Source organism: Erwinia sp. MMLR14_017 (genome assembly GCF_033657285.1).
In the GTDB taxonomy this organism is placed as follows: Bacteria; Pseudomonadota; Gammaproteobacteria; order Enterobacterales; family Enterobacteriaceae; genus Erwinia.
In genome coordinates this window covers 1-57,165 of record NZ_JAWVWP010000004.1, presented here as the reverse complement: position 1 = coordinate 57,165, position 57,165 = coordinate 1, and the positions used below count along the sequence as shown (strand labels likewise).

The window sequence follows — 57,165 nt, the reverse complement described above, 5'->3', positions numbered from 1 at the left end:
GGCGTCAGCAAACCTTTAATGGTGGGAGGTACCGATCTGCCTTTCTCTGTGACGCTGACGGCGAAAACCAAAGCGCAGCAGGATGCGGCAGCGAAATACATCGATTACCTTGTTTCCGACAAGATGGCGGAAAAATGGCTGAAGGCGGGGTTCCTGCCCGCCAGCGCCAACAAAGAGGCCAGACTGCCAGCGGACAATCCGCTGCTTGCCGATGTGTATAACGTCTGGACCACGGTCAATGCGCACGATGGCCTGGGCCACTATGTTGACTGGGCCACCCCAACCATGGGCAATGCGTTGAATGAAAGCGTTCAGCTGCTGCTGGCGGATAAACTCACGCCACAACAACTGACCGACAAACTGGACGTTAATTATCAGCAGTATCTCTCCAGCCTGAAGAAATAATCACTCTGCCCGGTGCTTCGCCAGGCCGGGCGGCTATTCAGACGTAAAGTGTGAGAACACCGTTATGCTCAATAAGTCACGTCTGCAAAATGCGCTCTATATTTTGCCCTCAATGCTTATCTACTCCATTTTTCTGCTCTTTCCTTTACTGGTTTCGGTTGGCGTCAGCTTCACCACCTGGGATGGTGCTACGCGACCAATTTTTATCGGGCTGAATAACTTTGTGCAAATGTTCGGCGATCCGGTGTTCTGGGTATCGATCAAAAATAATGCCATGCTGATGCTGTTTTACACGCTGTTTCCGCTCTGTATTGGTTTGCTGTTGTGCAGTTTCCTGCATGATACCCGCAGTAATAAGGAGCGGAGTCTGTTACGCATCCTGTTTTTCCTTCCCTATATCATGCCAATGGCGGTACTCGGTGTGGTCTGGCGCTGGTTATACAATCCTGCTTTCGGTCCTGTTGATCACTTCTTTCGCGCGGTGGGCCTGCCGCAGTTTGCGCGTTCATGGCTTGGGGATTTCGACTGGGCCTTGCCAGCCGTCGGCTTTGTCGCCACCTGGTATTTCTTTGGCTTTTGTCTGGTGTTATTTATGTCGGGACTGCAACGGATGGATCCTTCTCTGCTGGAAGCAGCCGATCTTGACGGCTCCTCACGCCGGCAAAAGTTTATGCGCATCACGCTGCCGGGCCTGCGCCCAGAGCTTCGCGTTGCCCTGTTATTAACGGTTATTTCCAGCCTGAAAGCGTTTGACCTGGTGTATGTCATGACCCACGGCGGGCCGGGCACCTCAACGCTGGTAACCAATTTATATATGTACCAGCAGGGCTTTGATCTACGCCATTACGGCTATGCTTCTGCGGTAGTTATAGTCGGTATGATCCTGGTCTTTGCCATCAACAGCCTTATACACTTTGCTATCCGGGAGCGTCACTGATGCGGAAAACGCCTGTAGTTTCACGCGCGCTAATCTGGCTGATTGCCATTATCACCATTTTACCCTTCCTGATGGCGTTAATGACCTCTTTTAAAACCCAAAGCGAGCTGTTTGCCGGTGTGTTTGCGCTCCCCTCCCGGCTCAGCTTCGCAAATTATGTGTCAGCCTGGCAAGAAGGCCATTTCAGCACCTATTTCCTTAACTCCGTGCTGGTGGTTTTTCCGGTGGTGATAGCGAGTATTTTGGCAGGTATTCTGGCGGGGTTCGGTTTCGCTTTTTTACGCATTCCCGGTAAACGGCTGTTCGCTGCGCTGATGGCACTGGGCATGGTGCTACCCAGCGAAGCCTTTATCATTCCGCTCTATCACGAGTTGCACTGGATGGGATTAACCAATACTTATCTGGCATTAATTCTGCCTCAGGTGGCGTTGTCGCTACCCTTTACCACCCTGATGATTGCAACGGCATTTCAGCAGGTGCCGAAAGAGTTGCTGGAAGCCGCGGTGATGGATGGCGCAATGCGTTCCCGCATATTATGGGGGATTCTGGTGCCAGCCATCGTGCCCACGCTGACCACGCTGGCACTGCTGCTGTTTATCTGGACATGGAATGAATTTCTTATCCCGCTGATTCTGGTAAACAAAGATGAACTACGCACCTTGCCCATTGGCATGATGTTCTTTCAGAACAAAAACACCATTAATATTCCTGTGCTGATGGCGGGTGCGATGATTGTAATCCTGCCGCTGGTGGTGGTCTTTCTGGTGTTTCAGCGTAAGTTTATCAGCGGCGTGACCGAAGGGGCGGTGAAATAAGTGGCGTGCCTTCATCCGGCAGAGGAAAGCACGAAAAAGAGAGATTATAACCCCAGCTCACTCAGGCCCGGATGATCGTCCGGGCGCCTTCCCAGCGGCCAGTGATATTTGCGTTCCGACTCGGCGATCGGCAGGTCATTGATGCAGGCAAAGCGCTTCGCCATCAGCCCGTTCTCGTCAAATTCCCAGTTCTCGTTGCCGTAAGAGCGGAACCAGTTGCCCGAGTCATCATGCCATTCATAGGCATAGCGTACGGCAATGCGGTTCTCTGCAAAGGCCCAAAGCTCTTTAATCAGGCGATAATCGAGCTCTTTTTTCCATTTTCGGCTGAGAAACGCTTCCGCTTCCTGCCGGTTCGTGACAAATTCCGCGCGATTACGCCACTCTGTATCCAGCGTGTAGGCCAGAGCCACTTTCTGCGCGTTCCGGCTGTTCCAGCCATCTTCGGCTAATCTCACCTTTTCGATAGCGCTCTCGCGGGTAAAAGGCGGCAACGGCGGGCGGCTTTCAGCTTCCGACATTATCATCTTCTCCATCATCAGCCCGGTTCTGTCGCATTGGCCTTCTCATCAACATAACGCGTGACGGCCAGTAGCCTGTTCACATGCGTCAGCAGCAGATCAACATCTGACTGCAGAAAGCCTTTACCAGAGCTTGAGGCCGCCACGATGGCGTTCTGAATGTTTTCAGAAATATTTGATGCCCCTTCCTTTCCTGCCGTCAGTAACAGCGCGGCAATTAACAGGGACTGAGCCTCGACTTGTGCAGTCAGTTCCTTCGCATCCACGTCGATTTTGGCAATCTTCATCAACATGTCGATCACTAACTGTTTCATAACCCAGCTCCTGAAATGATTTTTTTATGAAATTACCACCACCTCAGGTAAAGAGTAAACAGGATTTAGCGGTTGACGTTGACTATAAGTCACTATTTTACCTCTGTTTCAACGCGTTAACCTGGCAGGTTATTGAAAGGATTCGACATCATTCCCTGCAAGTTTTCTGAAAAATGATGGCAGCAATGGCGAAGCGGCAAAATTAGTCTAGATTTAATCATCCACACGGCCTTCCATCCGGCGTGGGTGCTAACCCTCATTTTTATTATTTCAATAACGACGTTATTCCGCCCGCTGTCCAGGGCGGTTTTTTTGAACTACACACAGAGAAAAACGGAGAGGTTAATCCGTCATGGATAAAAAACATTTTTATCAGAGACTCACGCGCTGGCAGCATCTGCGCTTCAATGACGTTGTTCTGCGCGAGCGTCCCGATACGCAGGCCTGGAACAAAAAGTACGAAATCTATATCCAGGATAAAACCAAACTATCTGCTCAGCTTTACATTCGTACCACGCAACCTGGCGAAGATGTCACTCTCGTTATGGCGGAGTACCTTTCATGGCTTCAGGACTATAACGATGATAAGAGTGTTGTAGCTGCCGCGCCGGAAAGCGCAGCGACCCCACTCAATAAGCTCAAAGAGAGCTGTCGGCCACGTTCGGGAAGCCATCAACCCCGTATTCATACTCCGACACCTGCTGCAAGATATACCCGAAGCCTCTCCTGACAGGCGCCAGGCTGCCGGAACGCGTTCCGGCGGCCTGCTTAATGCTTGCTCTTATCCTTATCCCCGGCTTAAAAGCGCATATTACTGGCGCATTTCGCCTTGCCCGCCATCCTCTCCTGATGAAATTTAATTACGTTTTTTTCTGCCAAATTCGCATTCCTGGATTAGATTATAAGGTCTGTGATCCCGATCACAGGCAACCATAATAATTATCTGTTTCCAGGGAGTAACTTGTGAGTGATTCATCCAACAGCGGCAAATCCGGTACGGCAGCGGCTTCACCGCAGCCCACCGAGCCGCTGGTTAAAGTAATTGCGTTTATTGCCACGCTGGGCGGCCTGCTTTTTGGCTACGATACCGGCGTGATTGCTGGTGCTTTGCTGTTTATGAAGCATGACCTGCACCTGACCTCGCTCACCACCGGCATGGTAACCAGCTTCCTGATTCTGGGATCGGCCATTGGCGCCATCTGCGCCGGACGGTTAGCCGACCACTTCGGCCGTAAAAAAGTCATCCTGGTGATGGCGGTGATCTTTATGTGCGGCTCACTGGGTTGCGCAATGGCACCCAACGTCGTGATGATGATTATGTTTCGCTTCATTCTGGGGCTGGCCGTGGGCAGTGCGGCGGCTATTGTGCCGATCTATATCGCGGAAATCGTTCCGGCCAACCGCCGCTGGCAGTTTGTGACGTTGCAGGAGCTGATGATTGTTTCCGGCCAGCTTATCGCCTATACCAGCAACGCGGCGATCAATGAAGTCTGGGGTGGAGAGACCACCTGGCGCTGGATGCTTGGCGTAGCCTGTGTGCCTGCGGTTATCCTTTGGGTCGGCATGTTGTTCCTGCCGGATACGCCGCGCTGGTACGCCATGCATGGTCGCTATCGTGAAGCCCGCGACGTGCTGGAGCGCACCCGCCAGTCCCGTATGGTGGAAAAAGAGATGGGCGAAATCCGCAAGTCCATGGACTCCAAAAGCCAGAAGAATGCCCGTCGTCAAAAAACCATTTCCGTCTGGATGAAGCGGCTGGTGGTGCTGGGTATCGGTATTGCCATGCTGCAACAGCTCTCCGGCGTGAACACCATTATGTTTTATGCGCCAACTATGCTGCAGGCGACCGGCCTCGGCACCAACGCATCGCTGCTGGCCACCATCGCCAACGGCGTGATTTCGGTGCTGATGACCTTTGTGGGCATCATGATGCTGAGCCGCTTTGGTCGTCGTCCGTTGCTGCTGGTGGGGCAAATTGGCTGTACCTGTACGCTGCTGGCTATCGGACTGGTCACCTGGCTGATGCCGGAGACGGTGCGGGGAGAACCGGACGTGTTACGCAGCTATCTGATACTGGCAGGCATGCTGATCTTCCTCTGCTTCCAGCAGGGAGCGCTCTCTCCGGTCACCTGGCTGCTGCTGTCAGAAATTTTCCCGATGCGTATTCGTGGCATGGCTAACGGCATTTCCGTCTTTGCCATGCAGATGACTAACTTCTCCATCGCTTTTATGTTTCCGATCCTGTTGGAAGCCTTCGGTCTGACGACCTGCTTCTTTGCTTTTGCTGCCATCGGTGTCGCTGGCGGCATCTTTGCCATCATTTTTGCTCCTGAAACTCAGGGTAAAACGCTGGAACAGATTGAGAAGCATTTCAAAAAACATCTTCAGGACGACCCCGCCCCACAATCAGGGAGCTAAAAATCTGTGCCAGGGAGGGCACCTTCACCCACTTTCACACTATTCTGATAGAAGTCTGCCGCACCGGCGGTCAGGCTTAGTCTCTGTTCATCAGGAAGGATTGCCATGTTCAAGCTTTTGTTTTCCCTTTTTGCCAGCCCTGAAGCGTTGTTACAGGTCATGAGCCAGCGTGATATCGAAGAGTCGATCGAAGAAGGTGAGCGCATTCTTATTGATGAGGATGGCGGCGCTACGGTCAATATTGCCAGTCCTGAAGTTCATCAGGATTTCGCCCGCCACGTTAATACGCTGAAGAGGGCCTGAGATGGGAACGGCAATATTTATGGTGTTGATGGTGTGCGGATACTGGTACACCAGCCGGGATCTCTCCACCCGTTTTAAAGTAAAACGTTCATTTGGCTGGGATGTCTACTTCCTGGTCGCCCTTTATGGCTGCATTTTTGTGCTGCAAGGGGTAATTGCGACCGGTCTTGTCTGGCTGGTATTACTGGCTTTTTCTGCCCTCTTCAACGCCATACCTGAGCTGAGCGACGGCCTGCACCGCGACTGGCAGATTGAGTTTATGAACTGGAGCTTTCTGGGTATTCAGGCGCCCGTCGTTATCATGCTCGCCTTCGCGGTGGCGTTTTGTATCTATCGCTCAAGCTGGTCCGGCAGCGCCAGGCTTAACAGCACAGGCCGTAAAAAACTCTATAAAAAACTGACCCGCGCTAATGGCGTCGAAGGGCTGCTGTTCCAGTGCATGGAGGAGGGCGAACTCGCCTGGGTTACCCTGAAATCCCGCCGCATCTATATCGGCATGATCCATACGGCCACCTATGAAACAACCTCCACCTCAAACTTAGTGCTTATTCCCATGCTGAGCGGCTATCGCGATGGCAAGACGCTGAACCTGAATATTGAGCACAACTACAGCAAATGGTATGCCGAACACAACATCACCATGGACTCCGAACCCAAGTCCGCCATGGCTTTTCGTAAAGTGATTATGCTGGATCAGGTTGAAAGCCTGTCGCTGTTTGATGCGGCAAGCGCCAGCGCGCTGGCACTGGAGCCGGACGAGCCAAAAGTAGAAATTATGCTAGACCAGAAGTGAGACCAGCCAGAAACCGGCAAAGGTCATCAGCAGCGATCCAATCACATGCGTGAAGAGAGAGGCCATGGCCCAGAGATAATTACCGGACTGCATCATTGTTACGATCTCCAGCGAGAAGGTGGAGAAGGTGGTCAGTCCTCCGCAAAATCCGGTAATGATTAACAGCTTCCAGGCGGGATCGAGTTCAGGATTACGCAGGAAAAAGGCCATTGCGGCGCCGATGATAAAACCGCCGACCAGATTCACCGTCAGCGTGCCGGGGGGAAGCCCTGGAAACAGCCCATTCAGACGAAGAGAGAGCAGCCAGCGAAGCAGGCTGCCTGCGGCTCCGCCCACGGCAACAGCAATTAACGACTTGATCATAATCACCTCAAAAGGGGTCCGCCCTGCTTTGAGGCACCAGCCTACTCAGCAAAGATTTTTTTGCAAGCAGCATCGGAGTCAACCAGACTCACCCGCTGTTCTGGCTGGTCGATGGAGAGGAGTCAGAATCGTTTTCCTCCGCTTCTGACCAGAAGAGTTCTAAAAATGCCTGCTGCTTTGGCGTCAGTAACCATCCCGTAAAAGGCCCTGTTTTTATCTCTTCAGCATCATCTTCTGCACTTTTGTCACCCATTTTAACTCCCCCACCAGATAAGCAGGGTCCAACAGGCAATGCATCCTGCAATAATCACCAGCCAGACTAAGCCTCTGATTGACATGCGATCCCTCATTCGGGCCATTTATTACTGTAAAGTGATAACAGTATAAACAATCACCAAAAGTGATCAACTTTAGGATTAAACTTAATGAAAAAGAGGGCGTTATGTTATTCATCTGGCGACTGAGGGAAGATCAACAGCTTTAAAGGATGAAAAAACGTTCACCCTGATTTATGAGCCGGGAAATCATCGGGCTTCGGGGCTGTTTTCACTGCTTTCCGTCTCCACAGACTCCGCCTCCGTATCGACCATCGCTGCCTGGATATCTTCTTCCGTCAGGGTAGGATTTAGCGCTGCGGCTAACGGCGAGCTGGTCAAACTGTCCGGCAGAGCGACGTGGGGAATAGGCGCTTCAGTAACAATCTGCGGCGTTCTGCTGGTAAACCAGCTTGTTACGGCGATAACGCCACCGCACAGGCAGAAAAAGGCATAGAGCATATTGCCCCCCAGCGGCTGCATAATCGCCCCGGTGATCAGCGGGCCAATACAGGCACCGATACCAAAGGCCATCAGCAGGCATGCGGTAAGCGAGACCCTTCTCTCCGGCGCGACACTGTCGTTCGCCATCGCCACGATCAGCGGGTAGAGCGAGAATTGCATCATGCTGGTGACAAAGGCCGCAGCGACTGCCCAGAGAAAACTCATGTGCAGACCCAGCGTCAGAGGCAGCGCGGCAAGGGTATAGAGCGCTGCGGTGTACATCAGCAGGCGGTTGCGATCAATGCGGTCAGAAAGCCAGCTCAGCGGAAACTGTGAGATTAACCCGGCAAAAATGGTAATGGCCATAAAGAGACCGGTTTGCTGGGTGCTGAATCCCAGCTGGCTGGTATAGACCGGCGCCATGCCGTAAAAAGCGCCGACGGCCATGCCGGTGGCCAGCGTGCTCAACAGAATTTTAGGGATAGCGCGGAAGAAATAGCCCAGCTCCATCGGGGCTGGCGTCATGGGATGCGCATTGGTGCGGGTGGTCAGAGCAATGGGTACCAGACAGAGCGCGAAGCAGAGTGACACAATCAGCAGGCTGGAGCTGCCCGAGCCAATTTGCGTCATCAGCATCACCTGCCCTGCCGAAAGCCCCAGATAAGTCGCCACCATATAGAAACCAAAAATCAGCCCGCGCTGCCCGGTTTCCGCCCCGTCGTTCAGCCAGCTCTCCAGCACCATATACTGGCACATCATGCAGAGACCGATAATCAGCCGCAGGAATATCCACATTGGCAGGAAATCGGTCAGGCCATGACCCAGGACAGAAGCGGTGATAATCCCGGCACAGGAGACGTAGGCACGGATATGTCCTACGCGGGCGATCAGGTTATGTCCAACCTTGCCCCCCAGCACCAGGCCAAAATAGTTAGCTGCGGTGATGGCGCCAATCAGGCTGCCGCTAACCTGCTCATGGGCCAGACGAAGTGAAACGTAAGTGGTTAACAGGCCGGAGCCCAGCAGCATTAACAACGTGGTGCTATAAAGGGGTAAAAAAGTGCCGAGGACTTTTTTCATGACGGCTCCCTGTCGCAGTCGTTTCGGGAAAACTCAACCTGAACCGTCAACAGTAGTCGCTATTGCAGCAGACAGGCAAGTCGATGAACGATCTTGCAGAGCATTCCCAGCGGGCAGAAAAAAGCGCGGAGAGGGCTAAAGTTTTCGGCCGATCTTACCGATGTAGTGGTTACTTAACCTAAACCGCCAACCAAAATCATGTACTTTTTTAAACCCATTGAACTCGTCCTGCTCTCTGTGACGCTGGCTTACTGCTTCACGATGTCTTCCTGGTTCTGGTAGCCTGAACGTTACGGGCTACCCCTTCAGCACCTGAGCGCTCAGGGAACTCCGGCAAAGCGCAACAGGGCCGTTGTTAGCAGCGCAGCAGCAACGATCATCATAATCAACGGCATTTTTCGCCAGGCAAGCACTACTGCTACCGCTACGCCAGCTACCCGCGCCGTTCCGGCAAAATGGCCACCTTCACAGAAGGTGTTTCCCAGCACTACCGCAAATAACAGCGTGGTGGCAGCATCTGACAGCAGCGCCCGGGAGCATATTCAAGGCGCTGGAACCTGAAACTATGGCTATTCTGGTCGCACAGCAAAACTGAGTTTGATTAAGGGATAAAGGGTGCTTTTCAGAGGTGTTAAAACAGGAAGAGTCGCTATCAGAGGCGTCACCGGGCTGAATGATTATTTCATCAGGTGGTTACGATATTGGTTTTAAAAGCAAGGATTTAGCCGCAACAGGCAGGCCCGCTGCGGCTAAGGTTAAAACGACGAGCTTAAGGCCTTCTGAACAGGGCGATGCTGCGCCCTTCCAGCTCAAAATCCTTTTCTTTATTGATAACCAGGCCGCGTTTAGCGGTATCTGAGGTGGTTAACTCCAGCACCCAGCCCCCTTCGCCAAACTGCGGGATCAGGAACGGTACGTTGCCTTCAAACGGGTTGATCAGCATCAGCACGTCGTGCCAGATGCCCTCTTCCGCCTGCAGATCGGGACGGCCAATGTAGACACCCAGCGTCAGCCCTTCATCCCACTGCTCCGACTGCTGAAAGCCGCCGCCCGCATTGAACCATTTGATATCCATACCGTCTCGCCAGTTTTCCCGACGCAGCAGCGGCTGTTCTGCCCGCAGCTTGATAACATGACGGGTAAACTCACGCAGCGCCTCGCCGGATGCCGTCATATTCTCCCAGTTAATCCAGGAGATCTCGTTATCCTGGCAATAGCCGTTGTTGTTGCCTTGCTGGCTACGCCCGAACTCGTCGCCTGCGAGCAGCATCGGCGTACCGTGGGAAAACAGCAGCGTGGCGAGGAAATTACGCTTCTGACGCTCGCGTACCGCGTTGATGCCCTCATCCTCCGTTGGCCCTTCAGCCCCGTAATTATAGGAACGGTTATCGTTGTGGCCGTCGTTATTATCCTCACCATTGGCGTCGTTGTGCTTTTCGTTGTAAGAAACGAGATCGTTAAGCGTGAAACCATCATGAGCGGTGATAAAGTTAACGCTGGCCCAGGGGCGACGGCCACGGAGATCGTAGAGATCGCCAGAGCCGAGCAGGCGTGCAGCAAAGTCGGTGGAGACATTGTTGCCTTTCCAGTATTCGCGCACCGTGTCGCGATATTTGTCGTTCCACTCCGCCCAGCCAGGCGGGAAGCCGCCCACCTGATAGCCGCCAGGGCCGATATCCCACGGCTCCCCTATCAGCTTCAGCTTTGACAACACCGGGTCCTGCATCATGGCGTCGAAAAAGCCGCCGCGTTCATTAAACCCTTCCGGCTCACGGCCAAGAATAGTGCCGAGATCGAAGCGGAAACCGTCAATATGCATCGACTCTGCCCAGTACCGTAGCGAATCCATCACCATTTGCAACACGCGCGGATGGGAAGTATTCACCGTGTTACCCGTGCCGGTATCGTTAATGTAATAACGATGCTGGTCCGGCAGCGTGCGGTAATAGGAGAAGTTGTCGATCCCCTTGAAGGAGAGGGTCGGACCCAGTTCGTTCCCCTCCGCCGTGTGGTTGTAAACCACATCCAGGATCACCTCAATCCCCGCATCGTGAAATGCCCGCACCATATCGCGGAATCCCTGAATGCCCTTTGGACCGAAATAGCGTGAAGCGGGAGCAAAAAAGCCCAGAGTGTTATAGCCCCAGAAATTCTTCAGCCCTTTATCCAGCAGGTGCTGATCGTCCGGGAACCAGTGGATCGGCAGAAGTTCAACCGAGGTGATGCCCAGGCTTTTGATGTAGTCAACCGAGGCGACATGGCCCATCCCCTCATAGGTACCGCGAAGCTCCTCAGGGATAGCGGGATTTTGCTGAGTAAATCCTTTTACATGGGCTTCATAAACCACCGTTTCCGGCCAGGTTACATTGGGCCGGTTATTGTCCTGCCAGTCGAATTCGTTGGGATTGATGACGCGGCATTTCGGCATAAAGGGCGCGCTGTCCTGCGTGTCATAGGTCAGATCTTTGTCTTCATGCAGTAGCTCATAGGCAAAATGAGCCTCATTCCATTCGATATCGCCCGCCAGTTCGCGCGCATAGGGGTCCAGCAGCAGCTTGTGCGGATTAAAGCGGTGACCGTTTTCCGGATCGTAAGGACCATGTACGCGATAGCCATACAGCGCGCCGGGTTGCAGGCCCGGAACATAGCCATGCCAGATTTCATTGGTATACTCTGGCAGCTCCAGCCTTGCGATCTCCGTTTTACCGCTGGGATCGTAAAGGCAAAGCTCAACGCGCTCGGCATGGGCGGAGAAGAGGGCAAAATTCACCCCTTCCCCTTCAAAATTGGCACCCAGAACCAGGCCGTGCCCTGCTGTAATTTCAAAAGAATGACCGTTTGACATCTCTGGCTCTCCATTAGGCAACAGAAATTCACCTGCAAAGGTAAGTTATTATATTTTAATCTTTCTATATCATACTGTTACAAGCGTAACGGGCTGATAACCGTGGAGGGTGTCCAGCGTTATCCGCTCGCTCAGCATCTTCTCTTCTCCGGTCAGAATGTCGCGATAGCGACGGTTAGCAAGCCGTTCCGGCAGGAGCAGTCCGGTCTCTGTACCCCAGGCGGAAGTGGTCAGACTGCCCAGGTCACTCAGTACCAGTCGCGGGGCGATCACTATCACCGCTTCGTTACCCTCCGCGCGTGCGAACGCCAGCACATTTTCCGCCCGCTTACCGGCAGCCGTTAGCGGTACATAGTCTCCCCGACGAAACAGCGCGCGCTTCTGCTGACGCAGCTGTAAATGAGTGGCAATGATCTGCTGCTTAAGCTGCCCACTGAGCCACTGCTCCTGCGTGAGGGCAAGAGGTGAGGAGAGCTGTTGTGCAAGCTGCGCGAACTCGGGTTCACGACGGTTATCGGGGTCCACAAGGCTGAAGTTCAGCCCCTCGCTACCCTGATAGATATCCGGCACGCCAGGTGCCGTGAGCTTAACCACAGTCTGGGTAAGGCTGTTAACCAGCCCTGCCTGAATAAAGGGTTGCATCGCCTGGGTAAAATCTTGCAGGAAGGCGTGATTCGCTGGCGAAAGCAGGTTCCTTGCATAGCTGAACACCGCCTCTTCATAGACTTCATTACTGTCTGCCCAATCCGTCCGCAGTTTGGCTTCCCGCAGCGCTTTTTCCACAAACGCCAGGAACCGCTCCTCCAGCTCTTTCAACCCCGACGAGTCGTCCGGTTGCAGCATCACTGGCCAGGCCCCTGCCAGCGCCTGATAGAGCATCCACTCCACTGCTGGCTTTGGTGCCGGGCCATCTTCAAGCTGGCTGATTTCTGCCTGGTTCATTTTACGCCAGCGGGCGATACAATCAGCCCAGCGATCCGGCGCTTCCGTCAGCGTATAGAGCCGCGCCCGCGCATCTTCGCCACGCTTGGTGTCGTGGGTTGAGGTGCCAGAGAGCGCGTCCGGCTGCGTTTCAAGCCGCGTAGTCATCTCTTTATGGAAACGATCCAGCGAGAAGGTACGTGGGATCGGCTCTGCGCCGACCTCATTCAACGCCAGCTCCATGTTTTGCCGGAAGAACAGCGTATCCTCTACCGATTTCGCCATCAGCGGGCCAGTAAGCTGCTGGAAACGGGTGCGGAAGAGGGTGGCCTCTGCAGAAGCTTGCTGAGCAACGTCACCAGAGAGGATGCGGTTAAGAAAACTCAGCGCTTCAGGATCGGGCGCATTTTTGCCTGTCGCTATCCTCCTGCTGATTTTTTGCAGAAGATCGCTATCCGCCGTGGTCAGCCCTTCCGGTGTGCCGTAGGTACGATAAACAGGGAACGCCACCAGCAGTTCACGCAGAGCAGCCCGTACGGTTTTCTCCTCCAGCGCCGCCCCATCATCACTGGCGATAACCATCGCAAGCTTAAGCAGCGTGGTGAATTCGCCCTCGAAGTTTCTGTCCGCCATCAGCAGTTTGGCCGACCGCAGTTCAGCCTGCATATCTACCGGCTTGCCCACCAGTTGGTCATAGGCCTGGCGCAGCTCGCTAATTTTGCTGCCATCTACTAACGCCTCAGAAAGCGCAGCGATAAATTCATAACCGGTGGTACCAGAAACTGGCCAGTCAGCCGGAAGTTGCTCCCCTTCGCCGAGGATCTTCTCCACGGTGATATAACACTCCGGCCCCGCTTCCTGCCGCAGACGCTCAAGATAGCCTTTCGGATCTGCCAGGCCATCCACATGATCCACCCGTAGCCCGTCGACTATGCCGGAATGCACAAGCTCCAGGATTAACCGATGCGCATCGTCAAAGACCTCTTTCTCCTCTACCCGGACACCCGCAAGACCGGTGATTTCAAAGAAGCGGCGGTAGGAGAGATCGTGCGGAGCATCCCGCCACGACATCAGACGCCAGGGCTGTTGGTCATGTAATTCGGCAATCGCCTTCTTATCGGTAAGAGCAAGAACTTCAGCCTCTTTTCCCTGCCACGACGCGGGCGTAAGGGGATAAAAATTATCAAAGTAGGCCAGCGCAGGCCTGCCGGTTTGCGGATCGGGCCGGATGCTTATTTCGCCATTTTCCAGCACGGTGGCAAAATCATCCCCCAGGAAAGGCAGGGTCAGGCGGCGCGACCAGTTAATGTCAAAATAGTGGGCGTAGCGGCTGCTTTCACCCTGCTCAATCACGTCGCGCCACCAGTGATTTTCCAGCGAAGCGGCCATATGGTTGGGTACGATGTCGAGGATCAGCCCCAGGCCAGCCTGTTTCAGCGCGCTGACCATGCGGTCAAACCCTTCCCGGCCACCAATCTCAGGCTCTATCTCATTGGCGTTCGTCACGTCATAGCCATGGGTTGAGCCGGTTGTTGCGGTAAAAATGGGCGAAGCATAAAGATGGCTGATGCCAAGCTGTTTCAGATAGGGCACCAGCGCCGCGGCACGGTCAAAAGTCATGCCGTTACGGAACTGAATCCGGTAGGTGGCGGAAGGAATATTCACCTGACCTCTCCTGTAGTAAAGCGGACAAGGATGCTATTTTGCGGCAGTCTGTTTTCCTCTTGCGGCCAGGCGAAAAGCGTCTTGCCGGACTGAAGCGGGATTGGCTGCGCGTGCTCGCCGATATTAAACGCCATCGACAGCATTCCTTGTGGGAACTGCCAGCTGACGGCAACGAAACCTTCTGCAGTTTTGACGACCTCGCCGGTAGCTCTCTCGCCGGTGGCAAGCAGCGGAACAATATGCTGCTGGCGCAGCGCCAGCAGTTTTTTACTGAACGCCAGCCACTCAGCGCCTTGCGGCGTGTTCTGCTTTGACCAGTCGAGTTTCGACATCATAAATGTCTGCTCAGCGTTAGGATCGGGGACGCTTTCGCCCTCAAAATCGCCATGACCGGCAAACTCACGCGCTCGCCCTTCCCGCACGGCTTTGGCCAGATCGCCGTGGAAATCGGTGAAGAACAGGAACGGGTTAGTTTCCCCATACTCTTCGCCCATAAACATCAGCGGGATGTGGGGCGATAAAAGCAGCGTGGCGAGCATCACTTTAGTGCGATCGACACCTGCCAGATCGATCAGCCGCTCTCCCTGGGCGCGATTGCCGATCTGATCGTGGTTCTGAATAAAATCAACAAAGGCTTCCGGCGGCTGTCCGGTGCTTACTACGCCGCGCTTTTCACCGGATTGCGGGGAGATCTCGCCCTGATAAGCGAAGCCTTCTGCCAGCACGCGGGCTACCAGCTTTTCCGGCTCTTTGGCAAAGTCCTGATAATAGGCCTGCGTTTCGCCCGTGGCGAAGACATGGACGGCATTGTGGAAGTCATCATTCCACTCTCCGGTAAACAGCGGAACGGAGCCATCCTCACCGCGAGGGTGCAGGAAGATAACGTTGCGGCTGTCTTCCGTGGTCAGATGAACGGGCCTGTCAGTGATTTCAGCGCGGATATGTTCAGCGATAGCGATCAGCACATGTTTATGGGAAACGTCTTCAATCTGATCAATGGCGTCAAAGCGGAGTCCATCCAGATTGAACTCTTTCAGCCAGTAGAGCGGCGCTTCAAGGATATAGCGGCGCACGGCATCAACATCATAAGCGATGCCCGCGCCCCATGGCGTCATGCGCTCTTTATGGAAGAAATCTGGCGCGAGGAGCGGCAGATAATTGCCCTCAGGTCCGAAATGATTGAGCACGATATCAAGCACGACCGAAAGACCAGCACCATGCGCAGCATCGACAAACGCCTTAACATCGTCTGGCGAACCATAAGCCGCATGGGGTGCATAGAGCAGCACGCCATCGTAGCCCCAGCCCCGGTTGCCGCCAAAGTGCGACAGGGGCAAAAGCTCGATCTGGGTAATGCCCAGGTCGGCTAAATAAGGTAATTTCTGCATTGCGGCCTGAAAGGTCCCTTCAGGGGTGAAGGTACCGACATGCATCTCATAAACCACCGTTTCCGCCCACGGACGGCCCCGCCAGCTGCTGTTTTGCCACGCATAACTGGTCGGATCGATGACCAGCGAAGGGCCATTTACCTCTGACTTTTGCGCGCGCGAGGCCGGGTCCGGCACAACCATCCCGTCGCTAAGGACAAAATTATATTCTGCGCCAGGGGAAACATCCGCCACCAGCAGTTCAAACCAGCCCTCTCCCGCTGGCTGCATCTCTCTATCCTGGCCCGCCAGTCTGAGTGTGACCTGACGCTGCCCTGTTGCCCAGAGGCGAAAACGCACCTCACCGGAGGCGAGATATTCGGCCCCCCAACTTTTTTGAAACGATCTGGACCCCATTCAATTGCCTCGCTTGACTCATAAGTGATCAACGGACGGCACCAGCAGAACAGGGTTCCGCTGATGCGAGCATGCATTGCCTGACGCGATCTGAAGGCCGTAGGGGTTGGCGCTGCTCTGGAAGCCATGAGCTGGCTGTTCCACAGAGTGGGAACGCTGACCCCTTGTCCGGAAAACCGGGATAAAGCCAGCATACGCAGAGTAATCATAGACTATGGTGTAGGGGTTTGAATTGCCGCTGCGCTTTGCCGGAGCTGTTATGCTGATTCAGGTACGTGACCCCGTACCACCGGTAACTGGAAGAGGAAGAAAAGATTCCAGTTCTTTAAGGTCATGACTGCAAAACAGCCTTACGTTGGCGGAAGGCGTGCAGGCCAGCTCCCGCAACCGCTGCTGATTTTGGCGCCGGGCATGCTGGTCAGCTGCCATAAACCACTGATAAAACCGCAGCCCTGGCGTACAGTGGCGCTGAAGTCCCTGCATTTCACCGCGGTAAAACCAGGCGTCTCCTCCATGCAGCAGCCAGCCTTCAGCGGTTTTGATGGCGATGCCTGCATGTCCCAGCGTGTGGCCAGCAAGCGGAATAAGCACTATTTCGGGAGGCAGTCCCTCAAGCGTGGTTACAGAATCAAAGCCAAACCACTTTTCACCCTGAGCCTGATAGCCCGTCCAGCCTGACGAACCGCTCCACTGAGCCGGGCGGTAACGCGACCGCGCCAGCCAGCTATGTCGTGACTGAGCAGTATCAATTTCCTGCTGCATCAGATGTATTTTCGCTGCCGGGAAATCGGTAAGGCCGCCAGCATGATCAAAATCAAGATGGGTAAGGATGATATGTCTGACGTCGCTGGCTGAATATCCCAGTGCCTTAATCTGTGACAAGGCCGTTAGCGTTTCTCTTCTCTGAATATTATTCACAAAGCGGAAAAAACCGGCAATACGGTTATCCGCCATTCGGATGTCATCCCTGCCAAAGCCGGTATCAACCAGAATCAGGCCGTGGGCATCGGTTTCAATAAGCAGGCAATGACAGGCCAGGTGAGCCTTAATCCCTTTACTGAATCCATCATAAAAGGCACCACCGAAGGGGCACATGCAGCCACAATTAAGGTGTCTGATTTTCATATCGCTCCTTATGCTCCTGACTGAGACCAGATTTTTAGGGCAGCGCCAGAAAGTTCACTATTTTCAGCTCACCCCGGAATAATTTAAGTCCGGTTTCAGGCATGTCAGAGTGGATATATGCCAGAGACGGAAAGCTGACTGGTTATAAACAATAATAGCCTGTTGGTTTACGGCAATATGGACCGTTAATTGACTTTATGTTTAAAGCAGCAGGGAATTTTATTAGCCCTGCGCTTAGCTGTAAGGGTATACAAGCCGCCTGTGATTGCCGCTTGATTAGGAACATTCTTAGGAAGAACGAAGCATGCTGAAGGAAAAGAACGCTTTTTCAGAAGCGATAAAGGAGCATCGTAATGATACAGAGAGTGGCTTTACCGATAATTTTCTGCCGTTCGCGGGAAAAATAGGGGCTATCGCTGCCCTCTACTTTTTGCCCTCAAGCACCATCCTGACCGCCAGGCTCGCCAGCACAGTCCCCATCAGCCAGCGCTGAATTTTTTGCCAGGTTGGGCGCTGCGCCAGGAAGCTGGCGATGGTCCCTGCGGCAAAAATAATCGTGCCGTTCACCAGCATGCTGGTGACAATCTGAGTGGAGCCAAGCGTTAGCGACTGTACAAGCACGTGGCCCTGTTCCGGCTTAATAAACTGCGGCAGCAGCGACAGATAGATAACTGCGGTTTTGGGGTTCAAAAGATTGGTCAGCAGCCCCATGGTAAACAGCTTACGTGAGCTGTCTGCGGGCAGGTCGCGAAGCTGAAACGGCGATTTCCCGCCAAAAATAGCCTGCCACGCCATATAGAGCAGATAACAGGCCCCCGCGAAGCGCAACGCATCATATGCCAGCGGCACCGCCATAATCAGCGCGGTGATCCCCAGCGTGGCACACAGCATATAAAACATAAAACCCAGCGCTACGCCGGTCAGCGAAATATATCCCGCTTTACGTCCCTGACAGAGAGAGCGGGAGATCAGATAGATCATATTCGGCCCCGGCGTCAGCACCATACCCAGGGAAATAGCAGCAAAGGGGAAAAGCTGGGAAAGCGTAACCATCGAGATATCCTTATGATGTTGAGCAATCATTACCTGTCACTTCTTCCTGAATAAACCAGAAGCCTCCCTGCCTCTCCCGCTGCTGATGCCTCCCGGGCTGAAACCGGCCCTTTCGGCGTGCTTACGCCCCGCCTTAACCGGATGAGCCAGCCTGGCTGCGCACCGTATCGTTGCCGAACGCGACCCACTTGTAGGTGGTCAGCGCTTCCAGACCCATCGGGCCGCGAGCGTGCAGCTTCTGGGTACTTACCGCCACTTCCGCGCCCAGACCGAACTGTCCGCCATCGGTGAAACGGGTGCTGGCATTGACGTAGACCGCCGAGGAGTCAACCTCATTCACAAAGCGATCGGAATGGTGAATGCTGCGGGTCAGAATTGCGTCTGAATGCTGGGTACCATATTCACGGATATGGGCGATAGCCTCATCCAGATCGTCCACCAGCTTCACGTTGAGATCCAGCGCCAGCCATTCGTCCCGATACTGTTGATCCGTGACTGCGCTGACCTCCGCCGGGCCGTTTTGCAACTGCGGCAGTGAGCGAGGATCGGCATGCAGCCTGATGCCCTCTTCTGCCATGCGGGCGCTTAAAACCGGCAGGAAGCGATCGGCAATTGCGGCATGTACCAGCAGCGTTTCCAGGGAATTACAGGCGCTCGGGCGCTGTTTTTTGGCATTGACGATCACTTTCATCGCCGCATCCATTTCGATATCCTGGTCAACAAAGATATGGCATACGCCAATACCGCCGGTGATCACCGGAATGGTTGACTGCTCGCGGCACAGCTTGTGCAGGCCAGCGCCGCCGCGCGGGATCAGCATATCGACGTAGCGATCCAGCTTCAGCAACTGATTCACCAGCTCACGATCCGGACTTTCAATCGCCTGCACTGCGCCTGCCGGCAGGCCATGCTGCTGCAAGGCCCCCTGAATCACGCGAACCGTTGCCCCATTAGTCCGGTACGTTTCTTTCCCGCCGCGCAGGATCACCGCATTGCCGGTTTTCAGGCAGAGGCTGGCAACATCCACCGTTACGTTAGGACGTGCTTCATAAATTACCCCGACAACGCCCAGCGGTACGCGGCGGCGTTCAATGCGCAGCCCGTTATCCAGCAGGCCGCCATCCATCACCACGCCAACCGGATCGGCCAGGCGGCAAACCTGGCGCACATCGTCAGCAATGCCTTTCAGCCTGGCGGGATTGAGCATCAGCCGGTCCATCAGCGCTTCGCTCATGCCGCTCTGACGCGCCCCGGCCAGATCCAGCTCGTTTGCCGCCAGGATCTCTGCGCTCTGCGCTTCAAGGCGATCGGCAATGGTCATCAGGACCTGATTTTTTTGCGCGGTGGAGAGCACCGACAGCTGATAAGAGGCCGCTTTGGCCGCTTTACCCATTTCTTCCAGCATCTGCTGCTCCTTAACTGACGATCATATCGTCACGGTGAACCGCAACCGGACCATATTCATAACCCAGGATATCGCTGATTTGCTGGGAATGGTGTCCCGCAATCATCCGCATTGCATCACTGTTATAACGGCTTACGCCGTGCGCCACATCACGCCCTTGCAGACTGCGGATGCGGATAACTTCACCGCGTGAAAAGTTGCCGCTGATCTCACGGATGCCTTTTGGCAGCAGTGAACTGCCGCGCTCAAGAATGGCAGAGAGAGCACCATCATCCACGGTAAGTTCTCCCGCAGGCGGCGCGCCGAAGATCCAGCGTTTACGATTTTCCAGTGGCGTCTGCAGCGCGTGGAAACGCGTGCCCACCGGCTGGCTGTTGATAACATCACCGATCACGCCTGCACGGCTTCCGGCGGCAATAATCGTATCTATTCCGGCACGGCAGGCTACGTCAGCCGCCTGCAATTTGGTCGCCATCCCACCGGTACCCAGACCGGACACGCTGTCGCCCGCCAGGGCGCGCAGCGCATCATCGATGCTGTGAACGTCGTTAATCAGCTGCGCTTCAGGGTTATTACGCGGATCGGCGGTAAACAGGCCGGGCTGATCGGTCAGCAGCAGCAGCTTATCTGCCCCGGCGAGGATCGCAGCCAGCGCCGAGAGGTTATCGTTATCACCCACTTTGATTTCCGCCGTGGCCACCGCATCGTTCTCATTAATCACCGGTACGATGTGGTTGTCCAGCAGCGCGCGCAGCGTATCGCGGGCATTCAGGAAGCGCTCGCGGTCCTCAAGGTCAGCGCGCGTCAGCAGCATCTGGCCGATGTGTATGCCGTAAATAGAGAACAGCTGTTCCCAGAGCTGAATCAGCCGGCTCTGCCCCACCGCAGCCAGCAGCTGCTTTGAGGCGATGGTGGGCGGCAGTTCCGGGTAGCCAAGATGCTCACGCCCGGCGGCCATGGCGCCAGAGGTGACAATCACAATTCGGTGGCCTGCCGCATGCTGCTGCGCGCACTGACGCACCAGCTCGACAATATGTGCCCGGTTCAGCCGACGCGATCCGCCGGTTAATACGCTGGTCCCCAGTTTCACTACCAGGGTCTGGCTGCTGCTCATTATTTCCTGCCATTACAAAAAAATAAGGTCGAACTGACTTTTTAACAGGTGTGGTGCTGGAAGCCAACAGGACGCGGCGTAAAAGGGGGAAAAACCGCCGACAGCCGGGTAGACCAAAAGTTCGGCAATAACAAGAAATGTATAGGAATGTAATAAAATTTTAATGTTCGCAGGGTAAAACGTTGCTGCCTTAAGAGAAGTCTGAAGGCCACAAAAAAACTTACTCATTCGGGATTGATAGGAAAATGAAGAAAAGCGCACTGGCCATTTTAACCGCCGTAATGGCTCTCTCCACCGCTGCTCAGGCCGCAGAAGTTTACAACAAAGACGGCAACAAGCTGGATCTGTACGGTAAAATTAAAGGCCTGCATTATTTCAGCGATAACGATGGCAGCAACGGCGACAAGTCTTATATGCGTATGGGCTTTAAGGGTCAGACGCAGATCAACGACATGATGACTGGTTACGGTCAGTGGGAATATCAGTTCAATACCAATAACAGTGAAGGCAGCGATGCGAATACCGGCAACAAAACCCGTCTGGGCTTTGCTGGTCTGCGATTCGGCGACTACGGCTCAATCGACTATGGCCGTAACTACGGCGTTCTGTACGATGTGGAAGCCTGGACCGATATGTTCCCGGAATTCGGCGGTGACGGCACCGCGCGTAGCGATAACTTTATGACCCAGCGAACCACTGGCGTGGCGACCTACCGTAACACTAACTTCTTTGGGCTGGTTGATGGTCTGAAGTTTGCTTTACAGTATCAGGGTAAAAATGATGACAGCACCGGTCGTACAACGACCTCCAGAGGCAACGGCGACGGCTACGGTATGTCAGCGGTTTATGCCCTGGCCGACACTGGCGTAAGCATCAGCGGTGCCTACACCAGCTCAGATCGGACCAATGCGCAGCAGGCTCAGGCTTACGGCACGGGCGATAAAGCGGATTCATGGGGTGCAGGTCTGAAATATGATGCCAACAGCGTTTACCTGGCAGCTGTCTATAATGAAACGCGCAATATGACCCCAATTAGCGGTACCTCCACGGTTGACGGCACGACGGTGGCAGGTGCGGCGAATAAAGCACAGAACATTGAGCTGGTTGCGCAGTATCAGTTCGATTTTGGTCTGCGTCCTTCCATCGGCTACGTGCAGACCAAAGGCAAAGACATTGAAGGGCTGGGAGATGTTGACCTGGTTAAATACATTGATGTGGGTGCGACTTACTACTTCAATAAAAACATGAACACCTACGTTGACTACAAAATCAACCAGCTGGACGACGACAACAAACTCAGCCTGAACAACGATGACGTTGTAGCGGTTGGCCTGGTTTATCAGTTCTAATCTCTCCCCTCTCTCCCGCAGTTGAGTAGTTTTACCCCGCGTTAGCTCGCTGAAAAAAAGGCTGGCATTGCCAGCCTTTTCACGGGTTATTCAGCCTCAGGCGGTCAGCTTGACCGGCTCATCATTGAAACCGGCAGCGGGTTTCAGCCCCAGCTTCATCTCTTCCAGCAGCGCTTTCAGCCGCACATGGAAATTACGCAAGGTCTCTTCGAGCCGTTCATTATTCTCTTTTCCTTTGACTGTCGACGGCTTCCAGTTGCCCTCTTTATCGAACAGTCCAAAGTGGTATTCGTAGGTGAAGTGGTCGCTCTGCGCTTCCAGCTCCATCCACCAGCCCCAAAACTCGCGCAGCTCCGGTGAGGGTTTAACGTTGACGCAAACGGCCAGGCAGTCAAAGAAAAAACGCTCCTCTTCACATTTCGCTTCGCGAATATAGGGACCCAGCGATCCAAAGCGCTTCATTAAGCGGCTTTTAGGATGCCCACTTGGTAACGTCATCGTTTACTCTCCTGTAATGCGCCTGTTAATCAATCCGCTAACCCGTCGGAGTCAGGCGATCGGCGGGTTAAGCCTGCTTGTTATAGCAAAGGTTTGAATTATAGCAACTCATCGCGTTAACCGCTTCGCTAACCAGTCGACAATATCACGTAACGCTTTATCAAAGTTGTGCATGGCGGGTGAGAGGGCTATCGGCAGCAGTTTCCCGTCTGCGGAGGAGTTAACAATAAGCTTTGACTCCTCTTCCGGGCTGAAGGGATCGTTTGGCCAGTAGCCGGAAAGCATCGGTGTCGGGCAGCGGCGCCCCAGCAACCCTTGTAACTTAAGGGAGTAACGGTTCAGTTCGACCCGCAGCGCAGAGTCGGAGGCGGTAGCCATGCCTAAACGGCTGGCCAGCACGTCCATATACATTTCCGGTACGCGGTCCTGAACGGTTTTATCGCACAGCAGGGTGTGAACCACCGGCCCCAGGCAGGCTACCGCTTTCAGGCGCGGCGACTCAAGATAGGCGAGCCGTACCGCCACGTTTGCGCCGAAGCGGAAGCCGAATGCGCCAACGCGGGTATGGTCCACCCAGGGCACATTCTCTAAGTGACGCAGCACCTGCTGATGCAGAAAACTGGCATCCTGCGTGAGAGTCCACTTCGCTGAAAAACCGACCGAAGGCATATCAATTGTCAGCATAGCAATGCCGCGTGGGGCAAGATAATCGTGGAACAGACGGTAATGATCGGTTTGCAGCGAATCCAGGCTGCCGCACAGCAGTACGGTCGGATAAGGCGCGCTGACGCCGGGTGGCATATGCAGGAAGCCAAAAATCGGGCTGCCGCCGGGAATGGGAAACTCCAGCTCTTTTAACTCACCGGAGAGCCGCGACGTAGCCTCTTCATAGGCACGATTTGCCAGCAGCTGTGCCTGTTCCGCCAGCTCATCCCCTTTCAGGTGGGGATAGCCCGCCACACCATAGAGGTTGGCGGCATGAAGCCAGCACTGTCCGGCCTCTTCAGGAGTAGCGACTTCGCCCGCTTTCTGCTGCCAGTAGGCAGCCTGCTTTGACCACTCATAAATCCAGTTTCCGCCCCGGTAGCCGATTACCGTATCCAGAAGGTTGTCATCAGTATGTTCTACCCGGCTGTTAGCTATGCGGGCCAGCACTTCACTGATCTCTTGCAGGGGCAATCCCCGCCAGGTCCACAGCAGCCGGTTGATCATGCGATACCAGCCCGCGTGACTCTCTCCTTCCAGCGCCGAGTGGATCGGCAGCGGCTTATGGCGATGAAGACGGCGAATTAATGATGAGGTTTCAGGATGCTTAAAGCGAGGTTTGAACAGCTCCTCACTCAGATTCTTTGGTGACATGGCGTGACGTTCCTCCAGCACAGGGCGTCGGATGAGTCTATCGCAGCCTGCAGCAGTGCGCTAACCGTAAAAAAAAACGCCCGGCAGAACCGGGCGTTACTTTGATGCGCGTCAATCAGCCTTTTACCAGCGGCGGAATATAGACCACGCCCATATCCCACGGCTGTTCAATCCAGGTATTCTGCGGGATATCCACCACATAGTCGTCTACCAGCGGGCGACCAGCAGGTTTGGCAAAGATAGTCACGAAGTGGGCTTTTGGATACATCTCGCGGATCGCCTGCGCGGTCCCGCCGGTATCGACCAGATCATCAATCACGATAAAGCCTTCACCGTCGCCTTCTGCACGCTTCAGCACTTTCATTTCACGCTGATTGTCGTGGTCGTAGCTGGAGATGCATACGGTATCGACATGGCGGATGCAAAGCTCACGAGCCAGCAGAGAAGCGGGGACCAGGCCACCGCGGCTGACCGCGATAATACCTTTCCACTGATCGACAGGGAGCAGGCGCTGAGCCAGTTTACGGGCATGAATTTGCAGCATGTCCCAGGTGACGACGTATTTTTCACTCATAAAAGGAGTCCCGACCAATGGTATTGGCTTAAAAATGTACAATGGGAGAGGTTGCGCGGAATTATAGAGATCTGAGCGGCTAAAAACCAGCGCCGGGCGGCTTTTTTCCTGGTGTGAAGTAAGCAACGCCGCGGAAACGATGATATTCTTTGCCCATCGCGTCAGAGAGTCTGACGGGAGTCATCCACTTGCTCAATATGCTCGCTATTGGCAGCGCTGCTGGCCGATGGCGTTGGCACAGGAGATTTATCGTGTCTGAATTATCTCAACTCTCCCCCCAGCCTCTGTGGGATATCTTTGCCAAAATCTGCTCTATTCCCCACCCTTCTTATCATGAAGAGGCGCTGGCAGAACACATTCTGTCCTGGGCCAGAGAGCAGGGTTTCGCCACTGACCGCGATGCCGTAGGCAATATTCTGATCCGCAAACCCGCCACGCCGGGCCTGGAAAAACTCAAGCCGGTAGCGCTGCAGGCGCACCTGGATATGGTGCCGCAGAAAAACAACGACACGGTGCATGACTTCACAACAGATCCTATTCAGCCGTGGGTTGATGGCGAATGGGTCAAAGCGCGTGGCACCACGCTGGGCGCGGATAACGGGATTGGCATGGCGTCGGCGCTGGCGGTCCTGGCTGATAAAAACGTGGAGCATGGCCCGCTGGAAGTGCTGCTGACTATGACCGAAGAAACCGGCATGGTGGGGGCCTTTGGGCTGCAGCCCAACTGGTTGCAGGCGGAAATCCTGATCAATACCGACTCGGAAGAGGAAGGTGAAATTTACATGGGCTGCGCAGGTGGGATTGATTTCACCACCACGCTGGCCGTCAGCCGTGAAGCGGTGCCGGCAGGCTATGAGCCGCTGCAGCTGATCCTCAAGGGGCTGAAAGGCGGCCATTCCGGCTGTGATATTCACGTCGGTCTGGGCAATGCCAATAAACTGCTGGCTCGCTTCCTGTTTGCCCACGCCAAGGCGCTGGACCTGCGCCTGGTCGATTTCACCGGCGGTACGCTGCGTAACGCCATCCCGCGTGAAGCAGTTGCCACGCTGGCGGTTCCTGCGGACAAAGTGGATGAGCTGAAAAGCCTGGCACTGGGCTATCTGGAAACGCTGAAGGCTGAACTGAGCCTGAAAGAGAAAAATATCAACGTCGTGATTGAAAACGTGGCGGCTGGCGGCCCGGCGCTGACGGCGCAAAGCCGGGATGCGTTTTTTGCGCTGCTGAACAGCACGCCAAACGGCGTAATCCGCAATTCAGACGTGATGAAAGGCGTGGTTGAAACTTCGCTGAACCTCGGCGTGGTTTCGCTGAAGGAAGAGGAAGCGAAAATCAACTGCCTGATCCGCTCTTTGATCGACAGCGGTAAAGAGTACGTGGTGGAAATGCTGACTGCGTTGGGCGACCTGGCTGGTGCCGCCACCGTGGCGAAAGGCAGCTACCCAGGCTGGCAGCCCGATGCCTCTTCACCGGTTATGGCACTGGTGGGTGAAACCTACAAAAAGTTGTTTGGCAAAACGCCGAACATTCAGGTGATCCACGCAGGTCTGGAGTGCGGTCTGTTCAAAAAGCCTTATCCTGAGATGGATATGGTCTCTATTGGCCCGACCATTACCGGCCCCCACTCGCCGGACGAGCAGGTGCACATTGCAAGCGTTGGCCTCTACTGGCAACTGCTGACGGCGCTGCTGAAGGCGATTCCTGCTAAGTAAATCGCAGCGGGGCGGAAGATTTTCCGCCCCGATTCAGAGCAGCAGTAACAGCTGCCGCTCAAGCTGAGGGTCCAGCAGGGTAACGTGCAGTCCCACCAGCCTGACGCCCCGATCTGCCCGCCGCTCATCCCAGGTTTTTTTCGCCACCGCTATCAAATCATCCTTATTCAGCTCCTGCCAGACATGTTCCTGGGTGGTTTGCTGGAAATCGTCGAACTTGAGTTTTACCCCCTGACGAGCTATCTGCCGGTCCGGTTTGATTTTGATTAGCCTGCGCTCCAGCTCCTCATAAAGCCTGTCGATAACCTCCAGACAAGCTTCCCAGCTGTGAATATCTTCAGAGAGCGTGCGCTCCACGCCCAGGGATTTCCGCAGCCGCTCCGTTATCACTTCCCGCTCATCAATGCCGTTGCTGCGTTCCCAGATTACGCGGCCAAACTTGCCAAAACGCTTTAACAGGGCCGCCAGATCGGTTTTCTGCACGTCTGCACAGGTCTTTAACCCCATCTCCTCCAGCTTTTTCGCGGTGACTTTTCCTACTCCCGGGATCTTCGACAGTGGCAGCGTCATCAGAAACCCGGAGAGCGCATCGGGAGTGATCACAAACTGCCCGTCGGGTTTGTTTAAGTCAGAGGCGATCTTGGCCACGAACTTGATGGGAGCGATCCCGGCAGAGGCGGTGAGATTCAGCTCGCGGGCAATGGTCTGGCGGATTTCGCGGGCGATAAGCGTTGCCGACCCGTGGCAATGCGGGCTTTCCGTGACGTCCAGATAGGCTTCATCCAGCGAAAGCGGTTCAATCAGTGAGGTATAGCGCGAGAAGATTTCACGAATATGCTGGCTGGCTTCTTTATAGGCTTCAAAGCGGCCGGGGACCACCCGCAGATGCGGACAGAGCTTCAGTGCCATTGCCGTGGACATAGCGCTGTGCACGCCAAATTTGCGGGCGGGATAATTCGCCGTGCTGATTACCCCGCGCTTTAAATGACTGCCGCCAATGGCAAGGGGGATATCACGCAGGCTGGGATCGTCGCGCATTTCCACGGCGGCGAAAAAGCAGTCCATATCAACGTGTATGATCTTACGCATATCCCCCCCAGATGCACTGGATAAGTATACAGTCAACCAGAACGATTTCAACTTGCGTTTAGTGCCGCAAAGCGCAGCGGCAGGGGAATTTTATTTTTTGTTTTCACCTGCGCTCTCTTGATAAAAAAACAGACAATGCTAATGTGGCGCTGCGATAGCGGAATTCTCCGATATTGCAAGTAACAGCGCCTGCGGGCGTAGCATCCACCCCTCTTTTCAAGGGAACCAGAATGGGCAAAATCGCACTGTTGTTTGCGATGTTTTTACTGCCAGCCGTCGCCATCGCCAGCGTACCCGTCACACCGGTCACGCCGCTCGCCCCGGTAAGCAAAGAGTTAAAGAAACAATTACTCGGCACCCCCGTTTATATTCAGATCTTTAAAGAAGAACGTACGCTTGAGCTGTATGGCAAAATCGGTAACGATTACCGTCTGCTCAACAGCTATCGCATTTGTAATTTCTCGGGCGGCTTAGGCCCAAAACGTCGTCAGGGTGATTTTAAAAGTCCGGAAGGTTTTTACAGCGTAGGCCTTTCCCAGCTAAAGCCGGACAGCCGTTTCTACCGCGCGATTAACGTCGGCTTCCCCAACGAATACGATCGCCAGCAGGGTTATGAAGGGAAATACCTGATGATCCACGGCAGCTGCGTCTCTATTGGCTGCTATGCGATGACCGATGCTAACATCGACGATATTTATCACTATGTGGAAGCGGCGCTGCGTAACGGCCAGCCACGTGTTGAAGTAAGCATTTACCCGTTCCGCATGACTGACAGCAACCTGCAGCGTCATCGTAACTCAATCTATTACAGCTTCTGGCAGCAGTTGCAGCCGGGCTATGCACAATTTGTGCAGAATCGTCTGCCGCCGTCCGTCAGCGTCAATGCTGGCCGCTACGTGCTGAACGGCCCGCTGCTCAGCATGCCTGGCTCGGGTTCAGCGCTCGCGCTCACCGAGACAAAATAGCGCCCAGTCGCCTGGCTCAATCTTGTGCCAGGTTTCATTGCCCGTCAGGGGCTGAGTGGCGATCACCGTGACCACGTCGTTTGGCGTGGTCTGCTTCTGAAAATCAATTTCCACATCCTGATCCAGCAGTGTCGCTTTGCCAAAAGGGGCGCGTCGGGTTATCCAGAACAGATTGGTGGAACAGAAGGCCATCAGATAACGTCCATCTGACAACAGCATGTTGAATACCCCTTTTTCACGCAGCTCCCCCGCCAGCTCAGCAATATAGCGGAACACCGCAGGCCAGTTACCCGGCGTGCGCGGATAGCGCGTGGTCAGCTTGTGCAATAACCAGCAAAACGCCTGCTCGCTGTCCGTCTCCCCAACCGGCCTGAACTGCCCGGTATCCAGTCTCCGATAGCCTTTAAGCTGACCGTTATGCGCATAGGTCCAGTTACGTCCCCAGACTTCACGGGTAAACGGATGGGTATTTTCCAGCGACACTTCACCCCGGTTAGCCTGGCGGATATGGGCCACTACCGAGCAGGACTTGATCGGGTATTCCTGTACCAGACGGGCGATCGGCGAATTAAAGCTGGGCCTGGGATCTTTAAAGGTACGGCAGCCTTTGCCCTCATAGAAGGTAATGCCCCAGCCATCTTTGTGCGGCCCCGTCCCTCCCCCGCGCTGTACCAGGCCGGTAAAGCTAAAGCAGATATCCGTTGGCACATTCGCGCTCATCCCGAGCAGTTCGCACATAGAAAACCCTCACGTAGCGGCCAGCGGCGCTGGCCTGAATGCTTACTCAGCCATCTCTTTTTCGATCAGCAGGATCAGAATATGGATAACCTTAATGTGGATCTCCTGAATGCGATCGGCATAACCAAAGTGTGGCACCCGAATTTCCACATCGGCCATACCGTCCATCTTGCCGCCATCTTTGCCGGTCAGGGTAATCACTTTCATGCCCTGTGCACGCGCCGCCTCGACCGCTTTGATAACGTTAGCGGAGTTACCAGAGGTGGAGATCCCGAACAGCACATCGCCCGCTTTACCCACCGCTTCCAGATAGCGAGAGAAGACAAAATCGTAGCCAAAATCGTTGCTGACGCAGGAGAGATGGCTGACATCAGAGATAGCGATAGCTGGGTAGCCCGGACGATTTTCGCGGTAGCGACCGGTCAGCTCTTCCGCAAAATGCATGGCGTCACAATGCGAACCGCCGTTACCGCAGGAGAGCACTTTTCCTCCCGCCTTGAACGAGTCAGCCAGCAGCACCGCCGCGCGCTGAATAGCATGAATATTGGCTTCGTCGCTGAGAAATTTATTCAGCGTCTCTGCGGCTTCGTTAAGCTCTGCACGAATGATGTCCTGATACATAGGGGAAGTCCTTTATAGGTGAGGTTATTGCCAGTTTACCAAGTTGGAAGAGGGGCGAAAAGCGCCCTGCGCCCTGGGCCACGGCTTTGACTTTTGGTGCGACCGGTTTGTGAGCCAGGTTGTAATTATTATGTAAACAGATTGCTAAGCAAGTTTATCTCGATTAAACCTGTAACCAACAGGTCAGACCTCTTACTACTTATGGAGCAACAGTTATGATGGTTCTCAGTATCGTCGCGACGATCGTGCTGATCGGCGCTCTGTTTTATCACCGCGTCAGTCTGCTGGTGAGCAGCGCTATCCTGCTGCTCTGGACCGCAGCGTGGTCGATGGCTCATCTCTGGACGCCGTGGCTGCTGATCCCGCTGATCCTCATACTGCTGCCCTTTACGCTGCTCCCGGTGCGCCGAAAAATGTTTTCCAGCCCAATGCTGAAAACCTTCCGTAAAGTGATGCCGCCGATGTCACGTACGGAAAAAGAAGCCATTGAGGCTGGCACCACCTGGTGGGAGGGCGATCTGTTTCGCGGCACGCCAGACTGGAAAAAACTGCACAACTATCCGCAGCCACGCCTGACGGAAGAGGAACAGGCTTTTCTGAGCGGCCCGGTTGAAGAGGCCTGTCGTATGGCTAACGATTTCCAAATCACCCATGAAATGGCCGATCTGCCGCCTGAGCTTTGGGCCTATCTGAAAGAGCAGCGCTTCTTTGCGATGATCATTAAGAAAGAGTACGGCGGGCTGGCTTTCTCAGCCTATGCCCAGGCGCGCGTGCTGCAGAAACTGGCTGGCGTCTCCGGCATTCTGGCGATCACCGTTGGCGTGCCTAACTCGCTCGGTCCGGGTGAGCTGTTGCAGCACTATGGTACCGATGAGCAGAAAAATCGCTATCTGCCGCGTCTGGCTCGCGGAGAGGAAATTCCCTGCTTTGCCCTTACCAGCCCGGAAGCGGGGTCGGATGCAGGAGCCATTCCTGATACCGGCGTAGTCTGTATGGGTAACTGGCAGGGAGAGCAGGTGCTGGGCATGCGCCTGACCTGGAATAAGCGCTACATTACCCTGGCACCTGTCGCTACGGTACTGGGGCTGGCATTCAAGCTGTCCGATCCTGAACATCTGCTCGGTGAAACGGAGGAGCTGGGGATTACCTGCGCGCTGATCCCGACAGATACGGCTGGCGTGGAAATAGGCAGCCGTCACTTCCCGTTAAACGTTCCGTTCCAGAATGGCCCGACGCGCGGCAAAGATATCTTTGTCCCTATCGACTACATTATTGGCGGGCCAAAAATGGCCGGTCAGGGCTGGCGTATGCTGGTGGAATGTCTCTCTGTAGGACGCGGTATCACCCTGCCCTCTAACTCTACCGGCAGCCTGAAAAGCATTGCGCTGGCTATTGGCGCTTATGCCCATATTCGGCGCCAGTTCCGCCTGCCTATTGGTAAAATGGAGGGCATTGAAGAGCCGCTGGCACGCATCGCCGGAAATGCTTACGTGATGGATGCTGCCGCCACGCTGATTACCTCCGGAATTATGCTGGGTGAAAAACCGGCGGTGCTTTCCGCTATCGTTAAATACCACTGCACCCACCGCGGGCAGCGCGCCATTATGGATGCGATGGATATTGCTGGCGGCAAGGGCATTATGCTCGGTAAAAGTAATTTCCTGGCAAGGGCCTATCAGGGTGCGCCCATTGCCATCACGGTTGAAGGGGCGAATATCCTGACCCGCAGCATGATTATCTTCGGCCAGGGCGCTATCCGCTGCCATCCCTATGTGCTGGCAGAGATGGCAGCCGCTCAGACCAATAATCTGAATGCGTTTGATCAGGCTCTGTTCAGCCATGTAGGTCATGTGGGAAGTAACACTGCCCGCAGCCTGTGGCTCGGCCTCACCGCCGGTCGTACCAGCGCTTCGCCCACCCGCGACGCCACGCGTCGTTATTATCAGCATCTGAATCGCCTGAGCGCCAATATGGCGCTGCTGTCGGACATCGCCATGTCGGTGCTGGGCGGCAGCCTGAAGCGTCGCGAACGTATCTCTGCCCGGCTGGGCGATGTGCTGAGCCAGCTCTATCTGGCCTCTGCAGCGCTGAAGCGCTATGAGGATGAGGGACGTAATGAGGCTGACCTGCCGTTACTGCACTGGGGCGTTCAGGATGCGCTGAATCAGGCTGAAGTGGCGATGGATGATCTGCTGCGTAACTTCCCTAACCGACTGGTAGCGGGCATGCTGAGAACAGTGGTATTCCCGCTGGGCCGTCACTGCCGCGCCCCTTCCGATCGTCTGGATCATCAGCTGGCGCGGATGCTGCAAACGCCGTCAGCGACCCGCAGCCGTTTAGGGCGCGGCATGTACCTGACGCCGGGTGATAACAATCCGGCAGGTCAATTGGAAGAGGCGCTGACAGACGTGATGGCGGCAGAAGCAATCCACGATCGTCTTTGCAAGCAGTTCAAAAAGCCGCTTCCGTTTACCCGTCTGGACGAACTGGCGAAACAGGGGTTGCAGGAGAAATGGATCGATGAACAGGAAGCCAGCGTGCTAATCCGCGCGGAAACCAGTCGCCTGCGCTCAATCAATGTGGATGAATTCGAGCCTGAGGAGTTGGCCACGCAACCGGTAAAGCCTGCTGAACAGATAAGAAAGAGTGAAGCAGCTTAACTGCAGAGTAAAACAGGCAAGCCGGGTTAAAACCCGGCTTTTTTATATAAAATAATCACCTGATTAATTATCATCGCTTTTAACACCGCCATAAATCTTTTCCTTTTATTTTTATCTTAATTTAAAACTAATAAATCCTCTCTAAAGTTATGCTCAAGCGGGAACCTCCAGTCAGTGGCCTTACTGCCCCACGGTTCCTGGCGATATAAAAAAAACAGATAATACCTTTGGCGAGAGACGCACTATGACTACCTCACAACAAGCCCTGACTAAAATCCCCGCTGTGACAGCCATCTTCTGGTTAATCAAGATAGCGGCAACAACGCTGGGTGAAACCGGCGGCGATGCCGTTACCATGTCGATGAATCTGGGATATTTAACCGGCACCTTGATTTTTGCGGTGATTTTTTTATTCGCCGTAACCGTACAAATTAAATCGACCCGATTTAATCCCTTTATTTACTGGTTTACGGTTATCGCGACAACCACGGTGGGAACTACACTTGCCGACTTCGCCGATCGCTCTTTAGGCATAGGTTATTTCGGTGGCTCAATAATTCTAAGTACTCTGTTAGCAACGTCGCTATTCTTCTGGTGGGCACTCTGCGGCACGGTAGCTGTTCAATCCGTGAATAACCGCCGTACGGAAATATTTTACTGGATAACTATTATGTTTTCCCAGACGCTGGGGACCGCGTTGGGTGACTGGACAGCGGATTCGGCCGGGCTGGGCTATGCCGGTGGCATTGTGCTCTTTGCCGCGGCGCTGATTATTCTGGTCGGTTGCTATCTGTTTACCCACTGGTCCCGTACGGCTATCTTCTGGACCGCATTTATCCTGACGCGTCCATTAGGTGCTGTGGTAGGCGATTTTCTGGATAAGCCACTGGCGCAAGGGGGCCTTGAGCTGAGCCGCTACAGCGCATCGCTGGCGCTGGTTCTGTTTATTATCGCCGCTGTTGTACTCTTACCTCAGCGCTCTGCCAGGCCGTTGCCCGAGGCGGCATAAAGCCCGGCTGGCGCAAAACAATCGGTAAAACAGAAAACGCCTGATGCACTGCATCAGGCGTTACAGAGGCGCCAAGGCGTCAATCGGCATCAGTACGTGGCCTGCTTTCAGCCGTTCTGACGAACGCGGGCAATCAACGCATCGCTGTCAGCGATACGATCGGCCGCCAGGATTAGGGTACGGCCCAGGGTGATAGCCTGGCGCACGCACTCATCACGCATCGCCTCATCCTGGATGCTCTTGATATCCGCGACCTGCGACATCCCCACCGTGCGGCGAATCACTTCAGTTCCACAGAAGCCCAGCGTATCGCGCCAGATTTTTTGCAGAAACTCAGCGGCGTAGCCTGGGTAAGCCAGCGCGCGATCCCGCGATTTTTCAGCCGCCAGCGCCAGAAAACCTTCGGCAAAACTCTGCCAGGTCGCGCTCACGTCTCTGAGCCGTTTTTCGCGCGCGTCCGCGGCTTCACGCGGTGCCAGCAGGCCCGGCAGCGCACAGTAGTTGATCAGGATATTGCCTATCGCACTGCCAACATCAAACCCGATTGGACCGTAATAACCAAATTCCGCATCAATTACTTTCAGGCTGCCTTCTGCCACAAAAATCGACCCGCTGTGTACGTCACCGTGCAGCAACGCTTCGGCGTGGGAGAGAAAACGATGCTTAAGCCCGGCCACTTTCTGACGAAGCTCATCATCATCACGCAGCGTGGCGACCAGCGGCTCCAGGGCGCGAGGATAGCCGTTGCGTTCATGCACTTCGTAAGGCTCGTTGAAAAAGAGCTCTTCCGTGATATCGCACAGTTCAGGATTGGTAAAACGGATAACATCCGCTTTTTTCTGGTGAGGATGTTGATAAAAGTCTGAAGTATGGAACAGCGTCTGCGCCAGATATTCACCCAGTTGAGAAGCCGCCTGAGGATAATCAACGCCTTTAACCTGCTCGCCACGCCAGATGGCATGGCTGGAGAGATCTTCCATCACCATCACCGCCAGCGCCGGATCGTAATGCAGGATTTTTACCGTGTGCTGGGGGCAATATTGCCCGTGAATTTGCAGCACTTCCGCTTCAATACGGGCGCGGTCCAGCGTCAGTGGCCAGGACTCGCCCACGCAGCGAACGTAAGGCAGCGCCTGCTTGACGATAACGCGGCTGACGCCCTGGTTGTCGAATATCTTAAAGACGAGGTTAAGGTTACCGTCACCAATTTCCTGCGACTCAACCAGATTTTCTGGCTTTTCAACACCGCCGAACTGGCGGGCATATTCCACGGCATCTGCAGCCGTGAAGGTACGGTATTGCGACATTCACTCACCCTCATCAAAACGTTCCAGCCTGACCGTCGCGCCCGTTAACTTCAGCGCAAATGTTGACGTAAAAAGCCGTTCAGACGTCTATACATCCGTCCAGCATGTTGGCACAATATGCCCTGACTACGCAACCAGGATTTAACCTCTATGCAGACACTGAGCACAACCAGCTTACAAGTTCGTGATAACCAGCTCTGGATCCTCGATCAGCAGGCCCTGCCGCAGAAAAAAATCTGGTGCCCTACGCCCGGTGTCGCAGACCTGGTTGGCCATATTAAGGCATTGAGAGTGCGCGGCGCGCCGTTGATAGGCCTCTCTGCCAGTCTGCTGCTGGCCTTGCTGGCAGAGCAGGGGCTCGCCAGAGCTGAGCTGGCGGAGGCGCTTGAAGTACTGCGGGCTTCGCGTCCTACTGCCGTTAACCTGATGAATAATCTGGATCGTATGAAGCTGGCGCTGGCGCAGGAGAACTACGTTACCGCGCTGACCTTTGAGGCTCTGCGCCTGGTCGAGGAAGATAAAGCGTTGTGCGACAACATCGCCGCAGCTGGAGCAAAGCTTATCCCACCCGGCAGCCGTTTGCTGACGCACTGTAATACCGGCGGACTGGCAACTGCGGGTGTGGGCACAGCGCTTGGAGTGATCTCGCGCGGCTGGCAGGAAGGCAACGTTAAGCAGGTCTGGGTTGATGAAACCCGCCCGCTGTTACAGGGTGGCCGTCTGACGGCGTGGGAGCTGGGAGAGCTGGGCATTCCTTACCGCCTGATCTGCGACAGCATGGCGGCGAGCCTGATGGCGCAAAAACAGGTCGATGCTATCTGGGTGGGCGCAGACAGAATTGCGGCCAATGGCGATGTGGCGAACAAAATTGGCACCTACAGTCTGGCAGTGCTGGCGCATTACCACGGCATTCCTTTCTATGTTGCCGCTCCGCATACCACGCTCGATTCGGCCTGCCCGGAGGGCAGCGCCATTCCGATTGAGCAGCGTGCAGCCAGCGAAGTTACCGGCGTGGCAGGCAGCTTTGGCGACGTACAGTGGGCGCCTGAAGGGGCTGAAGTTTACAACCCTGCTTTTGACGTGACGCCAGCAGCGCTGATTAGCGGCTGGGTGTTAGATACGGGTGTAGTCACGCCTGCGCAGGTGGAAGCGGGTATTTTCCAGCCCCACCGTTAACGGTCCAGAACAGGCGTTTTCAGGTAAGAAGCAGCGCGGCAGAACAAGCACTCTCTTTCTGCTGAATCAATGAAGTGACTGCGCTCGCTGCGGATAGTTCTCTTGCGGGCGCTATACTCCGACTGGCAGGCAGGCTTACCTTTGTGATTTAATAGTTAATTCAAAGCGTGTGTATTTAGCAAAAAACACGCCCTCTTCTCTGCCAGGCGACAATTTGGTGATACATGCCTTTTGAAAAATTATTTTCAGCTCTCTCTCTTCCCCACAAAGATGAAATCAAGGTGGCGAGTGAAAGAGATCGGTATGGCACTATTTTTGTGGTCGATAAGAGAAATTATCGGATTATGAGATTCGATAGTATCTTTGAACAGACCAAAATGAACAGGAACCATCCTGAGGTGCCGGTTCATAACTATATCAAGGCGATGCTGATGTCGGCCGCCCTGGAAAAGCCCCAGTCAGTGCTGGTACTCGGGCTTGGCGGCGGCAGCCTCGTTCGCGGGCTTCACGATTATGATAGTGAGGTCAGCATAGATGTCGTTGAGCTGAGAAAAAAAGTCATCACTATTGCGAGGAAATACTTTTTTATTCCTGATGTTAACAATATCTCTTATTTTGCTCAGGACGCCGGATCTTTTATGGAAAAAAATAAAACAAAGTACTCGCATATATTTTCCGATTTGTACTCGGCAGAAGATATGGTTTCACTGCAAAAAATGGGGGAGTTTATTAAAAATTGTGCTGCCTCACTCACCCCTGATGGCTGGCTGGTAATGAATTATCATATTTCCCCGATTCATTCCCCCACGCTTTTAGAGATGTTCAGCGGCTATTTTGGCACTTTATTATACTGTACTACGCCCAGCGGTAATGTTGTCCTCTACGCAACACAATCAGTCAAGGTTGCTGAGACAGAACTGTTAAGAAAAAAATGCCGTTCTGTTTCTCCCTCTTCGCTTTACGATTTCAAACTATTATCCACTAAACTCTCTCGCTGGGTTTGATCCTGCAACAGTCTGGCGCTCCCTTTCACTATTATCTTCTTTCCTCTTCTCTCCCCTTTTCCTGCAATAGTAATAAACGTTTAAAGAGTCACTTTTTCACGCTGCGCCACAGCGGAAGAGGCCTGCCGTCATTTGCATTTTCTTTAATGAAATAATCCAATTTTCACGATTGAAATTTCTTGCTGACTCACTGTTTCATTTTTTCCGGGATGTGCCAGGATATTACACATAGCGCACTATTTAAGCGCGCTCTATATAAAACCAATAATGATTAGCGACATCATTTACCAGTCAACACCAGGGAAAACAGATGCAATTTCTCAGAAACTTCACCATACGCCGCGTCGTATTGTGGATACTTATCGCCGTATTAAGCCTGATGGCACTGGCTACAGGCTACGGAACGCTGGTCATACGTGAAATTAACCGTCATGCAGACCATACAAATCTCCTGGCACAACAGCTGGTATTTTTGAACCAGGCTGGTGCTGTTATGCAGCAAGGCACGGTAACAGAGAGGGCAGCTTTGCTGCCTGCCGTACCGCTGGACGCGGCCTGGGATACCTACAGAAGCGTGCTCAGCACAGGTGCGCCAAATTATGCGGCGGCGGCGCAGGAGCGCCTTACCGCTCTTCAACAGGAGCTGATTACCGATCATGCTGCTTTGAGAGCGGAAAGTACTCAGCTTGACCAGATCTTCCTGATCGCACTGTTTGTCGCCGCGGCGCTGCTGATCTTTTGCGATCGCTATCTGGTCGTGCATCTGGTACGTCCGGTAGCGAAAATCCGCGCCCATTTTCGGGTTATTGCCGATGGCGATCTGACGCAGGAAGTGGAAGATTCAGGTCGAAACTGTGTTGGTCAGCTGGTCCCTCTGGTCAGGGAGATGCAGCGCAGTCTGCTTGATACCGTGCTCGCCCTGCGTGACAACGCCGTGCTGTTGCACCGTGAAGCGGGAGAGATCGCCGGAGGTAACAGCGATCTTTCCGGCAGAACGGCCACGCAGGCCGCAGCCGTAGAACAGACCGCTGCAAGTATGGAAGAGATTACCGCAACGGTTAAGCACAGTGCCGAAAATGCCCGCCAGGCGAGCGAGCTGGCTGGCGTGACTACCCATACCACGCAGAAGGGTGAGCAGATGGTAAAAACCGTGGTCTCCGCTATGAGCGGTATTGAGCAAGGATCGGAAAAAATCAGGCAGTTCACTGCCACTATCAACGGCATTGCTTTTCAGACCAATATTCTGGCGCTTAATGCAGCGGTTGAGGCTGCACGGGCTGGGGAACAGGGACGTGGCTTTGCGGTGGTGGCATCCGAAGTGCGCACCCTGGCCCAAAGAAGCGCCACGGCGGCCAGAGAAATTGAGGGGCTGATTGCAGATACCCTGGCGCGTATTGGTGAAGGTAGCCGCGCCGCCGCCAGCGCAGGTCACTCCATGGATGAGATCCTGCGTGGCGTGGGAAGTGTTAACGAGCTTATCGGGCAGATTGCCCTTGCCTCTGATGAGCAGAGTAAAGGAATTTCTCAGGTGACACTTGCCGTTGCCGAGCTGGATCGCGTTACGCAGCAAAATGCTACTCTGGTTCAGCAGGTATCCGCTTCTGCCGACAGCCTGAGCGGCAGAACAGAGGCTCTTGGCAGCGTTATCAGCCGTTTCACGCTGCCAGCAATGTGACCTGTGCTGTAGCTTTTTGTTGTCAGCCCAATATCGCAACCGGTTAACACGTAACTCATCCTGAGATGATATTTTCACTCTCTCAGCGCGCTGCTCCATGTGAGCAGCGCGTTTTTTTAAGAAGGGGCTTCAATACATGAATTCTCTTCGTTTTAAGGAGCATCCGCTGAAAAAATTTGCCCCCGTTCCCGTCATGACCAACGTGCGTGAATTACGACAAGCCGCCAATTTCTCGCAGGAAAACGCCGCAGAGCGGTTTGATGTCAGCCTGCGTGTCTGGCAAACAAAAGAGACACTTAAAAATCCCTCCCCGCTCAGCCAGGGCGAATATGAACTCCTGCTGCTGCTGGCAGACCGGCACCCCTATTTCACCCTGCAACCCCATTCCAAAAAACAGAGCTGAGTGAGGCAAAACGTCTGTTCATCCTTCGCCACCAGACGGGGCGCGGAGTCGCTATTCCAGCACTTCTCCGCACTGCTGAAGGTTAAGGAAGACGCGGATAGGCATCGGCAATAGTGTCGCCGGTGAAGTTAGCGATCCACCCTTCCTGGTTATCGAAGATACGGATGGCGGTGAAATGCGGCGAAGAACCCATATCAAACCAGTGCGGCGTGCCGGCCGGAACGGAGATCAGATCGTTCTTCTCGCAGAGGATCTGGTAAATATGTCCATCCAGATGCAGACAGAAGAGCCCGGCCCCCTCCACAAAGAAACGAACTTCATCTTCGCCATGGGTATGCTCAGAGAGGAATTTTCCTCTTAACGTCTCTTTCTGAGGATTGTCGGCACGCATGCTGATCACATCCCAGCTCTGATACCCTTTTTCGGCCACCAGCTTGTCGATGGCGTGCTGATAAGCGGTGATCACCGCCTCGGGCGCGGGGTTTTCACCCAGATCGCGATCGGCTTCCCAGCGTTCGAAACGCACTTCTTTGGCATTCAACTGCTGACGAATTTCTTCAGCATCGGTGCTGTGCCAGATCGGCGCGGTCGCTTCGCTGTCGGTAAAAATAGTGAGTGCACTCATGAGGTAAATAGCTCCAGGTTGATTTGATCAAATCGGTTTACCTGACGATGGCGGCTTTGCGCATCCGCTTCGCCACGCAGTAACTGCACGGTGTTCCAGCCCGCTTCCTGCGCGGCATCCAGCTCCTGATGAATATCCGATAAAAACAGCAGCTCGTGGGCAGGCAGGCCAATTTCAGCCGCAATAGTGCGGTAGGCGTTCACTTCACGCTTGGCGCCGACATGCGTATCAAAATAGCCGCTGAACAACACAGTGATATCACCTTCATCGCTGTAGCCAAATAACAATTTCTGCGCCGCTACCGAGCCGGAGGAATAAACATAGAGATCAACCGATTGCTGACGCCACCGCTCCAGAGCAGGCAGAACGTCCGGGTAGAGATGGCCGGTAAAACTGCCGCTGACGTAGCCATCGTGCCAAATCATTCCCTGCAGGGCTTTCAGCGCGGTAGATTTACGGTCTTCATCCATAAAACCAAACAGCACGGTAATCAGATCTTCAACCGGCGCCTGAGGCTGAGCAATCTCATCACGCAGATCGGTCAGCGCCATCGCCACATCCTCCCGATGCTGGAAGGCGGCAATAAAGGCGGCCAGATTCTCCCGCGCATAGGGGAAGAGTACGTTGTGAACAAAGCGGATATCGCTGGTCGTTCCTTCAATATCGGTAATAATCGCGCGGATCATTTGGCCTCCAGCACACGACGTTGTAATTCACACTGGAACAGGAATTCCAGACCTTCAAGATGACGACGGGCTTCGTTCACATCTTTTCCCCAGCAGGTCAGCCCATGTCCCCGCAGCAAAAAACCGTAACGCAGCGGCGTTGTCTCTGCAAACCGGGCGATACGTTCTGCCAGAGCATCAATATCCTGATCGTTATCAAACAGCGCAACCGCTACGGCATCAAGATGCGAGCGCTGCCCGGCCAAAGTTTTCTGCATTTCATAACCCTGCAAAACAACGGCAGGGCTTTTCTCAACGCGCGAAAGCACTGTTGCGTTGACAGTGTGGGTATGCAGCACGGCGCCCGCCTCAGGAAACAGGCGATAAATCAGCGTGTGTAGCCCGGTTTCAGCCGAAGGTTTGCGTCCGGAGGGGACCCGATTAGTGGCGATCTCTACCTGAATGAAATCGTCACTTGTCAGTGCGCCTTTATCTTTGCCCGACTCACTGAGCAGGCAATACTCCCTGTCCTGACGTACTGACATATTACCGCCCGTCGCGGGTGCCCACCCTTTCGCTCCGATCCAGTGACACGCTTCTACCAGCTGATCCAATTGCGGGGTTATGCTCATACCTTTCCTTATTTTGTCGGCTCTTTTCCGGTCAGTCAGCGCCATTTGGACGTCTAAGCGTCTCGATTGCCAAATAGTAGCATCGACGCTATAGTGGCAGCAACACAGGGCTGACACATCTTAAAAACCGTTAGGGCCACTCTTTATGAGCCAGACTTCGCTAATTCCCGAGAGCAAACTGCCTGCACTGGGCACCACTATCTTCACGCAAATGAGCGCGCTGGCACAGCAGCATAACGCCATCAATTTGTCGCAGGGCTTTCCTGACTTTGACGGCCCCGATTATCTGAAAGCGCGTCTGGCACATCATGTCAGCGCCGGCGCGAATCAGTATGCGCCGATGACTGGCGTCCAGCCGCTGCGCGATGCGATTGCCGCCAAGAGTGCCGAACTCTATGGCTACCGGCCTGACAGCAATAGCGAAGTTACCGTGACCTCCGGCGCTACTGAAGCGCTTTATGCGGCGATTACCGCGCTGGTGCGCCCTGGCGACGAAGTGATCTGCTTTGATCCCAGCTACGACAGCTATGCGCCAGCCATTACCCTGGCGGGCGGCGTGACAAAGCGTATTGCCCTGCAGCCGCCTTTGTTCCGCGTGGACTGGCAGGAATTTGCCGCTCTGCTTTCGCCACGTACCCGTCTGGTGATCCTGAATACGCCGCACAACCCTTCTGCCACCGTCTGGCAGAAAAGCGATTTTGCCGCGCTGTGGCAGGCTGTGAAAGAGCAGGAAATTTATATCCTGAGCGATGAAGTGTATGAGCACATCTGTTTTGCCGACCAGGGCCATGCCAGCGTGCTGGCACATCCAGAGCTGCGTGAGCGCGCTATTGCGGTCTCCTCATTTGGCAAAACCTTTCATATGACCGGCTGGAAAGTAGGCTACTGCGTGGCACCCGCCGCGCTGATGGCTGAAGTACGTAAAGTGCATCAGTATCTTACCTTCTCGGTAAATACACCGGCGCAGCTGGCGCTGGCGGATATGCTCAACGCTGAACCAGAGCATTACCGCGAGCTGCCGGCATTCTACCGTGCCCGCCGTGACCGCTTTGTGCAGGCGCTGGCAAGCAGTCGGCTGGAGGTTCTGCCGTGTGAGGGCACCTACTTCCTGCTGGCTGACTACAGCGCCATTTCTGACCTGGATGATGTGGCGTTCTGTCAGTGGCTGACCAAAGAAGTGGGCGTGGCGGCTATTCCGCTGTCGGTGTTCTGCGCCGACGCCTTTCCTCATAAACTGATCCGCCTGTGCTTTGCCAAGCAGGAAGCCACGCTGGATGCTGCTGCGGAGCGCCTGTGTCAACTTTAAACCTCACCGTGTTACAGCAGCCGCTAGTCTGGATGGAGGGCGAAGCGAACCTCGCCTTCTTTGACAGGCTACTGGCGGACCTGCAGGGACGTGACCTGATTATCCTGCCGGAGATGTTTACCACCGGTTTTGCGATGGAAGCGGCGAAAAGCTCGCTGCCGCAGGCGCGCGTGATCGAATGGCTGCATGAGAAGGCCAGAGCCACCAGGGCGATGGTCGGTGGCAGTGCGGCTCTCCAGACGGAAAAAGGGGCGGTGAACCGTTTTCTGCTGGTGGAACCGGACGGCAAAGTTCACCATTACGACAAGCGCCACCTGTTCCGCATGGCTGATGAGCACCATCACTACCTGGCGGGCGATCGCCGTGAAATTGTTGAGTGGCGCGGCTGGCGCATTCTGCCTCAGGTCTGTTATGACCTGCGCTTCCCGGTGTTTTCACGCAATGCTAATGACTATGACCTGGCGCTCTATGTCGCTAACTGGCCCGCACCGCGCGCCGGTCACTGGCAGGCGCTGCTATTGGCTCGTGCTATTGAAAATCAGGCTTATATCGCTGGCTGTAACCGTGTCGGCAGCGATGGTAATAATCATCACTACAGCGGCGACAGCCGGATTATCAGCCCGCAGGGCGAGATTCTGGCAGCAGGCGAAGCGCACCAGCCTGCGATCCTGAACGCCGAACTGTCGCTGGAAACCCTGCGGGAATACCGTGAACGCTTCCCCGCCTGGCGCGATGCCGACGCTTTCAACCTGTAACCTCTGGCGCTGGTATAAAAAAACCCGCCGCTGGCGGGTTTTATTTTGCTTTGCGTTCGCGCTCAATTTCTCTTCTGAGAGGGCTGCACGCTTACCGGTTGCTTTGCCACGCTGTTAAAGAGGATATTCAGCACCACCGACACCAGGCAGGCGGCGCTGATGCCTGAATGGAAAATAGTGCGTACCCAGTCGGGGAAGTGGTCATAGAACGACGGCATCACGATGGGGATCATGCCAAAAGCAAGGGAAGTGGCGACAATCACCAGGTTCATGTTCTCTTTGTAATCCACTTTTGCCAGCGTGCGGATCCCGCTGGCGGCCACGGTGCCAAACAGCACCACGCCTGCTCCGCCCAGTACCGGCATCGGCACCGCCGCCACTATTCTGCCGAGTACCGGCAGGCACCCCAACAGCACCAGAATCCCTCCGCCTGCTGCCACCACATAACGGCTTTTGATCCCGGTAATCGCCACCAGGCCAATGTTTTGCGCAAACGCGCTTTGCGGAAACGAGTTGAACACCGGCGACAGCGCGCTGGTCAGCATATCGGCCCGCAGACCGCTGGCGATGCGTTTGCCATCCACTTCGGTGCCCACAATCTCGCCAATGGCGATCAGCCCCGCTGTCGTCTCCGTCAGTAGAACCAGAACGATAAGCGTCATCGACAGAATCGCCGCCACGTCGAACACCGGCAGGCCAAAGGTCATTATTCCCGGCATTGCCACCCAGTCGCCTTGCAGCACCGAAGAAAAATGCGTGCTCCCCTTCAGCACGGCAAACAGCGTCCCCAGCACCATCGCCAGCAGCACCGCTAATCGCTTCACCGTGCTGTTTCCGATGCGGTTAAGGAACAACACCAGCCCGAGGGTCATCGCAGCCAGGCCAATATTTGCCGTTGAGCCCCAGTCTGGAGCCTTTGGGTTTCCGCCCATCGCCCAGCGGGTCGCCACCGGCATCAGTGAAAGGCCAATTGCAGTAATTACCGTGCCGGTGACCACAGGGGGAAAGAAGCGAATGATCTGGGCAAACAGCGGTGCAATCAGCAGGCCAATCAGCGAAGAGGCGATAACCGCACCAAAGACAACCGGCAGGCCGCCGCCGCTGGTAACCAGTGTGACCATGGTTGCCACCCCGGCAAACGATACTCCCTGCACCAACGGCAGCCGCGAACCAAACCCCGGCACGCCCAGCGCCTGCAACAGGGTGGCGAAGCCGCTGACAAACAGCGCAGCCGTAATCAGCAGCCCCAACTCTGCGCCGTGCAGTCCGGCGGCAGAACCAATAATCAAGGGCGGAGCGATAATGCCGCCATACATTGTCAGTACGTGCTGCAATCCCCAGGCAAAGGTTTTCCCTGCCGGATAACGCGTATCTTCTGGCCTGACGCTCATCATGACACCTTTCACTGTTTACCTGTCGCAACAGGCGGTTTTACCCTCCCTGTGGGCGGGCCGGGAGTCAGCCCGCCCACAGGGAGACATTAAGTAGCCCAATCAGCTGCCGCGGTAGGTGGACCACGACCAGGGAGAGATCAGAAAAGGCAGATGATAGTGACTGCCTGCTTCAGGAAGGAGGAAATCGATCTGCGCGCTGACGTAAAGGGCTTCACGTCCGCTGGCGGCAAAATAGCTGGCGAGATCGGCAACCAGACGATACCGGCCAGCCGCCAGGCCTTCCGGCGTCAGATCTTTAATGCGCCCGTCGCTATCGGTAGCGCCCCTGGCAACAGTTTGCCAGCCCTGCGCTATCTGCTGTTCTAAAAGGATATTGACGCCAGCCGCCGGTTTCCCCAGGGCGGTATCCAGTACATGGGTAGTTATGGTATTCATGCAAAGGTCTCCTTAAGGCGCAACAGGGTTATTTCACGTAGCTGATCCAGCGCTTCCTGCTGCTCCTGCCGTGGATCGTTAGTCAGACGTCGCTGCAGCTCTGCCAGCATCTCTTCACCGCTACGGCCTTTTGCGCGGATCAAAAATACGTGACCAAAACGCTGCTCGTAGGCAGCATTTCCCGCCTGCAACGCCTGCTTTAATGCCGTATCCTGCGCATTCACGCTGGCCTGTTCGCCGCGTGAAAGCCCCGCTTCTTTGCTATTGCCCTGCGCTTTTTCACCAATACGCGGATGCGCCGATAACGCCTGATTCAGCGCCTGCTCATCCCATTGGCGCGCCAGCGCATCACCCTGGTTCAGCAGGGCATCCAGTGAGGAAAACGGCCTTGCCGTCACCAGCGCGGCTCTCCACGCCGGGATGGCAACGCAGTGGGCCAGCTGCTCGCTCGCCTGCGTCACAGGTGCCTGATTGAACTCATCCAGCGTCATTCTCCGCCTCCTGATGCCACATCAAATACCGCCCGGGCATAAGCCTGGATCGCCAGAGCGACATCTTTCTCCTTTACCGATTCCGCCGGATGATGGCTGATACCGCCATCGCAGCGCACAAACAGCATGCCAACCGGCCAGCGTTCCGCAATGGCAATGGCATCATGTCCGGCACCACTCGGCAGCGCCAGGCTGCGACCCTGCACACCGGAAACCGCACGCGTTAAGGTAGCCTGCAACCCTTCATCGCAGCGCGTGGCGGGGATGCGGTAATATTCGTCTGAACGGAAGGTCAGCCCGCGCCGCAGCGCGATCGCTTCCGCCTGGGTCAGCAGGTCAGAGAGCAGCTCTGCCAGCGGCTGATCTTCAGGCCCGCGCACGTCCAGCGTCAGCGCCACAACGCCCGGAATGACGTTGACCGCACCCGGCGAGCATTGCAACGTGCCTACCGTCGCCACCAGCTGTGGGCCATGCTTCGGCGCAGCCTGTTCAACGTACACCATCCATTCCGCCGCAGCGGCCAGGGCATCTTTACGGTGTGACATTGGCACCGTACCGGCGTGGCCCGCTTCGCCGACAAACTGGCAGTTCAGACGACGCGCGCCGTTGATAGCGGTGACCACGCCCAGCGCAAGGTTCTCCTGCTCCAGGCAAGGCCCCTGCTCAATATGCAGTTCAAGATAGGCCGCGATATCGCTGACTTCACGAGCCGCCTGATGCACGGCGTCCCCATCCAGCCCCACATCCGCCATCGCCTGCGCCACGGTGATACTGTTGCCGTCGGGATGGCTGATCCAGCTTTCCGGCCAGGTGCCGGTAAGGCCACGGCTGCCCAGCAGAGTGATGCCAAACCGCGTGCCCTCTTCGTCACCAAAACCAATAATTTCAATCGCCAGCGGTAAGCGCAGTTGCTGTTGATGCAGCGCCTGCACGGTTTCAATCGCCGTCACCACGCCAAGCATGCCGTCGTAACGTCCCGCGTTACGAACCGTATCAAGATGAGAGCCGAGCAGCAGCGCCGGTGCCCCAGGCTCAAGTCCTTCATAGCGACCGCAGATATTGCCCACGCTATCCTGCCAGACGCGCATACCGGCTGCGCGCATCCACTCACCGACCAGCGCGTTAGCCTGTAAATGTTCCGGCGAGAGATAGACGCGCGTCAGAAAGCCCGGCGTTTCAGAGATCTCCGCCAGACGATCGCAACGCGCCATCACTCTGGCGGCCGCCTGCGCTGCGCTGGCGGCACTTATCAGGCCATCACTCATCAGCAGCTCCCGTTGGCGTAATGATCCCAGGCTGACTGCATCGCGGCGCCCTGGGTGGTGCTGAACCCCAGATAGTTAAGTACCGACTCCAGCGCGCTCAGGGTTTGCATCACGCAATCTTTGCGGGCGTTATAACCCATGGTGCCGATGCGCCACACTTTGCCGTGCAGCGGCCCAAAGGAGGTGCCGATTTCAATGCCGAAATCGTCCAGCATCAGCTTGCGAACCTGGTCGCCGTTAACGCCCGGCGGAATCATTACCCCCAGCACATTATTCATTTTGTATTTCAGGTTGCCGAAGGTCTCAAGTCCCATACCCTGAATGCCTTTTAACAGCGCATCGCCGTGTAGCTTGTGCCGTGCGATGCCGTTATCCAGCCCCTCCTGCAGGATCAGACGCGCGCATTCGCGGGCGCCAAACAGTGCGCTGGTCGCTTCAGTATGGTGATTCAGCCGCTCCGGCCCCCAGTAATCCATGATCATCCCGAGATCGAAGTAGTTCGAGTAGATCATCTCATCATCCCCATCCTGGTGCGCCGCCGTGCGGATGCCCTCCTCCACGCATTTACGCTTGCGGATCGCCGCTTCCATCTGCGGGCTGAGGGTGATGGGAGAAGTGCCTGAAGGGCCGCCCAGGCACTTTTGCATGCCTGCGGAGACGGCATCCAGCCCCCACGCGTCCGTTTCCAGCACGTTACCGGCAATCGAGGCGGTGGCGTCGGTATAGAACAGCACGCCATACTTTTTGCAGATAGCGCCCAGCTCTTCCAGCGGTTGCAGCATGGTGGTGGAAGTGTCGCCCTGCACCGTCAGCAGCAGGCGCGGGCGGACAGTTTTAATGGCATCCTCAATCTGGTCAGGGGTGAACACTTCTCCCCACGGCACCTCAATAGTGTGCACTTCAGCACGGCAGCGGCGGGCAATTTCACACAGCAGATGGCCGAAACGGCCAAATACCGGCACCAGCACTTTATCGCCAGGGCGGATAGCGGAAAGCAGGATAGCCTCAATCCCGGCGCGTGAGGTGCCGTCGATCAGCAACGTCCACCTGTTTTCGGTGCGAAACACGCCACGATAAAGCTCCATCACTTCGTTCATGTAGTGCGTCATCGCCGGATCGTATTGCCCGAGCAACTGACTGGACATGGCGCGCAGCACGCGCGGGTCGGCATTGATCGGTCCTGGCCCCATCAGCAGGCGCTGCGGCGGGTTAATCTGTGAGTATTTCATCCATTCATTCCTTCTCTGACCGAACCGGCGCTTAGCTCAGGCCGCGCACCGATGAGATAAATTGTTTAAGTTCCTGCGACTTCGGGTTGGCGAATACGCTTTTGCTGTCGCCCTGCTCCCATACGCGCCCCTGATGCATAAACACCACGCGGTCGCCCACTTCACGGGCAAAGTTCATTTCGTGGGTCACCAGGATCAGCGTCATCCCCTCTCTGGCTAACTGCTCCAGCACTTTAAGTACTTCGCCCACCAACTCCGGGTCCAGCGCCGAGGTGATCTCATCACACAGCAGCACTTTCGGGGACATGGCCAGCGCACGGGCTATTGCCACGCGCTGCTGCTGACCGCCCGAAAGGTTCGACGGGAAGTAGTCCATCCGGTCGCCCAGCCCCACTTTTTCCAGCATCTGCGCCGCGAGGGATCGGCATTCCGCTTCGCTCTTTTTCAGCACCCGCCTGGGTGCCAGCATGACGTTTTCCAGCGCGGTCATATGCGGGAACAGGTTGAAGTTCTGGAACACCATGCCAACGGAGCGGCTGATTTCCCGCGCCTGAGAATCCCTGTCGGTGATGGTCATGCCGCCCAGCTTGATGCTGCCTTCCTGATAACCTTCCAGCCCGTTGATGCAGCGCAACAGGGTACTTTTACCCGAGCCGCTGCGGCCGATAATAGAGATGACCTCCCCCATATCAACATCGAGATCCACGCCTTTCAGCACGTGGTTCTCGCCATAATATTTCTGCACCTGATTAATGGTGATGAGCGGCATTGAATTTCTTCTCCAGGTACTGGCTGTAGCGGGACAGCGGATAACACATCAGGAAGTAGCCCGCGGCCACCAGTCCGAAAACTTTAAAGGGTTGCAAGGTCACGTTGTTCAGAATGGTGCCGGCTTTGGTCAGCTCGACAAAGCCAATGATAGAGGCCAGCGCGGTGCCTTTGATCACCTGTACGGCAAAGCCCACGGTTGGCGCAATGCCAATACGTAACGCCTGCGGTAACACCACGCGGTATAACGTCTGGCCGAAGTTCAACCCCAGGCAGCGCGATGCTTCCCACTGCCCTTTTGGCAGGGCAAGGATACTGCCGTGCCAGATATCGACCAGAAAAGCGCTGGTGTAAAAGGTCAGGGCCAGCGAGGCGGCGGTCCACGGCGAAACGTCAATACCAAACAGCGCCACGCCAAAAAAGGCCAGGAAGAGCTGCATCAGCAGCGGCGTGCCCTGGAACAGCTCTATGTAAGCGCGGATCAGGCGCATCGGCCAGCGACGGCGGGTCAGCCGTACCATTACCAGCGGCAGGGCCACGATGGTGCCGCCCACAAAGGCGGTCAGTGACAGCAAAATCGTCCAGCGGGCAGCCAGCAGCAAATTGCGCAGAATGTCCCAGTCGGTAAACGTACTCATCCCTGCGCACTCCCTAACCATTTACGGCCCGCGGCCAGCAGCAGCTGGCGCATCACAATCGACAACGCCAGGTAGATAAGCGTGGTCACCAGATAAACCTCGAAACTCAGGAAAGTGCGCGACTGGATCAGGTTGGCGGCAAACGTCAGCTCTTCATAAGAGACCTGCGACACCACCGAAGAACCAAGCATCACGATAATGCACTGACTGACCAGCGCCGGGTAGATCCGCTTCAGTGAAGGCGGCAACACCACGCGCATAAAGGTTTGCGTCCGGGTTAATCCCAGCACGCGTCCAGCTTCCCACTGCCCTTTTGGCGTAACCTGAATCCCGGCACGAATAATCTCCGTGCTGTAGGCGCCCAGATTAATCAGCATTGCCAGCAGCGCCGCTTCCCCGGCGGTGAGTTTCAGCCCGAGATTCGGCAGGCCAAACACGATAAAAAACAGCTGTACCACAAAGGGCGTGTTGCGGATCAGCTCCACATAACAGCCCCACAGACGGCTAATCAACGAGGGTTTTCCGCTGCGCAGAGCGGCGCCAAGAATGCCCAGCGCCACGCCGCCAATGGTGGCCAGAACGGTTAGCTGGATAGTGATCCAGAGGCCGGAAAGCAGTTCCGGCCAGTAAGGCCACAATGCAGGAAAATCAAGTTGCCCAATCATCAGCAACCCTTACGCGCCGAGGTCTGCAGGCAGCGGCGCTTTCAGCCACTCTTCCGAGAGCGCATTCAGGGTTTTGTCTTTGATCGCCTGCTCAATCAGCACGTCCACTTTTGCTTTCAGCGCAGGTTCATCTTTACGCATACCGATAAAGCACGGCGAATTCTTCAGCATAAATTTTGCCACCGGCGCTTTATCTGCGTTCTGACGGGCAATGGCGGCTACCACCAGATTACCGGTCGCCACATACTGCACCTGACCGGAGAGGTAAGCCGAGAGTGTAGTGTTGTTATCTTCATAGCGTTTCAGCTGGGCATCTTTTGGCACCAGATCCGTTAACACCATGTCTTCCACCGCGCCGCGAGTCACGCCGATAGATTTGCCGCTCAGCGCAGCGGCATCTTTCAGTTCAGCCTCTTTCGGGCCGAAAACGCCCAGAAAGAACGGTGCGTAAGCGCGGCTGAAGGCGATCGCTTTTTCACGTTCCGGGTTTTTGCCCAGGCTGGAAATCACCAGGTCCACCTTGTCGGTTTGCAGATAAGGTACGCGGTTGGCGCTGGTAACGGGCACCAGTTGCAACTTAAGTTTCATCTGTTTCGCGAGGTATTTCGCCATATCAATGTCGTAGCCCTGCGGCTGTAAATCGGTGCTGACTGAACCAAACGGCGGAAAATCCTGCGGCACCGCAACGCGTAAAACGCCACGCTTTTCAATATTCTGTAGCTGGTCGGCCTTGGCCGTTACCTGCGTTAACATCAGAGCCGCGCCTACTACTGCCAGTAATACTTTTTTCATCTGGTGTTCCCCGAATAATAAAAACATGAAACGAAAGATTCTTGAAGAGTTTATTTGCAACTAATGTGCCAGCGAGAAGAAGCGACGGAGAAAATTTATTTCTGCCGGGTAAAGAGAGCCAGCGGGGAGAAGATGGTCAGGGAAAAAGAGTGCGGAAACGGGCGGTTAAGCATTAACTGGAGAAATCTCACCAGGCAAACGATTGCTTTGCTGTCAGGCACGTTGCTGTGCCCGCTCAGAAGAAGGCAGCAAATCGGTGGGAAGATCCGCCCCAAAAAAAGGCAAAGCACCAAAAGGGTGCCCCATTACCGCTGTTCCAGCTCATCCAGCTGGCTGTAGAGATCGGCTATCTGATGGATGCGCTGGCGGCCTTCGCTTAAAAGCTCATGCAGCACAGCATTGGCCAGCAGATTTATCAGGCTGTTGGCTGAAGCGTAACTGTCAAAAGCGGAAACGCTGTCCAGCGGCGCGCAGAGTTGCCAGCGGGCCAGCGCGATAACAGCCTGAGCCTGAGGTTCGCAAACCACCACCGTTGGGATGGCGTCCAGCTGTAACTGCTGAAGTAAAGGCTTGATGATGCGCGGGCGGCGGCGGAAAGCGAGTACCACTACCATGTCGTTCTGCGTCACTTCCACCAGCTCTTCAGAGAGCGTTTGACCTGGCTGAGGCAGCACCTGAACGCCCCCTCTGGCCTGCAACAGCTGCTGCCGGAGGTGCAGCGCAACCGGGTAAGCGTTACGCAGCCCAACGATAAACACGCGCTTGCTGCTGGCCAGTTGCTGCACCACTTCGCCAAACTGCGTGGCATCAATGCCGTTTACCCACTGGGTCAGATTCGCCATCTCCTGCTTGTAATGCCGGGCGAGTAAGGTGTTGCCCTGCACTGCATCACGGTTGTCGGTTAACGGCATCCCGCTCTGACGAAGCGTACGCAGCTCGTCGCGCATATCTTTATATTTTTCATAGCCAAGCCGCTTGAAAAGGCGGCTGACCGTGGCCTTGGAGACACCGCTGAGCCTTGCCAGTTCGGCGCTGTTATAGCTGATCAGATCGTCAAAATGATCGAAGACAAAATCCCCTACCCGCTGCTCCTGTGGGGAGAGCTGGGGATAATGGCTTCTCAGACGTTCATCGAGCTGCTTCATAGCGTTGACCTTGTAACTTTTGTTTCAGAGGATCTGTTTATACAAATTGCGTGCCCGAACGGGAAACTTATTTTGCCGTCAGCCAGCAATTTTGTCCCGACCTTATGAGCAGAGAGGCAATTAACCTTTTCTTGCTGACAAACTGGAACAGCTCTTGCTTTCCTACTCCCCTGTAACCCTGAAAAAAGAGACCGGAATGATACAGAGTAATATCGCCCCGTTGGGTATGGCCGTCGCTCCTCACCATCTTGCCAGTGAAAGCGCCCTGGCAGTTCTGCGTGAAGGAGGCAATGCCATTGAAGCTATGGTTGCCGCTGCGGCGACCATAGCGGTGGTCTATCCGCATATGAATGGCCTGGGCGGAGACGGCTTCTGGCTGATCGTTCCTCCACAGGGGGAACCGGTTGCCATTGATGCCAGCGGCGCTGCCGGCTCGCTGGCCGATCTCGCTTTTTATAAGAATGCCACAGCCATTCCCCATCGTGGGCCTGAAGCCGCCCTGACAGTGGCGGGTACAGTGAGTGGTTGGGCGGAAGCGCTGGCGGTTTCCGCCGAATTTGGCGGTACACCTACGCCAGTTGCCAGGCTGCTGGCCGATGCCATTCGCTATGCCGCCGACGGCATTCCGGTCACCCAGTCGCAATCCTCCGCTACCGCCAGCAAATATCATGAGCTGGCGGATCAGCCCGGCTTTGCGCAAACCTTTCTTCCCGATGGTGAAGTGCCGAAGGCGGGCAGTCGCTTTACGCAACCGGCGCTGGCAAATACGCTGAGCCGGCTGACCGAAGAGGGACTGGAGAGTTTTTATCGCGGCTCTCTTGCCAGCAAAATGGCGGGTGAAATGTCCCGTCTGGGCATGCCCGTCACCCTTGAAGATCTGCATAATCACCGGGCAAAACGCCGGACGCCGCTGCGTATCCAGCACCAGTGTGGCGAAATTTATAATATGACGCCGCCCACTCAGGGGCTGGTTTCCCTGGCGATCCTCGGCATTACCAGCCGGTTAAATATGCGTGATGCCACGGAAACAGAGACCGTTCACCGCATTGTGGAAGCGACCAAACTCGCTTTCAGCCTGCGCGATCGCTATATCACCGACCCGCTGCATATGCAGGAAGAGATGCAGGCGCTGCTGGATTCAGACCTGCTGGCGCAGATGGCGGGAAAAATTGATGATCAGCAGGCCGCCCCCTGGGGCGCGGGTAAAGGGCCTGGCGATACCGTCTGGATGGGCGTAATGGACAGTAGCGGCCTGGCCGTGTCGTTTATTCAGAGCATTTATCATGAATTTGGCAGCGGTGTAGTGCTGCCAGATACCGGCATTACCTGGCAGAACCGCGGGGCGGCTTTCAGCCTTGATCCCGACCACCTTCTGGCGCTGAAACCAGGCAAACAGCCTTTCCACACGCTGAACCCCGCCGCCGCACGGCTGAGCGATGGCCGCACAATGGTTTATGGCTCAATGGGCGGCGACGGGCAGCCGCAAACGCAGGCCGCCATTTTTACCCGCCACGTTGTCCAGGGGATGCCGCTTCAACAATGTGTCAGCGCGCCACGCTGGCTGCTGGGCCGGACCTGGGGCCAGGCCTCTGACTCGTTAAAGCTGGAGAGCCGCTTTTCCCGGGAAACTTTTGAGCAGCTTCGCGCCCTGGGCCATGAAGTAGAGGCCCTGCCTGACTTCAGTGAAGCTGTGGGACACGCAGGTGCCATCGTCCGGCACACCAACGGCATGCTGGAAGGGGCATGTGACCCAAGAAGCAACGGCAGCGCAGCCGGTTTTTAACAGGAGAAGAGCATGAATCAATATTCGCCCGACTGGGCAGCCTATGTGACACAGATGGAGCAGGTTCTCGGCGTAACCTTAGACGACCAGCGTCGGGCCGAGCTGCTGGTACAGTTCACCCGCATTGCCGGTATGGCGGCGCCGCTGATGGCCTTTCCGCTGGACGATCGTCTCGAAGTGGCAGGAGTGTATAAAGCATGAATCCACTCTCTCTGAGCATCAAGGAGTTACAGGGCGCGTTAAGCAAAGGTGAGCTTAGTGCGCGGGATATTGCGCAGCAGACGCTCAGCCAGATAGAGCAGCTGAATCCGGCGATCAACGCCTGGACTGAAGTGACTCAGGATCGCATGCTTAATGAGGCCGATCGTCTCGATCGTCTGCGTAAAGAGGGGCTGCCGCTGCCTCCACTGGCCGCAGTACCCTACGCGGTGAAGAATCTGTTTGACGTGGCGGGCCATGTTACGCTGGCGGGTGCCAGACTGTTCAGCGATCGTCAGGCGGCGAAGCAGGATAGCTGGGCGGTGAACAGGCTGGCCAGCTCAGGCGCCCTGCTCTCCGGTATGCTGAATATGGATGCCTATGCTTATGGGTTTACCACGGAGAACAGCCATTACGGCGCAACCAGAAACCCACACGATGTGCAGCGCATCGCTGGCGGCTCTTCTGGTGGGTCGGCGGCGGCGGTTGCTGCTGGGCTGGTCAATTTCTCTTTAGGCACCGATACCAACGGTTCTATTCGCGTTCCGGCTTCGCTATGTGGAATTTTTGGTCTTAAGCCAACCTTTGGTCGTCTTTCCCGCAGCGGCAGCCAGCCGTTTGTCGCGAGCCTCGATCATATCGGGCCGTTTGCCCGCTCCGTTGAAGATCTGGCCCTGGTCTATGACTCACTACAGGGGCGCGATCCGCACGACAGCTTCCAGGCTGAGAAAGCTGTTCATCCCGCCCACCGGTTACTGGAACATGGGCTGGAAGGCCTGCGCTGCGCTGTGCTGGGCGGCTATTTCCAGACCTGGTGCAGCAATGAAGCCCGCGCTGCCGTCACGGTGGCAGCCAGGGCGCTGAACGCAGAGAATGAGGTTCTGTTTCCGGAAGCCGAACTGGCGCGTACCGCCGCCTTTATTATCACCGCTTCGGAGGGGGGAAATCACTATCTGCCTGCATTACGCACTCAGCCTGAACGGTTTGAGCCGCTTTCGCGAGAGCGTCTGCTGGCAGGCGCGATGATCCCTTCCGCGTGGTATGTGCAGGCTCAGCGTTTCCGCCACCATTTCCGTCAGCAAGTTTTACCGCTGTTCGAACGGTTTGACGTGCTGATTGCGCCCGCCACGCCAGCTACCGCCACGTTGATTGGTCAGGAAACCATGCATATCAACGGTACTGATTTGCCGATCCGCGCGAGCATGGGGATGTTAACGCAGCCCATCTCGTTCCTGGGGCTGCCGGTCACCACGGTGCCGTTGCAAACGCCGGATGGTTTGCCGATTGGCCTGCAGCTGATTGCGGCGCCATTTAAAGAAGAGGCGTGCCTGCGCGCGGCCTGGGCGTTAGAAAAAATGGGTATTGCGAAAGCTGCGCCCGCCACGTTGAGTGCACAATAATGAAAAGTGAATATATTGATCGACCAATGATTTTAGCTGAAGTGACTGCGGCTTTTTACCGATATGAAGAGGCGCTGATCAGCAATGATACCGTGGTGCTGGATGAGTTGTTCTGGCATGACGATCGCACGGTGCGACTGGGGGCCGGGGAAAATCTGTACGGCATTGAAGAGATCAGAGCTTTTCGGGCGTCTCGCCCGGCTAAAGGGCTGGATCGCCAGTTGCGTAACACGGTGATCACCACATTTGGTGAAGATTATGCCGTGTGCAGCACCGAATTCACCCGCGAAGGCAGCGACAAAATCGGCCGTCAGCAACAGACCTGGGTCAAGCTGCCTTGCGGCTGGCGGATTGTGGCGGCGCAGGTGAGTCTGATGAGCTGAGTGGGATCTGTTTGAAGGTCAAAAGCGGATTCGGTGAAAAGGCGTCACCACAGGGCTCGTTATCCGGGACGGTCGAAAGTCAAAACCGGGTGCGATGACAAGGCGTCACCACAGGGCTCGTTATCCGGGACGGCCGAAAGTCAAAACCGGGTGCGGTGGCAAGGCGTCACCACAGGGCACGTTATCCGGGACGTCGTGAATCCATCCCTGGAGACCTGGATGCCACATCCCTGCGGCATACACTCGGCTAACGTGCCCTGTTGTGCCACCCATCAGATTCAGCTTTGCCGGTGTGTTCGGCGATCAAACAGGTCAAAAACATGGCTTTGGCAGGTAGGTTTGTACCAACAGGCAACGCTAAAGCTATTGGGAAGGGAGAATGGGCTGATAAGCAAAAGCTAAGCGGCATGGACGCCGCTTCGCAGCCCCCATGGAGGGGTTCACGGCGTTTTTGTGTTCAGCCCATTCTCCCTGACCAGTTTGCTGAATTCACAGACGACCTGACTTTTCTGCGCACCTTATTACGAAACTCGCAGTGTGCCCCACAGTGTGAGACATATGGGGGGTTAGTGCTTATACAGGTCAAAACCGGATTCGGTGGCAAGGCGTCACCACAGGGCACGTTATCCGAGACGCCGTAAATACCTCCCTGTAGGCTTGGATGCCGCATCCCTGCGGCATACACTCGGCTAACGTGCCCTGTGGTGCCACCCATCAGATTCAGCTTTGCCGGTGTGTTCGGCGATCAAACAGGTCGAAAGCTTGGCTTTGGCTTTGGCTTTGGCTTTGGCAGGTTTTTATCAACAGGCAACGCTAAAGTTATTGGGAAGGGAGAATGGGCTGATAAGCAAAAGCTAAGCGGCATGGACGCCGCTTCGCAGCCCCCATGGAGGGGTTCACGGCGTTTTTGTGTTCAGCCCATTCTCCCTGAGCAGTTTGCTGAATTCACAGACGACCTGACTTTTCTGCGCACCTTATTACGAAACTCGCCGTGTGACCCACAGCGTCAGACATATTGGCGAGTTTAGTGCTTATACAGGTCAAAACCGGGTGCGGTGGCAAGGCGTCACCACAGGGCACGTTATCCGGGACGTCGTGAATCCATCCCTGGAGACTTGGATGCCGCATCCCTGCGGCATACACTCGGCTAACGTGCCCTGTGGTGCCACCCATCAGATTCAGCTTTGCCGGTGTGTTCGGCGATCAAACAGGTCGAAAGCTTGGTTTTGGCTTTAGCTTTAGCTTTGGCAGGTTTTCATCAACAGGCAACACCAAAGTTATTGGGAAGGGAGAATGGGCTGATAAGCAAAAGCTAAGCGGCATGGACGCCGCTTCGCAGCCCCCATGGAGGGGTTCACAGCGTTTTTGTGTTCAGCCCATTCTCCCTGAGCAGTTTGCTGAATTCACAGACGACCTGACTTTTCTGCGCACCTTATTACGAAACTCGTCGTGTGACCCACAGCGTCAGACATATTGGCGAGTTTAGTGCTTATACAGGTCAAAACCGGGTGCGGTGGCAAGGCGTTACCACAGGGCAGTTATCCGGGACGTCGTGTATCCATCCCTGTAGGCTTGGATGCCGCATCCCTGCGGCATACACTCGGCTAACGTGCCCGGTGGTGCCACCCATCAGATTCAGCTTTGCCGGTGTGTTCGGCGATCAAACAGGTCGAAAGCTTTGGCTTTGGCTTTGGCTTTGGCAGGTTTTTATCAACAGGCAACACTAAAGTTATTGGGAAGGGAGAATGGGCTGATAAGCAAAGGCTAAGCGGCATGGACGCCGCTTCGCAGCCATCAGGGATGATTTCACGGCGTTTTTGTGTTCAGCCCATTCTCCCTGA

The 57,165-nt window shown here is 55.3% G+C and carries 54 protein-coding genes and 1 pseudogene (1 of these 55 only partly in view); 22 read left to right on the top strand and 33 right to left on the bottom strand.

The window, feature by feature from the left end; genetic code table 11:
• The 3 genes from SD961_RS07845 to SD961_RS07835 all read left to right on the top strand — a co-directional run.
• Positions 1–405 carry the 3' end of an extracellular solute-binding protein gene (locus tag SD961_RS07845; RefSeq protein ID WP_412916669.1) on the top strand. 921 nt of this gene lie to the left of the window's left edge, so 405 of the gene's 1,326 nt are visible here — the last part of the coding sequence; its start codon lies off the left edge, out of view; its stop codon occupies positions 403–405.
• A gap of 64 nt (positions 406–469) precedes the next feature.
• Positions 470–1,342 carry a sugar ABC transporter permease gene (locus SD961_RS07840; protein WP_318789832.1) on the top strand — a complete coding sequence of 291 codons (873 nt, stop codon included), beginning with the start codon at positions 470–472 and terminating at the stop codon, positions 1,340–1,342.
• The gene (locus SD961_RS07835) at positions 1,342–2,157 is read left to right on the top strand and encodes a carbohydrate ABC transporter permease (protein ID WP_318789831.1); all 816 of its coding nucleotides are present in this window, start codon (positions 1,342–1,344) and stop codon (positions 2,155–2,157) included. The genes SD961_RS07840 and SD961_RS07835 overlap by 1 nt, the downstream gene beginning before the upstream one ends.
• A 44-nt stretch (positions 2,158–2,201) precedes the next feature.
• On the opposite strand, the gene SD961_RS07830 is transcribed toward SD961_RS07835, so the two are convergent.
• Complete coding sequence (locus SD961_RS07830) at positions 2,202–2,678, bottom strand: nuclear transport factor 2 family protein (protein ID WP_318789830.1); 477 nt, start codon at positions 2,676–2,678, stop codon at positions 2,202–2,204.
• A gap of 17 nt (positions 2,679–2,695) precedes the next feature.
• Positions 2,696–2,992 carry an anti-adapter protein IraP gene (gene iraP / locus SD961_RS07825; protein ID WP_318789829.1) on the bottom strand — a complete coding sequence of 99 codons (297 nt, stop codon included), beginning with the start codon at positions 2,990–2,992 and terminating at the stop codon, positions 2,696–2,698.
• A 352-nt stretch (positions 2,993–3,344) separates the two neighbouring features.
• On the opposite strand from iraP, the gene SD961_RS07820 reads away from it, so the two are divergent.
• From SD961_RS07820 to SD961_RS07805, 4 genes are all read left to right on the top strand, one after another.
• Entirely contained in the window at positions 3,345–3,722 is a 378-nt protein-coding gene (locus SD961_RS07820) for a hypothetical protein (protein WP_318789828.1), read from the top strand.
• A gap of 233 nt (positions 3,723–3,955) precedes the next feature.
• Complete coding sequence (locus tag SD961_RS07815; protein WP_318789827.1) at positions 3,956–5,410, top strand: sugar porter family MFS transporter; 1,455 nt, start codon at positions 3,956–3,958, stop codon at positions 5,408–5,410.
• A 105-nt stretch (positions 5,411–5,515) separates the two neighbouring features.
• A complete protein-coding gene (locus tag SD961_RS07810) occupies positions 5,516–5,713 on the top strand; it encodes a hypothetical protein (protein ID WP_318789826.1) in 198 nt (65 codons plus the stop codon).
• Between the two features lies 1 nt (position 5,714).
• Positions 5,715–6,506 carry a hypothetical protein gene (locus SD961_RS07805; RefSeq protein ID WP_318789825.1) on the top strand — a complete coding sequence of 264 codons (792 nt, stop codon included), beginning with the start codon at positions 5,715–5,717 and terminating at the stop codon, positions 6,504–6,506.
• On the opposite strand, the gene crcB is transcribed toward SD961_RS07805, so the two are convergent.
• The 11 genes and pseudogenes from crcB to proB form a co-directional block, all read right to left on the bottom strand.
• Positions 6,492–6,869, bottom strand: a complete 378-nt coding sequence (gene crcB / locus SD961_RS07800) for a fluoride efflux transporter CrcB (RefSeq protein ID WP_318789824.1) — start codon at positions 6,867–6,869, stop codon at positions 6,492–6,494. The two genes, SD961_RS07805 and crcB, sit on opposite strands and share 15 nt — an antisense overlap.
• Positions 6,870–6,957: 88 nt before the next feature.
• On the bottom strand, positions 6,958–7,122 hold the full coding sequence (locus SD961_RS07795; protein ID WP_318789823.1) for a hypothetical protein: 165 nt from the start codon (positions 7,120–7,122) through the stop codon (positions 6,958–6,960).
• Between the two features lie 271 nt (positions 7,123–7,393).
• Positions 7,394–8,707, bottom strand: coding sequence for an MFS transporter (locus SD961_RS07790; RefSeq protein WP_318789822.1), 1,314 nt, complete (start codon positions 8,705–8,707; stop codon positions 7,394–7,396).
• A gap of 320 nt (positions 8,708–9,027) precedes the next feature.
• Positions 9,028–9,243, bottom strand: a pseudogene (locus SD961_RS07785) (AzlD domain-containing protein); the annotation flags it as partial.
• Positions 9,244–9,476: 233 nt separating this feature from the next.
• A complete protein-coding gene (gene glgX / locus SD961_RS07780; protein ID WP_318789821.1) occupies positions 9,477–11,552 on the bottom strand; it encodes a glycogen debranching protein GlgX in 2,076 nt (691 codons plus the stop codon).
• A 69-nt stretch (positions 11,553–11,621) separates the two neighbouring features.
• Positions 11,622–14,093, bottom strand: a complete 2,472-nt coding sequence (treY, locus tag SD961_RS07775) for a malto-oligosyltrehalose synthase (RefSeq protein WP_412916668.1) — start codon at positions 14,091–14,093, stop codon at positions 11,622–11,624.
• Between the two features lie 41 nt (positions 14,094–14,134).
• A complete protein-coding gene (gene treZ, locus SD961_RS07770) occupies positions 14,135–15,922 on the bottom strand; it encodes a malto-oligosyltrehalose trehalohydrolase (protein ID WP_318789819.1) in 1,788 nt (595 codons plus the stop codon).
• Between the two features lie 267 nt (positions 15,923–16,189).
• On the bottom strand, positions 16,190–17,047 hold the full coding sequence (locus SD961_RS07765) for an MBL fold metallo-hydrolase (protein ID WP_318789818.1): 858 nt from the start codon (positions 17,045–17,047) through the stop codon (positions 16,190–16,192).
• 423 nt (positions 17,048–17,470) lie between these two features.
• Positions 17,471–18,100, bottom strand: coding sequence for a LysE family translocator (locus tag SD961_RS07760; protein WP_318790159.1), 630 nt, complete (start codon positions 18,098–18,100; stop codon positions 17,471–17,473).
• A gap of 133 nt (positions 18,101–18,233) precedes the next feature.
• Entirely contained in the window at positions 18,234–19,505 is a 1,272-nt protein-coding gene (gene proA, locus SD961_RS07755; protein ID WP_318789817.1) for a glutamate-5-semialdehyde dehydrogenase, read from the bottom strand.
• Positions 19,506–19,515: 10 nt separating this feature from the next.
• Positions 19,516–20,619, bottom strand: a complete 1,104-nt coding sequence (proB, locus tag SD961_RS07750) for a glutamate 5-kinase (protein ID WP_318789816.1) — start codon at positions 20,617–20,619, stop codon at positions 19,516–19,518.
• A gap of 245 nt (positions 20,620–20,864) precedes the next feature.
• On the opposite strand from proB, the gene ompC reads away from it, so the two are divergent.
• On the top strand, positions 20,865–21,968 hold the full coding sequence (gene ompC / locus SD961_RS07745; protein WP_318789815.1) for a porin OmpC: 1,104 nt from the start codon (positions 20,865–20,867) through the stop codon (positions 21,966–21,968).
• 96 nt (positions 21,969–22,064) lie between these two features.
• Here ompC and crl read toward each other — a convergent pair whose 3' ends face one another.
• The 3 genes from crl to gpt form a co-directional block, all read right to left on the bottom strand.
• On the bottom strand, positions 22,065–22,466 hold the full coding sequence (gene crl / locus SD961_RS07740; protein WP_306207646.1) for a sigma factor-binding protein Crl: 402 nt from the start codon (positions 22,464–22,466) through the stop codon (positions 22,065–22,067).
• 108 nt (positions 22,467–22,574) lie between these two features.
• Complete coding sequence (frsA, locus tag SD961_RS07735) at positions 22,575–23,825, bottom strand: esterase FrsA (RefSeq protein ID WP_318789814.1); 1,251 nt, start codon at positions 23,823–23,825, stop codon at positions 22,575–22,577.
• A 115-nt stretch (positions 23,826–23,940) separates the two neighbouring features.
• Entirely contained in the window at positions 23,941–24,399 is a 459-nt protein-coding gene (gene gpt, locus SD961_RS07730; RefSeq protein WP_318789813.1) for a xanthine phosphoribosyltransferase, read from the bottom strand.
• A gap of 251 nt (positions 24,400–24,650) precedes the next feature.
• Here gpt and pepD point away from each other — a divergent pair, with 251 nt between their 5' ends.
• Complete coding sequence (gene pepD / locus SD961_RS07725; RefSeq protein WP_318789812.1) at positions 24,651–26,108, top strand: beta-Ala-His dipeptidase; 1,458 nt, start codon at positions 24,651–24,653, stop codon at positions 26,106–26,108.
• Between the two features lie 33 nt (positions 26,109–26,141).
• On the opposite strand, the gene dinB is transcribed toward pepD, so the two are convergent.
• Positions 26,142–27,197, bottom strand: a complete 1,056-nt coding sequence (gene dinB, locus SD961_RS07720) for a DNA polymerase IV (RefSeq protein WP_318789811.1) — start codon at positions 27,195–27,197, stop codon at positions 26,142–26,144.
• 230 nt (positions 27,198–27,427) lie between these two features.
• Here dinB and dpaA point away from each other — a divergent pair, with 230 nt between their 5' ends.
• Complete coding sequence (gene dpaA, locus SD961_RS07715) at positions 27,428–28,162, top strand: peptidoglycan meso-diaminopimelic acid protein amidase (protein WP_318789810.1); 735 nt, start codon at positions 27,428–27,430, stop codon at positions 28,160–28,162.
• Here the strand turns inward: dpaA and SD961_RS07710 are convergent.
• Complete coding sequence (locus SD961_RS07710; RefSeq protein WP_318789809.1) at positions 28,133–28,900, bottom strand: class II glutamine amidotransferase; 768 nt, start codon at positions 28,898–28,900, stop codon at positions 28,133–28,135. The genes dpaA and SD961_RS07710 overlap by 30 nt on opposite strands.
• Before the next feature lie 42 nt (positions 28,901–28,942).
• On the bottom strand, positions 28,943–29,521 hold the full coding sequence (lpcA, locus tag SD961_RS07705; RefSeq protein WP_306207659.1) for a D-sedoheptulose 7-phosphate isomerase: 579 nt from the start codon (positions 29,519–29,521) through the stop codon (positions 28,943–28,945).
• 215 nt (positions 29,522–29,736) lie between these two features.
• Here lpcA and fadE point away from each other — a divergent pair, with 215 nt between their 5' ends.
• Together fadE and SD961_RS07695 are read left to right on the top strand one after the other, a co-directional pair.
• Positions 29,737–32,181 carry an acyl-CoA dehydrogenase FadE gene (fadE, locus tag SD961_RS07700; RefSeq protein ID WP_318789808.1) on the top strand — a complete coding sequence of 815 codons (2,445 nt, stop codon included), beginning with the start codon at positions 29,737–29,739 and terminating at the stop codon, positions 32,179–32,181.
• Between the two features lie 244 nt (positions 32,182–32,425).
• On the top strand, positions 32,426–33,190 hold the full coding sequence (locus SD961_RS07695) for a hypothetical protein (protein WP_318789807.1): 765 nt from the start codon (positions 32,426–32,428) through the stop codon (positions 33,188–33,190).
• Between the two features lie 107 nt (positions 33,191–33,297).
• Here the strand turns inward: SD961_RS07695 and mtnK are convergent, their stop codons facing one another.
• The gene (gene mtnK / locus SD961_RS07690; RefSeq protein ID WP_318789806.1) at positions 33,298–34,497 is read right to left on the bottom strand and encodes an S-methyl-5-thioribose kinase; all 1,200 of its coding nucleotides are present in this window, start codon (positions 34,495–34,497) and stop codon (positions 33,298–33,300) included.
• A 150-nt stretch (positions 34,498–34,647) separates the two neighbouring features.
• Between mtnK and mtnA the strand changes: the two genes are divergently transcribed.
• The 4 genes from mtnA to SD961_RS07670 all read left to right on the top strand — a co-directional run bounded on the left by mtnA (position 34,648) and on the right by SD961_RS07670 (position 38,755).
• The gene (mtnA, locus tag SD961_RS07685) at positions 34,648–35,673 is read left to right on the top strand and encodes an S-methyl-5-thioribose-1-phosphate isomerase (protein WP_318789805.1); all 1,026 of its coding nucleotides are present in this window, start codon (positions 34,648–34,650) and stop codon (positions 35,671–35,673) included.
• Between the two features lie 224 nt (positions 35,674–35,897).
• Positions 35,898–36,677, top strand: a complete 780-nt coding sequence (locus SD961_RS07680; protein WP_318789804.1) for a spermidine synthase — start codon at positions 35,898–35,900, stop codon at positions 36,675–36,677.
• Between the two features lie 310 nt (positions 36,678–36,987).
• Positions 36,988–38,352, top strand: coding sequence for a methyl-accepting chemotaxis protein (locus tag SD961_RS07675; RefSeq protein WP_318789803.1), 1,365 nt, complete (start codon positions 36,988–36,990; stop codon positions 38,350–38,352).
• 136 nt (positions 38,353–38,488) lie between these two features.
• On the top strand, positions 38,489–38,755 hold the full coding sequence (locus SD961_RS07670; RefSeq protein ID WP_318789802.1) for a transcriptional regulator: 267 nt from the start codon (positions 38,489–38,491) through the stop codon (positions 38,753–38,755).
• An 82-nt stretch (positions 38,756–38,837) separates the two neighbouring features.
• Here SD961_RS07670 and SD961_RS07665 read toward each other — a convergent pair whose 3' ends face one another.
• From SD961_RS07665 to SD961_RS07655, 3 genes are read right to left on the bottom strand one after another with little or no spacing between them, the layout of a single operon-like run.
• On the bottom strand, positions 38,838–39,380 hold the full coding sequence (locus SD961_RS07665) for an acireductone dioxygenase (protein ID WP_318789801.1): 543 nt from the start codon (positions 39,378–39,380) through the stop codon (positions 38,838–38,840).
• Positions 39,377–40,066, bottom strand: coding sequence for an acireductone synthase (gene mtnC, locus SD961_RS07660; protein ID WP_318789800.1), 690 nt, complete (start codon positions 40,064–40,066; stop codon positions 39,377–39,379). Before mtnC ends, SD961_RS07665 begins: the two co-directional genes overlap by 4 nt.
• Complete coding sequence (locus SD961_RS07655; RefSeq protein WP_318789799.1) at positions 40,063–40,677, bottom strand: methylthioribulose 1-phosphate dehydratase; 615 nt, start codon at positions 40,675–40,677, stop codon at positions 40,063–40,065. The genes mtnC and SD961_RS07655 overlap by 4 nt, the downstream gene beginning before the upstream one ends.
• Before the next feature lie 145 nt (positions 40,678–40,822).
• Here SD961_RS07655 and SD961_RS07650 point away from each other — a divergent pair, with 145 nt between their 5' ends.
• Both SD961_RS07650 and SD961_RS07645 read left to right on the top strand, forming a co-directional pair.
• Entirely contained in the window at positions 40,823–41,983 is a 1,161-nt protein-coding gene (locus tag SD961_RS07650; RefSeq protein ID WP_318789798.1) for a pyridoxal phosphate-dependent aminotransferase, read from the top strand.
• A complete protein-coding gene (locus SD961_RS07645) occupies positions 41,971–42,738 on the top strand; it encodes an amidohydrolase (RefSeq protein WP_318789797.1) in 768 nt (255 codons plus the stop codon). Before SD961_RS07650 ends, SD961_RS07645 begins: the two co-directional genes overlap by 13 nt.
• Before the next feature lie 62 nt (positions 42,739–42,800).
• Here the strand turns inward: SD961_RS07645 and SD961_RS07640 are convergent, their stop codons facing one another.
• From SD961_RS07640 to hpxU, 10 genes are all read right to left on the bottom strand, one after another.
• Positions 42,801–44,129, bottom strand: a complete 1,329-nt coding sequence (locus SD961_RS07640) for a nucleobase:cation symporter-2 family protein (protein ID WP_318790158.1) — start codon at positions 44,127–44,129, stop codon at positions 42,801–42,803.
• A 102-nt stretch (positions 44,130–44,231) separates the two neighbouring features.
• Positions 44,232–44,567, bottom strand: coding sequence for a hydroxyisourate hydrolase (uraH, locus tag SD961_RS07635; RefSeq protein WP_318789796.1), 336 nt, complete (start codon positions 44,565–44,567; stop codon positions 44,232–44,234).
• Entirely contained in the window at positions 44,564–45,058 is a 495-nt protein-coding gene (uraD, locus tag SD961_RS07630) for a 2-oxo-4-hydroxy-4-carboxy-5-ureidoimidazoline decarboxylase (RefSeq protein ID WP_318789795.1), read from the bottom strand. The genes uraH and uraD overlap by 4 nt, the downstream gene beginning before the upstream one ends.
• Positions 45,055–46,323, bottom strand: a complete 1,269-nt coding sequence (gene hpxK / locus SD961_RS07625) for an allantoate amidohydrolase (protein ID WP_318789794.1) — start codon at positions 46,321–46,323, stop codon at positions 45,055–45,057. Before hpxK ends, uraD begins: the two co-directional genes overlap by 4 nt.
• Complete coding sequence (locus tag SD961_RS07620; RefSeq protein WP_318789793.1) at positions 46,323–47,552, bottom strand: alanine--glyoxylate aminotransferase family protein; 1,230 nt, start codon at positions 47,550–47,552, stop codon at positions 46,323–46,325. The genes hpxK and SD961_RS07620 overlap by 1 nt, the downstream gene beginning before the upstream one ends.
• A 31-nt stretch (positions 47,553–47,583) precedes the next feature.
• A complete protein-coding gene (locus tag SD961_RS07615; RefSeq protein ID WP_318789792.1) occupies positions 47,584–48,321 on the bottom strand; it encodes an amino acid ABC transporter ATP-binding protein in 738 nt (245 codons plus the stop codon).
• A complete protein-coding gene (locus SD961_RS07610; RefSeq protein ID WP_318789791.1) occupies positions 48,302–48,958 on the bottom strand; it encodes an amino acid ABC transporter permease in 657 nt (218 codons plus the stop codon). Before SD961_RS07610 ends, SD961_RS07615 begins: the two co-directional genes overlap by 20 nt.
• A complete protein-coding gene (locus SD961_RS07605; protein ID WP_318789790.1) occupies positions 48,955–49,623 on the bottom strand; it encodes an amino acid ABC transporter permease in 669 nt (222 codons plus the stop codon). The genes SD961_RS07610 and SD961_RS07605 overlap by 4 nt, the downstream gene beginning before the upstream one ends.
• A gap of 9 nt (positions 49,624–49,632) precedes the next feature.
• Positions 49,633–50,415: a transporter substrate-binding domain-containing protein gene (locus SD961_RS07600; protein ID WP_318789789.1), complete on the bottom strand. Its 783-nt coding sequence runs from the start codon at positions 50,413–50,415 to the stop codon at positions 49,633–49,635.
• A 305-nt stretch (positions 50,416–50,720) separates the two neighbouring features.
• On the bottom strand, positions 50,721–51,560 hold the full coding sequence (gene hpxU, locus SD961_RS07595) for a MurR/RpiR family transcriptional regulator HpxU (protein WP_306207705.1): 840 nt from the start codon (positions 51,558–51,560) through the stop codon (positions 50,721–50,723).
• Between the two features lie 196 nt (positions 51,561–51,756).
• On the opposite strand from hpxU, the gene SD961_RS07590 reads away from it, so the two are divergent.
• Genes SD961_RS07590 through hpxZ form a run of 4 tightly spaced genes read left to right on the top strand, consistent with a single transcriptional unit; the run spans position 51,757 to position 55,324 of the window.
• Entirely contained in the window at positions 51,757–53,343 is a 1,587-nt protein-coding gene (locus SD961_RS07590) for a gamma-glutamyltransferase family protein (RefSeq protein WP_318789788.1), read from the top strand.
• Positions 53,344–53,355: 12 nt separating this feature from the next.
• Positions 53,356–53,544, top strand: coding sequence for an oxalurate catabolism protein HpxX (hpxX, locus tag SD961_RS07585; protein ID WP_318789787.1), 189 nt, complete (start codon positions 53,356–53,358; stop codon positions 53,542–53,544).
• Complete coding sequence (locus SD961_RS07580) at positions 53,541–54,941, top strand: AtzE family amidohydrolase (protein WP_318789786.1); 1,401 nt, start codon at positions 53,541–53,543, stop codon at positions 54,939–54,941. Before hpxX ends, SD961_RS07580 begins: the two co-directional genes overlap by 4 nt.
• A complete protein-coding gene (hpxZ, locus tag SD961_RS07575; protein ID WP_318789785.1) occupies positions 54,941–55,324 on the top strand; it encodes an oxalurate catabolism protein HpxZ in 384 nt (127 codons plus the stop codon). The genes SD961_RS07580 and hpxZ overlap by 1 nt, the downstream gene beginning before the upstream one ends.
• Positions 55,325–57,165 lie beyond the last annotated feature (1,841 nt).

Coding starts and splice junctions, on each gene's coding strand:
- SD961_RS07620 (WP_318789793.1), bottom strand. CDS start 47,552: ATGAAATACTCACAGATTAACCCGCCGCAGCGCCTGCTGATGGGGCCA.
- SD961_RS07680 (WP_318789804.1), top strand. CDS start 35,898: ATGCCTTTTGAAAAATTATTTTCAGCTCTCTCTCTTCCCCACAAAGAT.
- hpxZ (WP_318789785.1), top strand. CDS start 54,941: ATGAAAAGTGAATATATTGATCGACCAATGATTTTAGCTGAAGTGACT.
- mtnK (WP_318789806.1), bottom strand. CDS start 34,497: ATGTCGCAATACCGTACCTTCACGGCTGCAGATGCCGTGGAATATGCC.
- frsA (WP_318789814.1), bottom strand. CDS start 23,825: ATGTCACCAAAGAATCTGAGTGAGGAGCTGTTCAAACCTCGCTTTAAG.
- fadE (WP_318789808.1), top strand. CDS start 29,737: ATGATGGTTCTCAGTATCGTCGCGACGATCGTGCTGATCGGCGCTCTG.
- hpxK (WP_318789794.1), bottom strand. CDS start 46,323: ATGAGTGATGGCCTGATAAGTGCCGCCAGCGCAGCGCAGGCGGCCGCC.
- SD961_RS07665 (WP_318789801.1), bottom strand. CDS start 39,380: ATGAGTGCACTCACTATTTTTACCGACAGCGAAGCGACCGCGCCGATC.
- dpaA (WP_318789810.1), top strand. CDS start 27,428: ATGGGCAAAATCGCACTGTTGTTTGCGATGTTTTTACTGCCAGCCGTC.
- SD961_RS07675 (WP_318789803.1), top strand. CDS start 36,988: ATGCAATTTCTCAGAAACTTCACCATACGCCGCGTCGTATTGTGGATA.
- SD961_RS07790 (WP_318789822.1), bottom strand. CDS start 8,707: ATGAAAAAAGTCCTCGGCACTTTTTTACCCCTTTATAGCACCACGTTG.
- ompC (WP_318789815.1), top strand. CDS start 20,865: ATGAAGAAAAGCGCACTGGCCATTTTAACCGCCGTAATGGCTCTCTCC.
- glgX (WP_318789821.1), bottom strand. CDS start 11,552: ATGTCAAACGGTCATTCTTTTGAAATTACAGCAGGGCACGGCCTGGTT.
- SD961_RS07835 (WP_318789831.1), top strand. CDS start 1,342: ATGCGGAAAACGCCTGTAGTTTCACGCGCGCTAATCTGGCTGATTGCC.
- SD961_RS07605 (WP_318789790.1), bottom strand. CDS start 49,623: ATGATTGGGCAACTTGATTTTCCTGCATTGTGGCCTTACTGGCCGGAA.
- SD961_RS07805 (WP_318789825.1), top strand. CDS start 5,715: ATGGGAACGGCAATATTTATGGTGTTGATGGTGTGCGGATACTGGTAC.
- hpxX (WP_318789787.1), top strand. CDS start 53,356: ATGAATCAATATTCGCCCGACTGGGCAGCCTATGTGACACAGATGGAG.
- SD961_RS07830 (WP_318789830.1), bottom strand. CDS start 2,678: ATGTCGGAAGCTGAAAGCCGCCCGCCGTTGCCGCCTTTTACCCGCGAG.
- SD961_RS07670 (WP_318789802.1), top strand. CDS start 38,489: ATGAATTCTCTTCGTTTTAAGGAGCATCCGCTGAAAAAATTTGCCCCC.
- SD961_RS07655 (WP_318789799.1), bottom strand. CDS start 40,677: ATGAGCATAACCCCGCAATTGGATCAGCTGGTAGAAGCGTGTCACTGG.
- crcB (WP_318789824.1), bottom strand. CDS start 6,869: ATGATCAAGTCGTTAATTGCTGTTGCCGTGGGCGGAGCCGCAGGCAGC.
- SD961_RS07695 (WP_318789807.1), top strand. CDS start 32,426: ATGACTACCTCACAACAAGCCCTGACTAAAATCCCCGCTGTGACAGCC.
- mtnA (WP_318789805.1), top strand. CDS start 34,648: ATGCAGACACTGAGCACAACCAGCTTACAAGTTCGTGATAACCAGCTC.
- iraP (WP_318789829.1), bottom strand. CDS start 2,992: ATGAAACAGTTAGTGATCGACATGTTGATGAAGATTGCCAAAATCGAC.
- uraH (WP_318789796.1), bottom strand. CDS start 44,567: ATGAATACCATAACTACCCATGTACTGGATACCGCCCTGGGGAAACCG.
- SD961_RS07840 (WP_318789832.1), top strand. CDS start 470: ATGCTCAATAAGTCACGTCTGCAAAATGCGCTCTATATTTTGCCCTCA.
- SD961_RS07615 (WP_318789792.1), bottom strand. CDS start 48,321: ATGCCGCTCATCACCATTAATCAGGTGCAGAAATATTATGGCGAGAAC.
- SD961_RS07760 (WP_318790159.1), bottom strand. CDS start 18,100: ATGGTTACGCTTTCCCAGCTTTTCCCCTTTGCTGCTATTTCCCTGGGT.
- SD961_RS07650 (WP_318789798.1), top strand. CDS start 40,823: ATGAGCCAGACTTCGCTAATTCCCGAGAGCAAACTGCCTGCACTGGGC.
- gpt (WP_318789813.1), bottom strand. CDS start 24,399: ATGAGTGAAAAATACGTCGTCACCTGGGACATGCTGCAAATTCATGCC.
- uraD (WP_318789795.1), bottom strand. CDS start 45,058: ATGACGCTGGATGAGTTCAATCAGGCACCTGTGACGCAGGCGAGCGAG.
- SD961_RS07810 (WP_318789826.1), top strand. CDS start 5,516: ATGTTCAAGCTTTTGTTTTCCCTTTTTGCCAGCCCTGAAGCGTTGTTA.
- SD961_RS07820 (WP_318789828.1), top strand. CDS start 3,345: ATGGATAAAAAACATTTTTATCAGAGACTCACGCGCTGGCAGCATCTG.
- SD961_RS07590 (WP_318789788.1), top strand. CDS start 51,757: ATGATACAGAGTAATATCGCCCCGTTGGGTATGGCCGTCGCTCCTCAC.
- SD961_RS07640 (WP_318790158.1), bottom strand. CDS start 44,129: ATGAGCGTCAGGCCAGAAGATACGCGTTATCCGGCAGGGAAAACCTTT.
- dinB (WP_318789811.1), bottom strand. CDS start 27,197: ATGCGTAAGATCATACACGTTGATATGGACTGCTTTTTCGCCGCCGTG.
- SD961_RS07710 (WP_318789809.1), bottom strand. CDS start 28,900: ATGTGCGAACTGCTCGGGATGAGCGCGAATGTGCCAACGGATATCTGC.
- crl (WP_306207646.1), bottom strand. CDS start 22,466: ATGACGTTACCAAGTGGGCATCCTAAAAGCCGCTTAATGAAGCGCTTT.
- treY (WP_412916668.1), bottom strand. CDS start 14,093: ATGACTTTTGACCGTGCCGCGGCGCTGGTGCCCTATCTGAAACAGCTT.
- SD961_RS07610 (WP_318789791.1), bottom strand. CDS start 48,958: ATGAGTACGTTTACCGACTGGGACATTCTGCGCAATTTGCTGCTGGCT.
- hpxU (WP_306207705.1), bottom strand. CDS start 51,560: ATGAAGCAGCTCGATGAACGTCTGAGAAGCCATTATCCCCAGCTCTCC.
- proB (WP_318789816.1), bottom strand. CDS start 20,619: ATGAGCAGCAGCCAGACCCTGGTAGTGAAACTGGGGACCAGCGTATTA.
- treZ (WP_318789819.1), bottom strand. CDS start 15,922: ATGGGGTCCAGATCGTTTCAAAAAAGTTGGGGGGCCGAATATCTCGCC.
- SD961_RS07600 (WP_318789789.1), bottom strand. CDS start 50,415: ATGAAAAAAGTATTACTGGCAGTAGTAGGCGCGGCTCTGATGTTAACG.
- SD961_RS07765 (WP_318789818.1), bottom strand. CDS start 17,047: ATGAAAATCAGACACCTTAATTGTGGCTGCATGTGCCCCTTCGGTGGT.
- SD961_RS07795 (WP_318789823.1), bottom strand. CDS start 7,122: ATGGGTGACAAAAGTGCAGAAGATGATGCTGAAGAGATAAAAACAGGG.
- SD961_RS07580 (WP_318789786.1), top strand. CDS start 53,541: ATGAATCCACTCTCTCTGAGCATCAAGGAGTTACAGGGCGCGTTAAGC.
- mtnC (WP_318789800.1), bottom strand. CDS start 40,066: ATGATCCGCGCGATTATTACCGATATTGAAGGAACGACCAGCGATATC.
- lpcA (WP_306207659.1), bottom strand. CDS start 29,521: ATGTATCAGGACATCATTCGTGCAGAGCTTAACGAAGCCGCAGAGACG.
- proA (WP_318789817.1), bottom strand. CDS start 19,505: ATGCTGGAAGAAATGGGTAAAGCGGCCAAAGCGGCCTCTTATCAGCTG.